We start from the raw sequence: 42,504 nt of genomic DNA, 5'->3' as shown, positions 1-42,504 counted from the left end.
GGGTCGGTGGTGCGACCTGGTTGTTCGGTGAGCCGACGAGGGGCTGGTGCGGTACCTGGCCGGCAGCGGGGAACGCAGGACCGCGCGCGGGCGGCACGGGGCCGCGCTGGGGTGGAAGCGGACCGGCGCTCGGTTGTGGCACCGGCCCCCGTGGAACCGGCTGGGGCGGGGGTCCGACGGGACGTGGCTGCCCGGGTGTGGGGCCTCCCGCGAAAGGCGGAGTGACCGAAGGCGGCGTTCCGCCGCCGTGCGCCGCTCCACCGTGTGGCGGGGGTGGTGTGCCGGTCGGGTCGCCGGACGGGTGCCACTGCCGGGGCGCGGCGGGGCCGGTCGGCGGGGGCGTGAGAGGCGCGGCGCCGAGCTGCGGGCTGGCGGTGGCCGGCGCGGTCGACGGGTCGGTCCCTGGCCGGTACGACGCGGGCCCAGGATGCGGACCCCACGGCGTGGGGCCACCGGGAAACACGCCGGGACCTGCGGGAACGCCCTGCTGGTGAGGGTGACCGCCCCAGCCAGGGTGGGGGTCGCCGGCCGTGACCGTTCCGTGGGGACCGGGGCGCTGCGGAGCCGGGCCGCTTGGCGCCTGGGTTCCGCCGCCGGGGCCGCCGTCGACCGGTGGACGTGCGCTGGGGCCGCCCGGCTGCCCCGGCGGCATCGGGTGCTGGCCGAGCGGAGCGGGGCCTCCCGAAGTCGACGGGGCCGACGGAGTCGAGTGTGGACCGTGCGAAGTGGACGGTGTTGGTCCGGTGTGGGGCGTTCCCTGTGGCGTGTGTCCGGTCGAAGAGGACGTCGCGTGTGGAGTGTGCGGTGTGGTCGGTGCGGAACCGCTGACCGCCGGTCCACTGTGGTGCGGGGTCGGGGGAGCGCCGAACGGTGGTGTGGCACCGGGAGTCGGGCCGTGGCCGCCGACCGGTCCACCGTGGAGTCCTGATGGGGCGGGTGGGCTGGGTGGTCCGGAGGGAGTCGGGCCGCCGCTGTTGAGGGGACCGCCATGCGGAGCCGGGGGAGCGGATGGGCCGGAATGAACCGGTCCGCCGGCGGAGCCGGCGAAGCCCGGTGAACCGGACGACCCGGGTGAGGCGGGACCGTGCGGAACGGTCGGAGGTGTCGCCTGTGGACCGTGCGAAGTGGACGGACCAGGCGCGTGCCCTCCGGCGTGCGGCGCGCTCGGGGACGACGGCGACGATGGGAACGACGGCGACGACGGCGACGGGCCGGCTGGTGAGGAGCCGCCCGAGGAGAAGCCGCCGGGGTGGGTGCCGCCGGTGGTGGGAGAGGGTCCGCCGGCGGGAGACGCGCCGAGCGGTGCCCCGCCGCCGTGGCCGGCGAAGGCGCCGGGTCCACCAGGGGCAAGGCCACCGGGCATCGCGCCCAGCGGAGCGCGCCCCGAGGGGCCGGCGGGCGGAGGACCGGCGGGAGCCCCGGGCGACGTGCCCGTTCCCGCTGGTGCGGGGCCTGGCGGCGTGCCACCGGAGGTGGACGGACCGGCCGGCTGGCCGGGAGCGTCGCCGGTGGACGAGGCGTGCGGAGGGGGCGAGGCCGGCGGGCCGGACGGCAGGTCAGGGGGCGCCAGCGTCGCGGCCGAGGCGACCTGCGAGGTCGCGGGCTGCTGGGGTCGCTGGGGGATCTCCTCCCTGGCGTGGCCCGACGAACCAGCCGGATCGCCGGACGAGCCGGCGAACGTCGTGAAGGAGCTGTCGGGCGGTCCTCCCCGCGTGAACCCGCCGCCGGCGTCGAACGGCGACGGCGTCGACCGCGTGCCCGTCTCGCCGGAGCGGTCGCCCGACGTGGACGGGCCCGCGCCCGTGAAGTCGGGTGAGGGCCGCGCCTTCCCGCCGAAGTCCGGGACCTCGACGGAGCCGAGGTCAGGACCGTCGCCCTCGTGCCCGCCGTGGTCCCTGGCGTCGCGGGCGCCGTGCTTCGCGCCGCCGAGCGCTCCGCCCACCGCGCCGGAGCTCATGCCCTTCAGGACGTCGTCGAGCTTGAGGCCCTCCTCGCTGGTCAGGCCGGAGACGACCGCGCTGGCCCCGCCGAGGGCGCCCTCCTCGACGGCGCCGCGCGCCGCGCCCTTGCCCATGGCCTTGGCGATGTCGCCGACCGACCGCTCCCCGGCCTCCCCGAGCGCGTGGCCCGCGCCCTTGCCGCCGGGCATCAGCCCGCCGAGCGCCCCGGAGATCGCCCCGTCCTTCACCGCGCCCCAGGTCAGCTTGCCGTCCCACTCCTTGCGGGTGCCGGCGGCGAACTGCGCTCCCTGGACAGCCCCGTCGATGGCCAGCGAGGAGCCGACCTCCATCAGCAGGCTGGGCAGGACCCTGGTCATCAGGGTCTCCAGCAGCTTGGCGACCAGTTTCTTGGCGACGCTCTCGCCCGCCCACCTCGCCAACCGCGTGAGGAGCTGACCGAAGACCTTCTGGACCACGACCCGGGTGGCGGCCTGCGCGATGGGGATGCCGGCCGTCGAGCCGCCGAACGTGGCGGCGGCGGCCGCCAGCATCGCGGCGATCTGGATCGCGAGCACGACCAGCGACAGGATGATCGTCAGCTTGGTGTACTCGATCTCCGTGGCGGTCTTGCCGCACATCTCGCCGAGCGCGGAGAGCGCCTCGTCCAGTCTCTGGAGCCCCTCGGGGCCGGCGAAGCCCTTCCAGAACTCCTCGAAGGCCTCGCCCGACTTCCCGCTGATGTGCCGGATCGCCTCGGTGGCCGCGCCGTCGGCGTCCTCGGTGACCTCGCGGACGGCCTCGGCCGCCCGCTGCCAGGCCTCGCCGAGCCGCCGCAGCGCGGTCTCGTCACCTTCCGGCCAGTCCGAGCCGACGACGATCGGTAAGAGCCACCGGACCGCCTCCGGGACCTCGATCCCCACTGCTGTCGTTCCCCCTCGTCGACGCGTGACCCGCGGTCACGCGCCCGTTCCCCCCAGCGCGCGGCTGTTGTCGGCGTCCCTGCGCTCGAAGTCGTCGACCATCTTCCCGAGGCCCTCGCCGACCTTGTGCAGGACCTCGACGATCTTGCCAAGGCCCTCGAGCTGCTTGTCCCGCAGAGGGACGTACTCCTTGGCGAACTTCTCCCCGGACTCGTCGTGCCCCCAGCACTCGCCCTCGGCGTCGAGCGCGTGCCGCAGCGCCTGGACCGCGCGTTCCATCGCGTCGCCGGCGCGGGTCATCCTGGCCGCCGCGGAGCGCACGCCCGACGGTTCGAGCCAGAGCACGCCAGGGCCGCCGTCCGATGCCTGTCCGTTGTCGCCGCGGGCGCCGCCGCACGAGGTTCCGCCGCTCATCGGGACGGTCCTCACATCGGGGTTGTGCGGACGTCCCTGGTCCCAGGTGCTCACCAGCCGGCCCTCTGCATGATGTCGCCGGGCTCGTCGTCAGGGTCGTCGTGACCGTCGTGACCTGCACGGCCGTCCGCGCGTCGCGTCGCGCTCGACGCGGACGTCGGGCCAGTCCCCGGGGTGGGTGACGCCACAGGGGGCGGCTCGACGGTGTACAGGTCACGCAGCGACGGGGCGCCGGGCACCACGTCGGGGAGGTCGAGCGCGCCCTCGGTCAGCGGGCGGAACTCCTCCTGCATGCGGAACCGCGCCTCGGTCGCCGCCTGCCGCACGACGTCGGTGATCACGCCGGCCAGCCGCCCCGGCGTCGTCCGCTCGAACGCGCGGTCGGTCAGTTCCAGTTGGGTGAGCATGCCGGTGGCGTCCACCCTGGCCGTGACCGTGCCGTCCGGCGAGGTGGCCTCGCCGGTGAGCTGGGCGACGCGCTCCCGCGCCGCCTGGATGTCCTCGGTCCGCCGACGCAGCTCCCGCAGACCGCTCTCGATCTGCTCCCGCAAGGCCGCGTTGCGTGCCTCGAGCTCGTCGTACACCGACGCCCCCCCGTATATGACGTGTCGCTGACAGAGCCGAACGCTACCAACCCGTCACGGCGCGTACCGAGGTTTCGTCACTTTCGGCCGACCGGTGCGCGGCGGCCGAGGCATGGCCCGCGCCACGCCGCCCGCCCGGGGACGGCGGGCGGACGCGCCCCTGTCCGCCGCGTATCCTGACGTGGGGCTTTGCCTCCAGGGAGCAGGCGGCGAACGGGCACCGGGCTGGGTGACCCCCGCTTTGACCGGGTGCGGACGGGGCAGGTATCTTTGCTACTCGTGCCCGACTAGCGTCGGGCCACTCCGCGTGCCTGTGAGCGGTGGTCGCCGCGCCGGGAGTGCGGAGCTCCCTCCCACTATCCATGGGGTGCTCGAGGTCCTCGCGGGCCGGAGAAGAGGGCGACACGCCCGACCTCGGGATACGGAGGGATCAAGTACACAGCTCGCTGAGCACGACACGCGAACGCTACAGAAAGACGGTCCATGCCCACGATCCAGCAGCTGGTCCGGAAGGGCCGCAAGGCGAAGGCCGCGAAGTCGAAGACCGCGGCGCTCGAGAAGAACCCGCAGCGGCGGGGTGTGTGCACGCGCGTCTACACCACCACTCCCAAGAAGCCGAACTCCGCGCTGCGCAAGGTCGCGCGTGTGCGCTTCAACAACGGCGTCGAGGTCACCGCCTACATCCCCGGTGAGGGCCACAACCTGCAGGAGCACTCGATCGTGCTCGTCCGCGGCGGCCGTGTGAAGGACCTCCCGGGTGTGCGCTACAAGATCATTCGGGGTGCGCTGGACACCCAGGGCGTGAAGAACCGCAAGCAGGCCCGCAGCCACTACGGCGCGAAGAAGGAGAAGAGCTGATGCCCCGCAAGGGTCCGGCCCCCAAGCGGCCTCTGATCGCCGACCCCGTCTACAGCTCTCCGCTGGTGACCCAGCTCATCAACAAGGTGCTGCGGGATGGCAAGCGGTCGATCGCCGAGAAGATCGTCTACGAGGCGCTCGAGGGCTGCCGCGAGAAGACCGGCACCGACCCGGTCGTCACGCTGAAGCGCGCGCTGGACAACGTCAAGCCCGCCCTGGAGGTGCGCAGCCGCCGCGTCGGTGGCGCCACCTACCAGGTGCCGGTGGAGGTCCGCCCGGCCCGCTCCACCACCCTGGCCCTCCGCTGGCTGGTCACGTTCTCGCGCCAGCGCCGGGAGAAGACCATGGTCGAGCGCCTCATGAACGAGCTGCTCGACGCGAGCAACGGCCTCGGGGCGTCGGTCAAGCGCCGCGAGGACACGCACAAGATGGCCGAGTCCAACAAGGCCTTCGCGCACTACCGCTGGTGAGTAGTGGCGGTCGCCGGCCAAGCGGGGTGACCCCTTGACCACGCCGGCTCCGCCGTTTGGACAGCGACCGCTGCAATCTCAGAACGGGGAAGACTCGTGGCACGCGACGTGCTGACTGACCTGGCCAAGGTCCGCAACATCGGGATCATGGCCCACATCGACGCGGGCAAGACCACCACGACCGAGCGGATCCTCTTCTACACGGGGGTCAACTACAAGATCGGCGAGGTGCACGACGGCGCCGCGACGATGGACTGGATGGAGGAGGAGCAGAAGCGCGGCATCACCATCACCTCCGCCGCGACCACCTGCTTCTGGGACGACCACCAGATCAACATCATCGACACGCCGGGGCACGTCGACTTCACGGTCGAGGTGGAGCGCAACCTGCGCGTGCTCGACGGCGCCGTGGCCGTGTTCGACGGCAAGGAGGGCGTCGAGCCCCAGTCCGAGACGGTCTGGCGCCAGGCGGACAAGTACGACGTGCCGCGGATCTGCTTCGTCAACAAGATGGACAAGATCGGCGCGGACTTCTACTTCACCGTCCGCACGATCGAGGAGCGGCTCAACGCCCGTCCGATCGTCATCCAGCTTCCCATCGGCGCCGAGTCGGACTTCGTCGGCGTCGTCGACCTGGTCGAGATGCGGGCGCTGACCTGGCGCGGCGAGGTGCAGAAGGGCGAGGACTACGCCGTCGAGGAGATCCCGGCGGAGCTGGCCGACAAGGCCGCCGAGTACCGGGAGAAGCTGCTCGAGGCCGTCGCCGAGACGGACGAGGCCCTGATGGAGAAGTACCTCGAGGAGGGGGACCTCTCCGTCGAGGAGATCAAGGCCGGCATCCGGAAGATCACCGTCAACAGCGAGGGCTACCCGGTCCTCTGCGGCTCGGCGTTCAAGAACAAGGGCGTCCAGCCGATGCTCGACGCGGTGATCGACTACCTGCCGACGCCGCTCGACGTGCCGGCGGTGGAGGGCACCCTCCAGGACGGCGAGACCCCGGCCTCCAGGAAGCCGTCGGTCGACGAGCCGTTCTCCGCGCTCGCGTTCAAGATCATGACCCACCCGTTCTTCGGGAAGCTGACCTACATCCGGGTCTACTCGGGCAAGGTCGCCGCGGGCACCCAGGTCATCAACGCGACCAAGGACCGCAAGGAGCGCATCGGGAAGCTCTTCCAGATGCACTCCAACAAGGAGAACCCGGTCGACGAGGCGCGCGCGGGCCACATCTACGCGTGCATCGGCCTCAAGGAGACCACCACGGGTGACACGCTGTGCGACCCGAGCGCCCCGATCGTGCTCGAGTCGATGACGTTCCCCGAGCCGGTCATCGAGGTCGCCATCGAGCCGAAGTCCAAGGCCGACCAGGAGAAGCTCTCGACCGCGATCCAGAAGCTGTCCGAGGAGGACCCGACCTTCCGGGTCAACCTGGACGAGGACACCGGTCAGACGATCATCAAGGGCATGGGCGAGCTGCACCTCGAGGTGCTCGTCAACCGGATGAAGTCGGACTTCAAGGTCGAGGCGAACGTCGGCAAGCCGCAGGTCGCCTACCGGGAGACCATCCGGCGCAAGGTCGAGAAGTTCGAGTACACGCACAAGAAGCAGACCGGTGGTTCGGGTCAGTTCGCCCGGGTCATCATCGCGCTGGAGCCGCTGGAGAAGACCGCGGACGGTGCGCTGTACGAGTTCGACAACAAGGTCACCGGTGGCCGCATCCCCCGGGAGTACATCCCGTCGGTCGACGCGGGCGCCCAGGACGCCATGCAGTACGGCGTGCTCGCCGGCTACCCGCTGGTCGGCGTGAAGGTGACCCTGCTGGACGGCGCCTACCACGAGGTCGACTCGTCCGAGATGGCCTTCAAGATCGCCGGTTCGATGGCGCTCAAGGAGGCCGCGCGCAAGGCCGACCCGGCCCTGCTGGAGCCGATGATGGCCGTCGAGGTCATCACGCCCGAGGACTACATGGGCGACGTCATCGGTGACCTGAACTCCCGCCGTGGCCAGATCCAGGCCATGGAGGAGCGCGGTGGCAACCGCGTCGTCAAGGCGCTGGTGCCGCTGTCGGAGATGTTCGGGTACGTCGGCGACCTGCGGTCGAAGACCCAGGGTCGCGCGAACTACTCGATGCAGTTCGACTCCTACGCCGAGGTTCCCGCGAACGTCGCGAAGGAGATCATCGCGAAGGCGACGGGGGAGTGACCCCCTAGCCGGAACCGCACATCCAGTGCGGGGCCCGCGGGGAGATCCTCCCCAGGGTCCGCACAACCGGCCCTGAGGCACGCCGCGCCGGATCCACGCCGGTGCGACGGGTAGCAAACACAGTCCAGGAGGACACACCAGTGGCGAAGGCGAAGTTCGAGCGGACCAAGCCGCACGTCAACATCGGCACCATCGGTCACATCGACCACGGCAAGACGACGCTGACCGCGGCCATCACCAAGGTCCTGCACGACGCGTACCCGGACCTGAACCCGTTCACGCCGTTCGAGGAGATCGACAAGGCTCCCGAGGAGCGTCAGCGCGGTATCACCATCTCCATCGCGCACGTCGAGTACCAGACCGAGAGCCGGCACTACGCGCACGTCGACTGCCCGGGTCACGCCGACTACATCAAGAACATGATCACCGGTGCGGCGCAGATGGACGGCGCCATCCTGGTGGTCGCGGCGACCGACGGCCCGATGCCGCAGACCAAGGAGCACGTGCTGCTGGCCCGCCAGGTCGGCGTGCCGTACATCGTGGTCGCGCTGAACAAGGCCGACATGGTGGACGACGAGGAGATCCTGGAGCTCGTCGAGCTCGAGGTCCGCGAGCTCCTCAACGAGTACGAGTTCCCGGGCGACGACGTCCCGGTCGTGCGCGTGTCCGCCCTGAAGGCCCTGGAGGGCGACAAGGAGTGGGGCGCCAAGCTGCTCGACCTCATGAAGGCCGTGGACGAGAACATCCCCGAGCCGCAGCGTGAGATCGACAAGCCCTTCCTGATGCCGGTCGAGGACGTGTTCACGATCACCGGTCGTGGCACCGTCGTCACCGGTCGCATCGAGCGCGGCGTGATCAACGTCAACGAGACCGTTGAGATCGTCGGCATCAAGGAGAAGAGCATGTCGACGACCGTCACCGGCGTCGAGATGTTCCGCAAGCTCCTCGACCAGGGCCAGGCCGGCGACAACGTGGGCCTGCTCCTGCGCGGCACCAAGCGCGAGGAGGTGGAGCGCGGCATGGTCGTCTGCAAGCCGGGCTCCGTCACCCCGCACACGGAGTTCGAGGCGCAGGTCTACATCCTGTCCAAGGACGAGGGTGGCCGTCACACGCCGTTCTTCAACAACTACCGTCCGCAGTTCTACTTCCGGACCACGGACGTGACCGGCGTGGTGACCCTCCCCGAGGGCACCGAGATGGTCATGCCGGGCGACAACACCAACATGTCCGTCGCCCTGATCCAGCCGATCGCGATGGAGGAGGGCCTCAAGTTCGCGATCCGCGAGGGCGGCCGCACCGTCGGCGCCGGCCGGGTCACCAAGATCATCAAGTGAGTCGCCGGGGAGGCCACCCGTTCGCGGGTGGCCTCCCCCACCCGATTTGGACTGCTACACCACGGTGTGGCATCCTGTACGGGTTGCTCGTTCGGGGCGGCCAGTCCGTGTGACCACCCATGGCGGTCCGTCGCGGATCCGGCCGCCCCGGAACGAGCCCCTCCAGTAGGGAAAACAACCGCAGCCCCTGGTCGTCGGCGGTCGGCGTCATCGACGCACCACGTCGACGTGAGCGGGGGACACCGGACCCGCCAGGGTCCATCCCACAGACGAAGTCAGTGGGACCGGTCTGTGCTCGAGGGCGCGACACGCCCGACCGCGTGGACCGGGCACCGTGACACCTGAACAGGGGCGGAGCGCGGTCTGGGACCCCTCGGGCCCACCGGTAAGGCAACCCGCACCGCAGCGGTACGAGAAGAGGAACGGCAAGCCACCATGGCGGGACAGAAGATCCGCATCCGGCTCAAGGCCTACGACCACGAGGCGATCGACGCGTCCGCGCGCAAGATCGTCGAGACCGTGACGCGCACCGGCGCTCGGGTCGTCGGGCCGGTGCCGCTGCCCACTGAGAAGAACGTCTACTGCGTCATCCGCTCGCCGCACAAGTACAAGGACTCGCGCGAGCACTTCGAGATGCGCACGCACAAGCGTCTGATCGACATCCTCGACCCCACGCCGAAGACGGTGGACGCGCTCATGCGCATCGACCTGCCGGCCAGCGTCGACGTCAACATCCAGTAAGAGCTGGACGCGAGAGCGGCGGAGTTAACAGTCCCATGTCTGACAGGCAGATCAAGGGGATCCTGGGCACCAAGCTCGGAATGACCCAGGTCTTCGACGAGAACAACCGGGTGGTCCCGGTGACCGTCGTCAAGGCGGGCCCGTGCGTGGTCACCCAGATCCGCACCCCGGAGAAGGACGGCTACTCGGCGGTCCAGCTCGCCTTCGGCGCCATCGACCCCCGCAAGGTGAACAAGCCGCGGTCGGGCCACTTCGCCAAGGCCGGCGTGACCCCGCGCCGTCACCTGGTGGAGCTGCGTACCGCCGACGCCGGTGAGTACGAGGTCGGCCAGGAGTTGACCGCTGAGGTCTTCGAGGCCGGCACCGTGGTCGACGTGACCGGCACGAGCAAGGGCAAGGGCTTCGCGGGTGTCATGAAGCGGCACGGCTTCGGCGGCCTCGGCGCCAGCCACGGCACGCAGCGCAAGCACCGTTCGCCCGGCTCGATCGGTGGCTGCGCCACCCCGGGCCGCGTGTTCAAGGGCCTGCGCATGGCGGGTCGCATGGGCCACGAGCGGGTGACCACGCAGAACCTGACCGTGCACCAGGTGGACGGCGAGTCCGGCCTGCTGCTCATCAAGGGCGCCGTGCCCGGCCCCAAGGGCGGGCTCGTGCTCGTCAAGACCGCTGCGAAGGGTGGTGCCAAGTGACCGCCACGGTTGAGGTCCGCACCCCGGACGGCAAGACCGAGGGCACCGTCGAGCTGCCCGCCGACGTCTTCGACGTCCAGGCGAACATCCCGCTGATGCACCAGGTCGTCGTGGCCCAGATGGCGGCCGCGCGGCAGGGCACGCACGACACCAAGACCCGCGGCGAGGTCTCCGGCGGCGGCAAGAAGCCGTACCGGCAGAAGGGCACCGGCCGGGCCCGTCAGGGTTCGACCCGCGCCCCGCAGTTCGCCGGCGGTGGCACCGTCCACGGCCCGACGCCGCGCGACTACACCCAGCGGACCCCGAAGAAGATGAAGGCCGCCGCCCTGCGCGGCGCCCTGTCCGACCGGGCCCGCGCCGACCGCGTGCACGTGGTCACCTCGCTGATCGAGGGCGACAAGCCGTCCACCAAGACGGCCAAGGCCGCCCTCGCCACGGTGACCGAGGCGCGGCGGGTGCTCGTGGTGCTCAGCCGCGCCGAGGAGATCGCCTGGCTGAGCCTGCGCAACGTGCCGAACGTGCACCTGATCCACCCGGACCAGCTCAACACCTACGACGTGCTGGTCAACGACGACGTGGTGTTCACCAAGGACGCGCTGAACCTGTTCCTGGCCGGTCCGGTCCGCGGCAAGACCGCGAAGGCGAGCGCGCGCTCCGGTGAGCTGGAGGAGGCGGCGAAGTGATTCCCGACCCGCGTGACATTCTCCTCGCGCCGGTGATCTCCGAGAAGTCCTACGGGCTGCTCGAGGAGAACAAGTACACCTTCCTGGTGAGCCCGGACGCCAACAAGACCGAGATCAAGATCGCGGTGGAGAAGGTCTTCGGCGTGAAGGTCGTGTCGGTGAACACGATCAACCGTCAGGGCAAGCGCAAGCGCACCCGCAACGGCTGGGGCAAGCGCAAGGACACCAAGCGCGCCATCGTGACGCTCTCCCCGGAGAGCAAGCCGATCGAGATCTTCGGCGGCCCGGCCGCGTAAGAGAACGTAGGGACTGGCACAGAGATGGGCATCCGCAAGTACAAGCCGACGACGCCTGGCCGTCGTGGCGCGAGCGTGTCCGACTTCGCCGAGATCACCCGGTCTCACCCGGAGAAGTCGCTGGTTCGCCCGATCACCAAGTCGGGTGGCCGCAACGCGCACGGCAAGATCACGACCCGCCACAGGGGCGGCGGTCACAAGCGCGCCTACCGGATCATCGACTTCCGGCGGGCGGACAAGGACGGCGTGCCGGCGAAGGTCGCGCACATCGAGTACGACCCGAACCGCACCGCGCGCATCGCGCTGCTCCACTACGCGGACGGCGAGAAGCGCTACATCATCGCCCCGAACAAGCTCCGCCAGGGCGACAAGATCGAGAACGGCCCGAAGGCCGACATCAAGCCGGGCAACAACCTGCCGCTGCGCAACATCCCGGTCGGCACGGTGGTGCACGCCATCGAGCTGCGGCCCGGCGGCGGCGCCAAGATCGCCCGGTCGGCCGGCGCGAGCGTGCAGCTCGTGGCCAAGGACGGCCCGTACGCGCAGCTCCGCATGCCCTCGGGCGAGATCCGCAACGTCGACGTGCGCTGCCGCGCCACCGTCGGCGAGGTGGGCAACTCGGAGCACGCGAACATCAACTGGGGCAAGGCCGGCCGGATGCGGTGGAAGGGCAAGCGCCCGACCGTCCGCGGTGTGGCCATGAACCCGGTGGACCACCCCCACGGTGGTGGTGAGGGCAAGACCTCGGGTGGTCGTCACCCGGTCAACCCGAACGGCAAGCCGGAGGGTCGCACCCGTCGGCGCAAGGCCAGCGACAAGCTCATCGTCCGGCGTCGTCGCACCGGTAAGAAGCGCTGAGCAGGGAGGGAGTGAAGGATGCCGCGCAGCCTGAAGAAGGGCCCCTTCGTCGACGACCACCTGCTCAAGAAGGTGGACGCGCAGAACGAGAAGGGCAGCAAGCAGGTCATCAAGACCTGGTCCCGCCGTTCCACGATCATCCCGGACATGCTGGGTCACACCATCGCGGTGCACGACGGCCGTAAGCACGTCCCGGTGTTCATCACCGAGGCCATGGTCGGGCACAAGCTGGGCGAGTTCGCCCCGACCCGGACCTTCAAGGGCCACGTCAAGGAAGACCGCAAGTCGCGCCGCCGCTGAGCGGGCTGTGACTGGAACTGACGAAGCAAGGGGTTAGCAGCGATGGGTAACACCGACGCCGGCACGGCGGAGCAGGCTCCGCGTGCCGTGGCGCGGGCCCGCTACGTCCGCATGACGCCGATGAAGGTGCGTCGGGTGGTCGAGCTGATCAGGGGCCGCAACGCCCGGGAGGCCCTGAGCGTGCTCCAGTTCGCGCCGCAGGCCGCCAGCGGTCCGGTCGCGAAGGTGCTCGCCAGCGCCATGGCCAACGCCGAGAACAACCTCGACCTGGACCCGGAGACCCTGTGGGTGTCCGCGGCGTTCGTGGACGAGGGGCCGACGCTCAAGCGCTTCCGGCCGCGCGCCCAGGGTCGCGCGTACCGGATCCGCAAGCGCACCAGCCACATCACCGTCGAGGTCGAGTCGCGCCCGAAGGCCGGCAAGGCCAACCGCGCGAAGGGGAGTGCCCGGTAGTGGGTCAGAAGATCAACCCGCACGGCTTCCGGCTGGGGATCACCACCGACTGGAAGTCGCGCTGGTACGCCGACAAGCAGTACTCGGAGTACGTGGCGGAGGACGTCAAGATCCGCCGCATGCTGTCCAAGGGCATGGAGCGCGCCGGCATCTCCAAGGTGGAGATCGAGCGCACCCGTGACCGTGTCCGCGTGGACATCCACACCGCCCGTCCGGGCATCGTGATCGGCCGCCGCGGCGCGGAGGCCGACCGCATCCGCGGCGCCCTCGAGAAGCTGACCGGCAAGCAGGTCCAGCTCAACATCCTCGAGGTCAAGAACGCCGAGGCCGACGCGCAGCTCGTGGCGCAGAGCGTCGCCGAGCAGCTCTCCAACCGCGTGTCCTTCCGGCGCGCGATGCGCAAGGCCATCCAGTCGGCCATGCGCTCGCCGCAGGTCAAGGGCATCCGGGTGCAGTGCGGCGGTCGCCTGGGCGGCGCCGAGATGTCGCGGTCGGAGTTCTACCGCGAGGGTCGGGTCCCGCTGCACACGCTGCGTGCGGACATCGACTACGGCTTCTTCGAGGCCCGCACCACCTTCGGCCGCATCGGCGTGAAGGTGTGGATCTACAAGGGCGACCTGGTCGGCGGCTACCGGTCCCGCGAGACCGCCGCCGAGTCCCGCCCGCCGCGTCGTGAGCGTGGCGAGCGCGGTGAGCGCGGTGAGCGCCGCCGCCGGTCCGGCGCCGCCGGCACCACGCCGACGAGCACCGAGGCCGGCCGCGCGGCCGAGGCCAGGGCGAGCGAGGAGGCCGCGGCGGCCGCCACCGAGGGCGCCGCGGTCGAGAAGACGGAGGGCTGAGTAGTGCTCATCCCACGGAAGGTCAAGCACCGCAAGCAGCACTCCCCGAGCCGCAAGGGCGCGGCCAAGGGCGGCACGCGGGTGTCCTTCGGCGAGTTCGGCATCCAGGCTCTGGAGCCGGCCTACGTGACCAACCGGCAGATCGAGTCGGCGCGTATCGCCATCACCCGGCACATCCGCCGTGGTGGCAAGGTCTGGATCAACATCTTCCCGGACCGCCCGCTGACCAAGAAGCCGGCCGAGACCCGGATGGGTTCCGGTAAGGGCTCCCCGGAGTACTGGGTGGCCAACGTCAAGCCCGGTCGGGTGCTCTTCGAGATGAGCTTCCCGAACGAGGCCGTGGCCCGCGAGGCGCTTCGTCGCGCGATCCACAAGCTCCCGATGAAGTGCCGCATCGTCACGCGTGAGGGTGGTGAGTTCTGATGGCAGCGGGTACCACCGCCGCTGAGCTGCGTGAGCTCACCAACGAGGAGCTCGTGCTGCGCCTGAAGGAAGCCAAGGAGGAGCTGTTCAACCTCCGCTTCCAGATGGCCACCGGGCAGCTCGACAACAACCGCCGGCTGCGGACCGTCCGGCACGACATCGCCCGCATCTACACCGTGATGCGCGAGCGTGAGCTGGGCCTGTCGCAGTCGCCCGAGGGTGAGGGCGCGGCATGAGCGAGAACAACGAGAGCAACGTGCGCAACAACCGCAAGGTCCGCGAGGGCTACGTCGTCTCCGACAAGATGGACAAGACGATCGTGGTCCTGCTCGAGGACCGCAAGAAGCACCCGCTGTACGGCAAGGTCATGCGCACCACCTCCAAGGTGAAGGCGCACGACGAGGGCAACATCGCCGGTGTCGGCGACCGTGTGCTGCTGATGGAGACCCGCCCGCTGTCGGCGACCAAGCGCTGGCGGCTCGTGGAGATCCTCGAGAAGGCCAAGTGACGACCGCGCGCGTCAGGTCGGAAATCTGGCGCGCCACCAAGGGTCAGGAGTTGACGTGATCCAGCAGGAGTCGCGACTGCGCGTCGCCGACAACACCGGTGCGAAGGAGATCCTTTGCATCCGCGTGCTCGGCGGCTCGGCGCGTCGCTACGCGGGCATCGGCGACATCATCGTCGCCACCGTCAAGGACGCCATCCCCGGCGCGGGTGTGAAGAAGGGCGACGTGGTCAAGGCCGTCGTCGTCCGCACCGCGAAGGAGAAGCGGCGTCCGGACGGCTCGTACATCCGTTTCGACGAGAACGCCGCCGTTCTGATCAAGAACGACAACGAGCCTCGGGGTACCCGCATCTTCGGTCCGGTCGGCCGTGAGCTTCGCGAGAAGAAGTTCATGAAGATCATCTCGCTCGCGCCGGAGGTGCTGTGATGAAGGTGAAGAAGGGCGACACGGTCGTCGTCATCGCCGGCAAGGACAAGGGCGCCAAGGGCAAGGTCATCCAGGCCTTCCCGCAGGAGCAGCGCGTCCTGGTCGAGGGCGTGAACCGCATCAAGAAGCACACCCGGGTCTCGCGGACCCAGCGGGGCGCCCAGTCGGGCGGCATCGTGACCCAGGAGGCCCCGATCCACGTGAGCAACGTGATGGTCGTGGACTCCGACGGCAAGCCCACCCGGGTCGGGTACCGCACGAACGACGAGGGGAAGCGCGTCCGCATTTCCCGTCGGAACGGTAAGGACATCTGAGCATGACCACGGCTGAGAAGATCGTTCCGCGGCTGAAGACCCGCTACCGCGAGGAGATCAAGCGGGCGCTCCAGGAGGAGTTCTCCTACAGCAACCCCATGCAGGTGCCGGGCATCGTGAAGGTCGTCGTGAACATGGGCGTCGGCGACGCCGCCCGCGACGGCAAGCTGATCGAGGGCGCCGTGCGCGACCTCTCCCTGATCACCGGCCAGCGGCCGGAGATCCGGCGGGCCAAGAAGTCCATCGCGCAGTTCAAGCTGCGCGAGGGCATGCCGATCGGCGCCCGCGCCACGCTGCGCGGCGACCGGATGTGGGAGTTCCTGGACCGGCTGCTGACCATCGCGCTGCCCCGTATCCGCGACTTCCGCGGCCTGTCGGGCAAGCAGTTCGACGGCAACGGCAACTACACGTTCGGCCTGAACGAGCAGTCGATGTTCCACGAGATCGACCCCGACTCGATCGACCGCCCGCGCGGCATGGACATCACCGTCGTCACCACCGCCACCACCGACGAGGAGGGCCGGGCGCTGCTGAAGCACCTGGGCTTCCCGTTCAAGGAGCAGTGACGGGCTGTGATGGTGTTCGCGGCCGTGGATCGCAACGAGGAGAACTGAGCCATGGCGAAGAAGGCGCTGATCAGCAAGGCCGCGCGTAAGCCGAAGTTCGCGGTGCGCGCCTACACCCGGTGCAACCGCTGCGGTCGTCCGCACTCGGTGTACCGCAAGTTCGGTCTGTGCCGGGTGTGCCTCCGTGAGATGGCGCACCGCGGTGAGCTGCCCGGCGTGAGCAAGTCGAGCTGGTGAACCAGCTAGGCTGAGCCCTTACGCCCTGCTCCAGACCCCCCACTTCGCCGTAGGCCCCTTGCTGAGGCAGAGGAACCGCGGCGAGAAAGGTTGATTAGGTCACCATGACGATGACCGACCCGATCGCAGACATGCTCACGCGTCTGCGGAACGCCAACTCGGCATACCACGACGAGGTCGTGATGCCGCACTCGAAGCTCAAGGCCAACATCGCCGAGATTCTCCAGCGTGAGGGCTACATCGCCGGCTTCCGCGCGGAGCAGGGCGACAAGGGCAAGAACCTGGTCATCGAGCTGAAGTACGGGCCGAACCGCGAGCGGAGCATCGCGGGCCTGCGGCGCGTGTCCAAGCCCGGCCTGCGGGTGTACGCCAAGTCGACCAACCTGCCCAAGGTGCTGGGTGGTCTCGGCGTGGCGATCATCTCCACGTCGTCCGGCCTGCTGACCGACCGGCAGGCCCAGAAGCAGGGCGTGGGCGGGGAAGTCCTCGCCTACGTCTGGTGAGGAAGGGGGTAACGGCATGTCGCGCATCGGAAAGCTGCCCGTCCCCGTCCCCGCCGGGGTTGACGTCACCATCGACGGCCAGGTCGTGACGGTGAAGGGCCCGAAGGGGACCCTGACCCACGCGGTCCCGGAGCCGATCACCGTGGAGCGCGCCGAGGACGGCGGCCTGCTGGTGAAGCGCCCGGACGACGAGCGCAAGAGCCGCTCGCTGCACGGCCTGACCAGGACCCTGGTGAACAACATGGTCGTCGGCGTGACCCAGGGCTACGAGAAGAAGCTCGAGATCGTGGGCGTCGGTTACCGCGTCCAGGCCAAGGGCTCCTCGCTGGAGTTCGCGCTGGGCTTCAGCCACCCGGTCAAGGTCGACCCGCCGCAGGGCATCACCTTCGCCGTGGAGAGCCCGACCAAGTTCTCCGTGCAGGGCATCGACAAGCAGCAGGTCGGTGAGGTCGCGGCCAACATCCGCAAGATCCGCAAGCCCGAGCCGTACAAGGGCAAGGGCGTGCGCTACGCGGGCGAGAACGTTCGCCGCAAGGTCGGGAAGACGGGTAAGTGAGCATGAGCGAGACCACTGCTACCAAGCGCCGCAGCGTCGGCAAGGGTGTCTCCCAGGCGCGTCGCGAGGCCCGGATCAAGCGGCACTTCCGCCTGCGGAAGAAGGTTGTCGGCACCGCGGAGCGTCCGCGCCTTGCGGTGTTCCGGTCCTCGCGGCACATCGTCGCCCAGTTGATCGACGACACCAAGGGCCACACGCTGGCCGCGGCCTCCAGCCTGGAGGCCGACGTCCGCGCGATCGAGGGCGACAAGAAGGCCCGCGCGGCCAAGGTCGGCGAGCTCGTGGCCGCCAGGGCCAGGAACGCCGGCATCTCGCAGGTCGTGTTCGACCGTGGCGGTTACGAGTACCACGGCCGGATCGCGGCCCTGGCGGACGCCGCTCGCGAGGCGGGGCTGGAGTTCTGACAGTGCTGATGAAGAAGATCCAGTACATCACCGGAAGGGACGCCTGATGCCTGGACGCATGCGTCGTGACGGCGGGGAGCGCGGCGAGCGCCGCGACCGCCGGGACGGTGGCCGCGGCGGGGCGGCCCAGGAGAAGACCCCGCACATCGAGCGCGTGGTGTCGATCAACCGCGTCGCCAAGGTCGTGAAGGGTGGCCGGCGGTTCAGCTTCACCGCGCTGGTCATCGTGGGCGACGGCGACGGCCTGGTCGGCGTCGGCTACGGCAAGGCCAAGGAGGTGCCGGCCGCGATCGCCAAGGGCGTGGAGGAGGCGAAGAAGAACTTCTTCCGCGTCCCCCGGATCGCGACCACCATCCCGCACCCCGTCGAGGCGCGGGACGCGGCCGGCCAGGTGCTGCTCCGTCCGGCCGCCCCGGGTACCGGTGTGATCGCCGGTGGCCCGGTGCGCGCCGTGCTGGAGTGCGCGGGCGTGAACGACGTGCTGAGCAAGTCGCTGGGCAGCGACAACGCCATCAACATCGTCCACGCCACCATCGCCGCGCTGAAGCAGCTTCAGCGGCCCGAGGAGGTGGCGGCCCGGCGCGGGCTGCCCCTGGAGGACGTCGCGCCGGCCGGCATGCTGCGGGCCCGCGCTGGGCAGGGGGCGTGACCGGCATGGCGAAGCTGAAGATCACCCAACTGCGCAGCACCATCGGCACCAAGCAGAACCAGCGGGAGTCCCTGCGCACCCTCGGCCTGCGGAAGATCCGCCAGTCCGTGGTGCGCGAGGACACCCCGCAGGTCCGCGGCCTGGTCCACACCGTCCGCCACCTGGTGGCGGTCGAGGAGGTTGCTGACTGATGACCATCAAGATCCACCACCTCCGGCCGGCCCCCGGCGCCAAGACCGCCAAGACCCGCGTGGGTCGCGGTGAGGGCTCCAAGGGCAAGACCGCCGGCCGCGGCACGAAGGGCACCAAGGCCCGGAAGAACGTGCCGGCCGCGTTCGAGGGTGGGCAGATGCCCATCCACATGCGGCTGCCGAAGCTCAAGGGCTTCAAGAACCGGTTCCGCACCGAGTACCAGGTCGTCAACGTCGGCGACATCGCCCGGCTGTTCCCGCAGGGCGGCACCGTCGGCGTGGCCGAGCTGGTCGCGGCCGGCGCGGTCCGCAAGGGCCAGTTGGTCAAGGTGCTGGGCGAGGGCGAGCTGGGCGTGAAGGTCGACGTGACCGCGCACGCCTTCTCGGGCAGCGCCCAGGAGAAGATCACGGCCGCCGGTGGCACCGCCACCAAGCTGTGACCTGATCCAGCCTTCATGAGGGGAGGGCCGGACGCGCGTCGCGTCCGGCCCTCCCCTCGTTGGTGGTCCAGCTCCCCCGTCCCGGGGAACGTCGGTGGCGCGTCCGCCGGGTTCTCCCGTGCGACATGGGGAATCCGATGGCGGGAATGCTTCGGCCGGGGCGGCGTGAGGGGCCGGGGCTGTTAGAGTCGTCAGCACGCTTCGCCCCGTAGTGGGGCGGGCGCGTCTGGCTTGCCCGCCAGGTAGTCGACAAATGCCGGCACGGAAGCCGGCCCAGCCGATCGTCGGGCCCCACGAGGTCCGTCGATGCCGAGGAGGTACCGCGTGCTCAGCGCCTTCCGCTCGGCTCTTGCGACGCCTGACCTGCGTCGCAAGATCCTGTTCACGCTGGGGATCCTGGTGCTGTTCCGGCTCGGCCAGACACTGCCCTCCCCTGGCGTGTCGTACAGGAACGTCCAGGAGTGCATCAGGCTGATCGAGGGAAGCGCCAACCAGAGCGTCTACTCGTTGATCAACCTGCTCAGCGGTGGCGCGCTGCTCCAGCTCTCGGTCTTCGCGTTGGGCATCATGCCCTACATCACCGCGAGCATCATCGTGCAGCTCCTGACGGTGGTGATCCCGCGGTTCGAGCAGCTCAAGAAGGAAGGCCAGTCCGGCCAGAACAAGCTGACGCAGTACACGCGGTACCTGACCGTCGCGCTGGCCGTGCTCCAGTCGACCGGCGTGGTGGCGCTGGCGGTCAGGGGACAGCTCCTGCGCAACTGCGACACCACGACCTACCCGATCGTCCCCGACTCCTCGGTGTTCAACCTGGTGGTCATCGTGATCACGATGACCGCGGGCACCGCGATCATCATGTGGTTCGGGGAGCTGATCACCGAGCGCGGCATCGGCAACGGCATGTCGCTGCTGATGTTCACCTCGATCGCCGCCCGGCTGGTGCCCGAGGGCGGCAACATCCTCCGCACCCAGGGCGGCCTGGTGTTCGCCGTGGTGTGCGTGTTCGGGCTGGCGATCATCACCAGCGTCATCTTCATGGAGCAGGGGCAGCGCCGGGTCCCGGTGCAGTACGCCAAGCGCATGATCGGCCGCCGGATGTACGGCGGGACCTCGACCTACCTGCCGCTCAAGGTCAACCAGTCGGGCGTCATCCCGGTCATCTTCGCGTCGTCCCTGCTCTACCTGCCGCAGCTCATCTCCCAGCTCGCCGCCTCGCCGACCGGTGAGCCGTCGACCTGGAAGCGGCTGGTCGACACCTACCTGGTGGACCAGTCGAGCTGGGTGCACATCTCGCTGTACTTCCTGCTCATCATCTTCTTCGCCTACTTCTACGTCGCGATCACGTTCAACCCGGACGAGCGCGCCGACGAGATGAAGAAGTTCGGCGGCTTCATCCCCGGCATCCGGCCGGGGCGCCCGACCTCCGAGTACCTCGGGTTCGTGCTCAACCGCCTGACGCTGCCGGGTTCGCTCTACCTGGGCATCATCGCGATCCTGCCGAACTTCTTCCTGGACATGACGGGCCAGGGGCAGAACCAGAACTTCCCGTTCGGCGGCACCGCGGTGCTGATCATGGTCGGCGTCGGCCTCGACACGGTGAAGCAGATCGAGAGCCAGCTGATGCAGCGCAATTACGAAGGGTTCCTCCGCTAGTGCGACTCGTTCTCGTCGGCCCGCCGGGCGCGGGCAAGGGCACCCAGGCCGCGGTGCTGAGCGACAAGCTCGGCATCCCGCACATCTCCACCGGGGAGCTGTTCCGCGCCCACGTGGGGCAGCAGACCCCGCTGGGCCAGGAGGCCAAGCAGTACCTCGACGCCGGTGAGCTGGTGCCGGACACGGTCACCAACGCGATGGTGCGCGAGCGCCTCGCCGAGCCGGACGCCGCGAAGGGCTTCCTGCTCGACGGCTTCCCGCGCAACACCGCGCAGGCGGAGGTGCTGTCCGGGATCCTCGCCGACGCGGGGGTGAAGCTGGACGCGGTGCTGGAGTTCGACGTCCCGGAGGACGTCGTGGTGGAGCGCCTGCTGGCCCGTGGCCGCTCGGACGACACCGAGGAGGTCATCCGGCGCCGGCAGCAGATCTACCGGTCGGAGACGGCCCCGCTGCTGAACTACTACCGCGACATCCTGATCACCATCGACGCCGTCGGCGCGGTGGGCGAGATCAGCGAGCGCGCGCTCAAGGCGCTGCGCGGCGAGTCGTGAGCCTGCTGGAGACGGTGGCTTCGGTGGTGCGACGCGGACGCGGTATCGAGATCAAGACGCCCGGTGAGCTCCAGGCGATGCGGGCGGCCGGCCTGGTCGTCGCCAGGGCGTTGGCGGCGGTGGCCGCCCACGCCCGGCCCGGGGTGAGCACGGGCGAGCTGGACGAGCTGGCCGAGCAGACCATCCGGGACGCCGGCGCGGTGCCCTCGTTCAAGGGCTACCAGGGCTTCCCGGCCTCGATCTGCGCCTCGGTGAACGAGCAGATCGTGCACGGCATCCCGACCAGGGACCTGGTGCTGGCCGAGGGCGACCTGCTGTCGGTGGACTGCGGGGCCATCCTGGAGGGCTGGCACGGGGACTCGGCGGTGACGCTGGGTGTCGGCGCGCTCGGCGAGGCGGACCGGCTGCTGTCCGAGGCGACCAGGGAGTCGATGCTGGCCGGGATCAGGGCGGCGCGTCCCGGCGGCCGGCTGACCGACATCTCGCACGCCATCGAGACCTCCGTGCGGGCCTCCCGCGCCAGGGACGGCGTGGAGTACGGCATCGTCGAGGAGTACGGCGGGCACGGGATCGGCACCAGGATGCACATGGAGCCGTTCCTGCCGAACTACGGCCGGCCCGGCAAGGGGCCGAAGCTGAAGGTCGGGATGGCCATCGCCATCGAGCCGATGCTGACCCTGGGCTCGCCGGAGACCGAGGAACTCGACGACGAGTGGACCGTGGTCACGGTCGACGGCTCGCGGGCCGCGCACTGGGAGCACAGCGTGGCCATCACCGAGGACGGTCCCTGGGTGCTCACCGCCCCGGAGAACGAGACCGTCATCTGACCGTCGCCACCTCAGCGCCCGAGTGCCCGCGCCCTCCCGGCGCGGGCACTCCGCTGTTCGGGCGGGAGGGCCGGCTGCCCGGTTCACCGTCCTGGCGGGGCGGGTGGCTGGGAAGATCAGCGGCTTGAGCGACCCGTGACACCCCGACGACATCCGCGCGTCGGACGTCGACCGGAAGCTGGTGCAGGACCGCCCGCACGCGGCGCACGCCCAGGGGCTCATCGACCTCGCGGAGTTCGACACGCGGGTGCGGACCGCCTGGGACGCGAAGACGCGTGGCGAGCTGGAGCGGGTGGTCGCGGACCTGCCGGCGCCACGACCGGCCGGTCCCTCGGCGAGCCGGGTGGCGATGACGGTGCTGACACGGATCTGGCTCTGCCTGGTGGCCTTCAGCCTGGCTCTCTGGGGCCTGCTCGTGTTGACCATGGGGTGGACCTACCCCGTGTGGGTCTGGTTCGTCGCGCCCGGCGCCGTGCTCGGCGTCCTGTGGGCGAGCGGCGTCGGTCGCGACAAGGAGCGCTGAGCCTGGAGCGCGGCAGCGGCCACGGGGGAGGCGTGGGAGCGGACGTCCGACCCTCCCGCGTGGTGTCGGCCCCGTTCCGCCGCCCGGGGAGAGCTGAGCACGCCGAAGAGGGGTGGCGCCGACCTGGGTGCCGGGGCGGCGTTCCGCTTCACGGGGAGACGCCGGGTACCCGTGGTGACGACGAGCACAGCGGAGGGTCGTCGGCCTCGCCACGGGCAACTCAGTCGAAAGGGTGATGGCGGCGGCGCGGGGTCCCGCGTTCGGGTGGGGTCGGCGCGTCCTCTTGACGCGGCGTGACGTCGGCCCCCCTGGTTTGGAGCGTTCCCCCGGGTGTGCCTACACTGGTGTGTCGGCGCGTACCTCGCGCCGGTTCCGCCGTGCGCGTGTGCAGCAGCATTTCGTGGCGATTTCGGAGCCGGGGTGGCGTGCGCCCACCGCCTGGCCGGGTCACCGAGGCCCGACCGAGCGTGACCGTACTCGCACCGTCACGAAACGCGGAGGACATGGGCAAGAAGGACGGGGCCATCGAGGTCGAGGGCCGCGTGATCGAGCCGCTCCCCAACGCGATGTTCCGCGTCGAGCTGGAGAACGGCCACAAGGTCCTGGCACACATCAGCGGCAAGATGCGGCAGCACTACATCCGCATCCTGCCGGAGGACCGGGTAGTCGTGGAGCTCTCGCCCTACGACCTGTCTCGCGGCCGCATCGTCTACCGCTACAAGTGACCTCCACGGTGCCCGGGCCTCGCGGTCCGGGCACGCGGCCGAGCAGGAGAGCACGACCGTGAAGGTCCAGCCGAGCGTCAAGAAGATCTGCGACAAGTGCAAGGTGATCCGCCGTCACGGCCGGGTCATGGTGATCTGCGAGAACCTGCGCCACAAGCAGCGTCAGGGCTGATCGCCGCCTCGCCCGTCGCAGGGCGACGACGCCACACAACGAAATCTCCCCGTGCCTACCGGACCGGTGCGGCCCGTTCCGACGGGTCGGCACGGGTCCAATCCACCCCCGGTCTCCAGGCCGGGGCCCGGGAGGCCGCCCACGCCAGCGGGCGGTCGGCGTCGGCTCCGCGGAGCCAGCCACCTCCCGGGGCGGACGGGGAGCAGACCTGGAGCCAAGAGAAGGAGAACGCGCCGTATGGCACGGCTCGCTGGCGTCGACCTCCCCCGCGAGAAGCGGATGGAGATCGCGCTGACCTACATCTACGGCATCGGCCGTACCCGCTCGAAGGAGATCCTGGCCGCCACCGGCGTCAGCCCGGACCTGCGTGCCAGGGACCTCAGCGACGAGGACGTCACCAAGCTGCGGGACTTCATCGAGAACAACTTCAAGGTCGAGGGTGACCTCCGCCGCGAGGTGGCCGCCGACATCCGCCGCAAGGTGGAGATCGGCTGCTACGAGGGCCTGCGGCACCGTCGGGGTCTGCCCGTGCGTGGTCAGCGGACCAAGACCAACGCCCGCACCCGCAAGGGCCCGAAGAAGACGGTCGCCGGCAAGAAGAAGGCCGGTAAGAAGTAAGCCCCTCGCGGCAGCTAGGAGAGCACCGAAGCAATGCCACCCAAGTCCCGCACCGGCGCCGGGGTCAAGAAGGTCCGGCGCAAGGAGAAGAAGAACGTCACCCACGGTCACGCTCACATCAAGAGCACGTTCAACAACACCATCGTGTCCATCACGGACCCGACGGGGAACGTGATCTCCTGGGCGTCCGCCGGCCACGTCGGGTTCAAGGGCTCCCGGAAGTCCACCCCGTTCGCCGCGCAGATGGCCGCCGAGAACGCCGCGCGCAAGGCCGCCGAGCACGGCATGCGCAAGGTTGACGTGTTCGTGAAGGGCCCGGGCTCCGGCCGGGAGACCGCCATCCGGTCTCTCCAGGCCGCCGGTCTCGAGGTCGGCACCATCCAGGACGTGACCCCGCAGCCGCACAACGGCTGCCGGCCGCCGAAGCGGCGCCGGGTCTGAGGCCAGGGGGAGGACTAGCTACCAATGGCTCGCTACACCGGACCCATCACCCGCAAGTCGCGTCGGCTGAAGGTCGACCTGGTCGGCGGTGACCAGGCCTTCGAGCGTCGCCCCTACCCGCCCGGCCAGCACGGCCGCGCGCGGACCAAGGAGAGCGAGTACCTGCTCCAGAAGCAGGAGAAGCAGAAGGCCCGCTTCACCTACGGCGTGCTTGAGCGCCAGTTCCGCCGGTACTACGAGGAGGCCGTGCGCCGCCCCGGCAAGACCGGTGAGAACCTGCTCCAGATCCTGGAGTCCCGGCTCGACAACGTGGTCTACCGCGCCGGCCTCGCCCGGACCCGTCGGCAGGCCCGTCAGTTGGTGTCGCACGGCCACTTCCTGGTCAACGGCCAGAAGGTGAACATCCCGAGCTTCCGGGTGTCGCAGTACGACATCATCGACGTGAAGCCGAAGTCGCTGAACACGCTGCCGTTCATCGCGGCGAAGGAGGACATGGGCAGCCGGCCGGTGCCGGCGTGGCTCCAGGTCGTCCCCTCGACGCTGCGTGTCCTGGTGCACCAGCTCCCGCTCCGCGCGCAGATCGACGTGCCGGTGCAGGAGCAGCTCATCGTCGAGCTCTACTCGAAGTGATCCAGCGCGGGGGAGGCGACCGAGGGGCGGGTTCCCCGCTCCCGGGTCGCCTTCCCCGTCGCCGGGTCCGGCGGCGACACGCCGGATGTGTCGTCCGCCTCGCCGGCACCGGCCCCGCCAGTGCGTTCGGTTCGGGCCGCCCGGCGCGCCACCCCCTGCGGCGTCATATGGCGGGCGCCGGTAGGAAAGGAAACCGACAGTGCTCATCTCCCAGCGACCCACGCTGACCGAGGAGCCGGTCAACGAGACCCGCTCCCGGTTCGTCATCGAGCCGCTCGAGCCGGGCTTCGGCTACACGCTCGGCAACTCCCTGCGGCGCACGCTGCTGTCCTCGATCCCGGGCGCGGCGGTGACCAGCATCCGCATCGACGGCGTGCTGCACGAGTTCACCACCGTGCCGGGCGTCAAGGAGGACGTCACCGACATCATCCTCAACCTCAAGGAGCTCGTGGTCAGCTCCGAGGAGGACGAGCCGGTGACCATGTACCTGCGCAAGCAGGGGCCCGGTGAGGTCACCGCGGGCGACATCGTGCCGCCGGCCGGTGTCACCGTGCACAACCCGGACCTGCACATCGCCACCCTGAACGCCAAGGGCAAGCTGGAGATCGAGCTCGTCGTCGAGCGTGGTCGCGGCTACGTCCCAGCCGTGCAGAACAAGCAGGCCGGCGCCGAGATCGGCCGGATCCCGGTGGACTCGATCTACTCGCCGGTGCTCAAGGTGACCTACAAGGTCGAGGCCACCCGTGTCGAGCAGCGGACCGACTTCGACAAGCTGATCCTCGACGTCGAGACCAAGCCGTCGATCACCCCGCGGGACGCGCTGGCCTCGGCCGGCAAGACCCTGGTCGAGCTGTTCGGCCTGGCCCGCGAGCTGAACGTCGACGCGGAGGGCATCGAGATCGGCCCGTCGCCGGCCGAGGCGGACACCATCGCCGCGTTCGCGATGCCGATCGAGGACCTCGACCTGACGGTGCGCTCCTACAACTGCCTCAAGCGGGAGGGCATCCACACCGTCGGCGAGCTGGTCTCGCGCAGCGAGGCCGACCTCCTCGACATCCGCAACTTCGGCGCGAAGTCGATCGACGAGGTCAAGATGAAGCTGGCCGGCCTCGGCCTGGCGCTCAAGGACAGCCCGCCCGGGTTCGACCCGACCGCCGCCGCCGCCGAGTACCCGAGCGAGGGTTGGGCGGTCGGCGCCGAGCACGGCAACGACGACGGCCAGGACTACGCAGAGACGGAGCAGCTCTGACGCGTTGACCGGCTCCCCGCCCCTCGGGGCGGGGAGCCGGTCGGGCGGGAGACCTCCAGGAAGCAAGAGGAGCAACCGATGCCCAAGCCCACCAAGGGCGCCCGTCTCGGCGGGTCGCCGGCCCACGAGCGGCTGCTGCTGGCCAACCTGGCCACGTCGCTGTTCGAGCACGGCCGGATCCAGACGACCGAGGCCAAGGCGAAGCGGCTCAAGCCGTTGGCGGAGCGGCTGATCACCAAGGCCAAGCGCGGCGACCTGCACAACCGCCGCGAGGTGCTGAAGGTCATCCGCAACAAGGACGTGCTGCACAAGCTGTTCGCCGAGATCGCCCCGCTCTTCGCCGAGCGGGACGGTGGCTACACCCGCATCATCAAGACGATGCCGCGCAAGGGCGACAACGCCAAGATGGCCGTCATCGAGCTGGTGCGGGAGCGGACCGTGACCGCCGAGGCCGAGAAGGCTCGCGGCACCAAGTTCGCGAAGGACGCCGAGGCCGCCGCCGAGCAGGCGCCGGCCGAGGAGAGCACGACCGCCGCCGAGGCCAAGGCCGAGGAGAGCACCGAGGCCGCCGCCGAGCAGGCCGAGAAGAAGGACGAGAAGAAGGACGAGTCCTGACCGACTCGCCCGATCTCATCGGAGCCACGCGTGGACGACCGTGAGTTCTCCCCGTCCACGGGCGGCGACCGGACGCGGGTGTCCCGCATGAGCACCGGTTCCGAGCCCGCCACCCCGACCAGGGGTGGCGGGCTCGTCCGCGGTCGGGACACGGGCGACGCCGACCCGGGGCTCGGCGACCCGGGGCTCGGCGGGCCGGCGGCGGAGGCGGAGCTGGTGGAGCGGGCGCGCCTGAGGGTGCGCCTCGACCTGGCCTACGACGGCACCGACTTCTCCGGCTGGGCCCGGCAGCCGGGGCGGCGCACCGTGCAGGGCGAGCTGGAGGCGGCGCTGTCCCGTCTGCTGCGGACGGAGGTGGCGCTGACCGTCGCCGGGCGCACGGACGCCGGCGTGCACGCCAGCGGCCAGACCGCGCACGCGGACGTGCCCGCCGGGGCCGCCGTGGACGATCTGGCGCGTCGGCTCAACCGGCTGTTGCCGGGGGACGTGCGGGTGTTCTCCGTGGTCCCGGCCCCTGAGGGGTTCGACGCCCGGTTCTCCGCGATGCGCCGGCACTACGAGTACCGCGTGTGCGACGCGCCCTGGGGCGTCGACCCGCTGTCGCGACGGCACGTGCTGGGCTGGCCGCGCCGGCTCGACGAGGTCGCGATGAACGCCGCGGCCGCGCTGATGCTCGGCGAGCACGACTTCGTGGCGTTCTGCCGACGCCGGGAGGGCGCGACCACCGTCCGCGAACTCCAGCGGTTCGAGTGGGTGCGGGACGGGGACTTCCTGACGGCGTTCGTGTCGGCCGACGCGTTCTGTCACTCGATGGTGCGCAGCCTGGTCGGCGCGTCGCTCGCGGTCGGCGAGGGGCGGCGCCCTCCGGAGTGGCCCGCCGCGTTGTTGCGCACGACCGAGCGCGCCAACGGCGTCACCGTGGCTCCGGCGCACGGGCTGACGCTCGTCGGCGTCGACTACCCGCCGGACGCCGAGCTGGCGGCGCGGGCCGAGGCCACCCGTCGGCTCCGGGTTCCCGACGCGACCCGCCGGGACCCGAGGGCCGAGGACGACACGCGGGCGTGACGCCCGGACCGGGTGTCCGGGCGTCACGTCATCGCGCCTCAGCAGGCGGGCGGACGGCGGGGGCGATCAGAGGTTGAGGCTCCAGCTATCCAGGTAACCGGTGTCCTGCGCGTAGGAGTCCTTCACCTGGAGCCTCCACGTGCCGTTCCGGTTCTCCGTCGACGCGTCCACGGTGTAGGTCTCGTTGACGTCGTCCGCCGAGTCCCACGAGTCGGACCGCTTGAGGTTCTTCACCGCGCCGCTCGGCGTCACCAGGTCGATGGTGAGGTCGCCCCGGTAGCTGTGCTTGACGTGCACCTCGACCTTGGTCGTGCTCGCGGCGCGCCCGTCGCAGCCGGTCACGGCGATCGAGCTGCTCACCGCCGCGCCGTTGTCCGGGATCTGGACGTCGGTGGCGTTGGTCTTCACGCAGGTCCCCGGGTCGGGGTTGCCGCCGCCGGCGCCGGTGAACAGCAGCTTGTTCGGGCTCCCGTTGCCCGGGTTCTGGACGACGTTGCCGGTCGCCTTGTTCACCAGCGCGTCGCGCACCTGCTGGGGGCTGGCGGACGGGTTGGCGGCCAGCACGAGCGCGGCGGCGCCGGCCACGTGCGGGGTGGCCATCGAGGTGCCGCTGATGGTGTTCGTGGCGCTGTCGCTGGTGTGCCAGGCGGAGGTGATGCCGACGCCGGGCGCGAAGATGTCGACGCAGGAGCCGATGTTGGCCCACTTCGGCTTGGTGTCGGTCTTGTCGGTCGCGCTGACCGTGATCGCCTCCTGCGTGCGCGCCGGCGAGACGGTGCACGCGTCCTGGGCGTTGCCCGCGGCGTCGCCGTTGCCGGCGGCCAGGGCGTAGGTGACGCCGGAGGAGATCGACTTGCGGACCGCGTCGTCGACGGCGCTGGAGGCGCCGCCGCCCAGGCTCATGTTCGCCACGGCCGGCTTGACGGCGTTGGCGGTGACCCAGTCGATGCCGGCGATGACGCCGGCGTAGCTGCCGGAGCCCTGGCAGTTGAGCACCCGGACCGCCCACAGCGTGACGCCCTTGGCGACGCCGTGCGCGGTGCCGCCGACGGTGCCGGCCACGTGCGTCCCGTGGCCGTTGCAGTCGGTGGCGTCGTTGTCGTTGTCGACGGTGTCCCGGCCGTGCTTCGCGCGTCCGCCCAGGTCGCTGTGGGTGGTGCGGATGCCGGTGTCGATGATGTACGCGTTGACGTTGCTGGCGTTCGTCTCGTACGAGTACCTGTTGTCCAGCGGCAGGTTGCGCTGGTCGATGCGGTCCAGGCCCCACGAGGGCGGGTTGGCCTGGTCCGTTGTCGCGCGCGCCACCTGGTCCTGTTCCACGTAGGCGACCTGGGGGTCGGCGGCGACCCGCCGGGCCTGCTGCTCGCTCATGGTGGCCGCGTACCCGTGCAACGCGGAGCGGTAGGTGTGCTTGACGGCGCCGCCGTGGCGCGCGACGAGGTTGTCGACCGTGGCCTCGACGGACTGCGCCGAGGCCTGGGTGCCACTGGTCCTGAGCACCACGATGTAGCTGTCCTTGATGGCTTCGGCGGCTCCCGCGGCGCGGATGACGCCCTCGTCGGCGCCGGCGGGTAACGATCCACCGAGTGTGACGGCGACCGCGGCAGCGGTCGCCGCGCCCAGCCCGGCGATTCTTCGGGTGGCGCGGTTCCATTCCATGGCGTTCTCCCTCAGGCAGGGTGTGCGCGTCCGGCCGGTTTGGCCGGGGCGCGGTCTGGGGAATACCTCGTCCGCGCGGACGTGCTAGCCAGCATATGGCCGTCTGACCAGGGCAAACAGTCGTTGAAAACGTTTTCTACCCGTGGTACGAAAAGAAATTGTGGTTGTGACGGAAATTAGGCTTTTCGGGCTAGCCGCCTCACCCGCGCGCAGCGGGACGAGTTGGGTGGAACGGATGGGGACCCGCCGGACGTGTCCGGAGAGCGAACAGGGCGCCACCCCGGTGGGGTGACGCCCCGTGTTCGTGACCGGCGGCGGCCGGGCTCAGTCCCCGAGCCGGACGGGGCCGAGGATCTGCTGCTCCCGGGGAGTGCTGATCAGCCGCAGCGGCTGCCACAGGTTGGTGCCCAGCGCCACGACCGCGTCGTTCTTCATCGTGACGAGCTGCTGCACGTGCTGCGGCCCCAGCCGCCAGGTGCGGGCCGCCATCTGCGCCTGCCCCATCGGCATCCGCTGGAGCAGCACCAGCTCGGCGGTGTTGGCGATCGCCATCGCGTTCGGGTGCAGGTACGGCAGCACGTACACCGTGGTCTGCCACGCCGACCGGGGCGGGAACATCTCCTGCGGCGCCGCGCCGCCGTCGTGGATCACCAGCAGCGGGCCGTCCTCGGTGGCCCTCGGCAGCTCCACCGGCACCAGCCGGCGGATCTGCACCAGCGGCACCGCCCTGCCGTCCGGCCCCTGGCCGGCGGCCCGCGCGAGCACCTGCCACGCCTGCGGCCGGCCGGTCGCCACGATCACCCACGCCCCGGTCGCCATCGCCCGCAGCGCGAGCTGCCGCGCCAGGTACAGCCCACCCACCATCACGATCCGCGTGGGCTCGGTGCGCAGGATCGACATGCTCAGCGGCTCGCCCTGCGGGGTCGCGCCGAGCATCATCCCGCCGCGGTCGCCGGACGGGCTGACCGCGTCCAGCGACTCGGGGGACACGAGGAACTCCGGCGCGACGCCGGCCCCGTTCTGGGTCTCCAACCGCGTCCGGCTCACGCGGCACCTCCCATCGGCAGCGTCGCCGAGTACCCGGCGGCCTGGAGGCCGCGCAGCGGGGTCAACGAGACGCCCACCCGCTCGCCGAGCTGCTGGAGCTGGCCGTCCGCGGCCTCCAGCTCGCTCGGCGTCCGCGCGCTCACCCTCACCAGGCCGCGCAGCCCGACCTGGCCGTCCTCCCCGCTCGGGGCCAGCGACAGGGCCACCGTCGAGGACAGCGCCCTGACCCCGGTCAGCGCGTTGAGGCTCTCCGCGGGCCGGCTGGGCCAGCCCGTGATCGCGTAGCTCGCGTGGCCGATGCCGCCGGCGGTCACGCCGGCCCACCGCTCCCGCAGCGCCACGGAGGACTTCGACCCGAGCGCGGCCGTCAGCTCGCCCGCCGAGATCCCCGCGCGCAGCAGCTCGTCGACGTCCAGGGGACGGGTGGGGATGCCGCGCGCGTTCAGGGCGCTGCGGACCCGGGACAGGGCGCCGATCAACGCGCGGTGCGCCCCGACCACGCCGCCGCCGCGCTCCCGCACGGCCGCGGGGCACCGCCGGGGGTCCAGCCGCACCGCGATCCACGTGGTGCGGCGGGCCGCCGCCGGCACCGGCCCCAGCACCTCCAGGTAGGAGGCCAGCGCCGGGGAGTTCGGCGGCAGCGCGGCGCTCCCCGGGTAGCAGTGCCAGATCACCTGGATCGCGTCCAGGACCGTGCCCCGGTCCTCCAGGCACGGGGCGAGCACGCTCAGCGGCAGGTTCGGCGCGGCGCCGACCCGCCCGACCATCGGCTGCGGGGTGTCGACCAGCAGCACCGCCGTCCAGGTGCCCTCGTGCCAGGCCAGACCGACCTGCCGGCGTTCGTGGTCGGTGCCGTGCGCGACCACGAGGTCGGGCACGGCCAGCCGGAGCACGGCGACCCTCGGGTCCTCGGGGCCGGTCACCGCCTCGTCGTCGCGGGCCTCGTCCGCGGCCGGCGCCGAGGCCGCCACCTCGGCCGGCCGCACGACCCTGGCGTGGGAGCGGAAGGTGTAGCGCAGGGTCAGCCCGACCCACTGGGTGAACCAGCGGCCGCGCCAGCGGAGGAACGCCACGACGAGGGCGATCACCAGCACGGCCACCGAGACGGGCCACAGGACGGAGTTCGCGGCGAGCAGCAGGAGCCCCAGCGCCAGACCGACCTCGATCACCACGAGGTTGACGACCGGCAACGCGCCCAGGCTCGCGCCCATCGTGCGCCGGCGGGCGCGCATCGCCGCGCGCATCGCGTTCACGGCCGCGGCCGGCCCCGGCGGGGCGGGGCGTGATGTGGTCACGGACATCCGTTCGGTCTCTCCCCCTCGCTCCCTGCGCGCCGACGGGACTGGGCGGTCGGCGCGGGCGGTGGACTCGGCGCCGCCGGCGACGGCCCCGTGATCCGGTTCCGTCGAACCGGACCCGGACGCGTACCCGTGCGGCTATCCTGCGGAACCGTATCGCGGACGGGAGAGCTGTAGGCCGAGAATGCCCTCAACACCCACGACGAAATCCCAGGTTCAGGCGTATCGTTTCGTGCTCCGCCGCATGGAGTCCGCGCTCACGCGCAAGGACGCGGTGATGCTGCACGAGCCGATGCGCACCCACCAACGAGCGCTCGCCGCGGGAGCGCTGCTCGCGGTCGTCGGCGTGCTCGGCTTCCTCATCTTCGGCGTCCTCAAGCCGAAGGGCAGCCTCCCCAAGGACGGCGGCATCGTCATCAGCAAGCAGACCGGCGCGGTGTACGTGGTCGCGGGCAATCCGCAGCAGCTCATCCCGACCCCGAACATCGCCTCCGCCAAGCTGTTGCTGATGGCGCGCGCCCAGCAGGGCGGCCAGGGTGGCCAGGGCGGGCCCGCCGGGGCCGGCCCCGGCCCCGGCGCCGCCGACCCGATCGTGGTCGACGAGAGCGCTCTCCAGAACACGCCCAAGGGTCCGCTGACCGGCATGCCCGGCGCCCCCGAGATGCTGCCGACCCACGCCGACCAGCAGGTCGTCCCGGTGTGGTCGGTCTGCGACGAGCTGCGCCCCGACCCGACCGCGCCGGAGAACAAGAAGCCGGACGTGGAGACGACGGCGCTGATCGGCGTGGAGCAGTCGATCGACGCGCTCGGCGACAACCGGGTCATCCTCGCGCGGGCCTCCAACGGCCAGCACTACCTGCTCTACACCAACAAGAAGGACCGGCGCACCGTCGTCCGCGCGCAGATCGACGTGACCAACCAGCAGGTGATGAGCGCGCTGCGGCTCACGGGCGCCGACCCGAGGCCGATCAGCACCGCCCTGCTCAACGCGATCCCCGAGGTGGGCAAGGTCGAGGCGCCGGCGATCCAGGGGCAGGGCGGGGAGCCCGCCTTCTCCATCAGGGGCGCCAAGATCGGCAACGTGGTCAGGGCCTACCGCACCGGCCAGGCCGAGGAGTACTTCGTCGTGCTCAGGGACGGCGTCCAGCAGGTGCCGCAGGCCGTGGCGGAGCTGATCCGGTACTCCGACCCGAAGACCGGCGTGGTCAAGCCGATCGACGTGCCCCCGGCCGACGTCGCCAAGACCGCGCCCGACGCGCAGAAGCTGAAGATCGACGACCTCCCGGTGGTGACGCCGGAGCACGTGCTGAAGGTCTCCGACGCCACCGTGACCTGCCTGCGGTGGAGCGGCAAGGACGGCAAGCCGGAGACCACGGTCACCGTGGGCAGGCGCGTGCCGCTGCCGGACAAGATGCGCCCGGTCAAGCTCGCGCAGTACAAGTTGGACAACCTGGAGAACATCGACCTCGCGTTCATGCCGCCCGGCAAGGGCGCGGTCGTGCGCAGCGTGAACACCCAGATGGACGTCGCGTCCGGCCCGATCTCCGTGGTGTCCGACCGGGGCGTGCGCTACGGCGTGCCGAGCGAGGAGATCGCCAAGGGGCTCGGCCTCGGCGACAGGTACGCGCCGGCGCCGCAGTCGATCCTCCAGCTCCTGCCGAACGGCCCCGCGCTGGACCCGGCCATGGCCGACCGCATCTACGACAGCCTCTCCGTCGACGCGAACGCGCCCAGGGCCGAGCCGCCGGCGGGGGAGCAGTCGGGCGGTCAGGCCGGCGGACAGCAGGGGACCGGCCAGACCGGGAAGTGAGACCACCGGGCGCGCCCGGCGTTGACCGTCCACATGCGACGGTGGAGGCGGCGGCGCCGGGCGCGCCCGGCGCGGCGGGGGCAGCGCCGCCCGGACCGGCCGAACGGGCGGGGGCGCGGCCACGGGACGAGGGGGTGAGCGTGGACGGCGTGCGGGTCGAGACCGACTGGTTGCGGGAGTACGCGAAGCGCGTGGACCAGGGCGCGCAGGCCCTGCGGCGGGCGCGTGACACCGTGGACGCGCATCCGCTGCCGCCCGAGGCCTTCGGCGAGCTGGGCCGCACCGTGCGGGTGGCCGACGCCTACGGCAGAGCAGCGGCCCTGTTGCGGCAGCAGCTCGACCGGGCGTGCGAGGTGCTCGGCGCCGCCGGCGTCGGGCTGGTGAAGGTCGCCGAGCACTACGAGGGACACGACTCGAACAGCGCCAGCACCCTCAGACGCGCCCACCGGGGCTGACGCGTCGCGGGGGCGAGCGCGAGCCGAGGGGGAGGAAGCGCACCAGTGCAGCCACGCGATCCGGCGGCCGGCATGCCGCACCAGTACGGGCGGAACCCGGTCCCGCAGGGCGCTCCGCCGCCCTCGGCCCCCCACCACGTCGCCGGCCACCGACCGGCCGAGCCACATCGGCCCTCGGCAGGGCATCCCGGTGAGGCGCCGCCCGCGCCGGGCCGTCGTTCCGATGTGGACACCCCGAGACCCGCGCCGCACCCCGCCCCCGACGCGTCGAGACCGGAGACGCACGGACCGGACGGTGCCCGGGTGGCCGACGGTCTCCTCGGGCACCTCGACTACCTCTCCCGCCTGGCCAGGGACCTCGGCGTGCCCGACCCGGTGGAGGAGTACTTCGGACGCGTCGTCGGCCGGTGGAACGACATGCGCGAGCAGGCCGAGGCGTGGCGGGCGGCCAGCCGGGTGGTCGAGCGCGTGCGGCAGGACGTGGACCGGCCGCTGGGCGCGGTGGACGCGGTCTGGGACGGGGCGGACGCCGACTCCTTCCTCGACCACATGCGCCAGGTCGTCCGCGCCGGCGCGGACCTCGGCGACGCGATGGCCGCGATGGCCGAGGCGTTGGAGGTCACCGCCGACGCGATCCACCGGCTGGTGCGGGACATGGCGGGGGTCCTCGCCGACGGCGCGGACGCGCTGTCCCAGGCGTTGACCGTCCCGCTCCACGGCGAGGTCCGCGCCCGCGCGCACCTGGACGAGATGCGCCGGCCGACCAGGGAGCTGTTCGAGGCGGTGCGGGAGGTCCTGGAGGCGTTCGTCCAGCTCTGCGACGGCATCGACGCCGGCCGTGGCTTCGCGAAGGTGGCGATGCCGCACACCTTCCCCGACCGGAACTGGACGTTCGACGTCCCGAAGCCGGCGGGACCTCCGGCGGACACACCGCCGACGCGGACACCGCGGACGCCGAACGACGCCGTTCCCGGCCACGGCGCTGTTGGAGCTGTCGCTGGCGGCGCTGTCAGCGGCGTGGGCGGCGGCGTGGTCGCCGGAGGCGGTGGCGTCGGAGGTGTTGGCGGGGGAGCCGGGACTGGCGCCCAACCCCACCAGCAGCCGCTCGGCCCTGGCTCACACGCCGCCGCGGTCGAGACGCCGAAGGAACCCCAGAGGCCCGCGTTCGCCGGTGCCCCCGGCGCGGCGGAGAGGCCGACGACGACCGGCTCGCCCATGGCCGGCGGCATGATGCCCATGGGCGGCATGATGGCCGGCGGTCAGGGACAGGGCGGCGACACCGAGCGGAGGAACGCGTCGAGGCTCACCGCCGATCCGGTGGACCTGTTCGGCGAACCCACGAAGACCGCGCCCCCGGTCATCGAGTGACCACGGGGACCGGTCGGCGAGCGCGTCGCGCCCGCTGACCCGCGAACGCGGACGGCACGGTCGCTCCAGGTGCGACCGTGCCGTCCACAGCGTCCTTCATGGACTGTCCGATGTGGAGTGTTCCCCGGCGTCCGCCCGTCAGGTCCCGGCGCGCCGCGTCTGGCGGGACCGCACCCGGCCGACGGTGTGCACGGCGAACAGGGTGATCCCGAGCAGGACGACGCCCCCGCCCGCGCCGCTGAGCGCCACGATGGTCGGCGTCCAGTCCTTCGGCGTCGCCGGCGGCATCTGCATGCGCGCCCCGGTCGCGACCGGGGCGACGACCCCCTGCTCCTCGGGCAGCACGGCCGTCACCGCGGCGACCGGGTCGACCATGCCCCAGCCGAGCTGCGGGTTCCACCCTCCCGGGCCGGCGGGGTGCTGCGCGGTCCTCTCGATCCGCTCGATCACCTTCTTCGCGGGCAGGTCGGGGAACCTGGCCCTGACCAGGGCGACGATCCCGGCCACGTAGGGCGCGGCGAAGCTGGTCCCCTGGATCGTGTCGAGCTTGCCGTTCTGCGGCAGCATGTTCGCCAGCCCCTTGCCGTTCTCGGCGGGGTCCAGCGAGGTGATCTTCGTGCCGGGCGCGGCCACGTCCACCCAGGGGCCGTTGAGCGAGAAGCTCGCCGGCGCGCCGTTCTCGTCGGTGGCGGCCACGGTGAGCACGTCGTCGTCCAGCCAGGCCGGGCTGGGCAGGGTCTCGATCTTGCCGTAGGGCTCGTTCTGCTTGCAGGACTGCCCGTCGACGTTGCCGGCGGCGACCACGACGACCGCGTTCCTCTGCACGGCGTACCGCACGGCCGCGTGCAACGGGGCGAAGTAGCTGGACGGGATCGGCGGCTGGCACGCCGACTCCGAGACGTTGATGACCTTGGCGCCGGCGTCGGCCGCCTTCCGGATCGCGTGCGCCATCGTCTCGACCGTGCCGGCGGGGCGCTGCCGGCCGCTGGAGTCCTTGCCCTGGTAGTTCGGGCTGGACTGGCGGTAGGAGATGATCGTCGCCTCCGGGGCGACCCCGGAGAACCCGACGCTGGGGTCCCGGTTGTCGGCCGCGATGATCCCGGCGACCGCGGTGCCGTGGCCGTCGCAGTCCTTGATGCCGTGCTCGCCCTCGACGACGTAGTCGCCGCCCTCCTCGACCCGGTAGCCGCCGTGGCCGTCACCCAGCCGAGGGTGGCGGTTCACCCCGGTGTCGATCACGGCGACCTTGACGCCCTCACCCTTGGTGAGCGGCCACACCTGCTCGAAGTTGAGCGCGAGCTGGCCCCACGGCTTCTGCGTGATGTTCTTCGCGGTGTCCGGCAGGGCCCGGATGCACTCGTTCTTCTTCTCGTAGGAGATCTCCGGCTTGGACGGCCCGTTGCCCGGCAACCTGCTCATGTCGGGCTCCAGCGGGGGGATCCCCTTGGGGATGTCCCCCGCCGGCGGCCGGCCCCCCTTCGGCGAGGGCTTGGCCGAGCCCGACGGCTCCTGCCCCGCGCGCGGGGTCGTGCCGTTCTGGGGCGCCGCGCCGGTGGGGGTCGGCCTTGGACCGTCCGAACCGGACGGTTGGGCCGACGCCGGCAGCACCGGACCGGCCAGGGTGATCAGGCTCGCCGCCGCGGCGGCGGCCACGAGCCTGCGGAGCGACCGAGGGCTGCGCATCGACGTTCGGACCTCAGATGTTGATGTTCAGGTGGCGGATCGTGCTGTAGAGGTCCATCACGGCCAGCGCGAGCGGCAGGACGGACGCGATCAGCACGGCCTCGGCGATGTCCGCGGTGCGGCGCAGCACCGGGGAGAACTTCTTCTCGGGGAAGACCACACCCAGCACCAGGCCGACGGCCGCGAGCAGCGTCAGCGCGCCGAACACCCACAGCAGCAGGGTGAACGGCGTGGCGGTCCACAGCCAGCCCATGAGCACGCCCGCCGCGGCCACCATGCCCGTGACCAGCAACGCCACCGCCTGGCTGCCGTTGGCGTAGGCGCGGGCCCGCATCAACATGACCGAGGACAGCGCGACCGCGAACAGCGGGCCGAACACGGTGCCGTCGGCGGAGGCCAGGATCGCCGAGATCGCCGCGACCACGCCGCAGCCGACGAGCATGCCCGTCATGTACTCGTGGGCCAGACCGGTGCGCCGCTCGATCACCGCGTACTCGGGGAAGCCGGTGTCCTCCTTGAGGTCCTCGGCGCTGCCGGGGACCTGGGGCAGCGGCAGCCGGGCCAGCCGCAGGGTCAGGCGCGGCAGCATCGACAGGCCGGCCAGCGCGACCGCGCCCGCCCCCGCCGCCACACCGGCCGCCGGCGTGTCCACCAGGGTGGCGACGGCGAACGTCAGCACACCCAGCGAACCGGCCGTCGCGGCCGCGACGAACACGGTCACCCCGGCGCCCAACACCATGATCGAGGCCGCCGCGACCACCAGCACCAGGGCGCTGCCCAGCAGCAGGTTGGCGCGGCCCAGACCGAGCACCTCGTCACCCGGCACGATGTAGAGGCCGCTCACGAACGCCAGCGGCAGGCCGCCGGCGGCCGCCACCACCACGCCGGTGGTCGGCGCCGCGTAGGCCCTGGCGATCACCGCGCCCACGACCACCGCGACCACGGCGGCCACGCCGGCGACCAGCGCCGCCGTCAACGGGTAGGTCGGGCCGGCCCGCCACGCGGCCATGGCCGCGCCGACGAGCGCGAGCCCGCCGGCGAGGTGGCCGATCCTGGCGGCGGTCTCCCTGGTCCACGGCCGGTAGCTGTCCGGGGAGGAGTCGGCGATGGCGTCGACGACGTCGTCGTACAGCGGGGGCGGCGGGTTCTCGTTGCGCTTGCGGAGCTGGAGCAGTTCGCCGTCCACGACGCCCTGCGAGGCCAGCGTGCGGCTCGGGTCCAACGGCTCCGACTCGCCGAGCTTGGCCAGGCACCAGCCGCCGTGCCGGACCCCGCCGTCCCTGGCGTTGAGCGGGCCGCCCTCGCCGCTGGCCCTGCGCGCCATGTCCAGCACCATCGGCAGCAGGTCGGCCACCGCGACGTCCGCCGGCAGGGCGACGTCGATGCGAGTGGTCGGCGCCACCACGGTCACCCGGCTGAACACCGTCGTCCCGGTCGCCACCAGCGCCCCCTCGTCCTTCTTCTTCTCGGGTCGGGCTTGTCGAGCCCGTCGCGGCGGCCGTTGTCGATCTCGCGGAAGTCGCGGAACCGGCCCTGCCCGTCGACGAGCGCCCCTAGTATGGCCGCACCGAGTGCGGCGGGACCCCGGGTTCCGGCGAAGAGGGGTGGGGAACTTCCCGCCCACCCGTCGGCGGCCTCGACGAGTGCCGCGCATTCGGCTCGTCCCTCCGCCAGCCGATCCCGACCCGAGCCGTGTGAGTCGGGGAGAAGTAAGAGGTGCCCGTCCGGTGAGCACGCTGCAGTTCAAGCGGTCGCCGCGCCTGGCCGCCCCACGTCCCCCGGGCGGCGAGGTCCACCTGGAGCCGCCGCCCGAGGTGCCCCGGGTCATCCCCGGCAACATCGTCATGAAGCTGCTGCCGGTCGTGATGGTCGTGGCGTCGCTGGGCATGATGGTCTTCATGTTCGTGGCCGGCGGCCGGAACCCGATGTCGCTGGTCTTCGGCGGCATGATGGTGATCTCGACGCTGGGCATGATGGCCGGCGGCGGCCAGGGGGCCGGCCAGAAGAAGGCCGAGATGAACGAGGACCGCAAGGACTACCTGCGGTACCTCGGCCAGATGCGGGAACGCGCCCGCGAGGCCGCGCTGGAGCAGCGGGTCGAGCGCGAGTGGTGCCACCCCGACCCGCAGGCGCTGTGGCCGCTGGTGGGTCCCGGCCAGCGCCGCATGTGGGAGCGCCGCCCCAACGACCCCGACTTCTGCCAGGTCAGGATCTGCCGGGGCGCGCAGCGCCTGTCCACCCGGCTGGTCCCGCCGCAGACCGGTCCGGTCGACGAGCTGGAGCCGATCGCGACGCTGGCGCTGCGCCGGTTCGTGCGCGCCCACTCGATCGTCCCCGACCTGCCCATCGCCATCTCGTTGCGCGGCTTCGCCGCCGTGCCGCTGTACGGCGAGAAGGAGCGCACCCGCGCGCTGGCCAGGGCGATGCTCGCCCAGCTCGCCACGTTCCACGCCCCGAGCGACCTGCTGATCGCGGTCGTGGCCGCCGGAGAGGCCCGCCGCGAGTGGGAGTGGGTCAAGTGGCTGCCGCACGCCCAGCACCCCCGGCACGTCGACGGCATCGGCCAGATGCGGCTGATGGCCGGCTCGCTGTCCGAGGTCGAGCGGATGCTGCACGAGGAGCTCGGGGAACGCAGGAACTTCTCCCGCAACGCGCAGCCGCTGACCGACCAGCCGCACATCGTGATCCTCATCGACGACGGCGAGGTCAACCGCGGCGAGTACATCGTCCAGCAGGACGGCCTCCAGGGCGTCACGCTGATCGACCTGTCCGACTCGCTGACCACCAACCTGGCGCAGAAGAAGGGTCTGCGCATCGTGCTGGACGGCGACCGGCTCGGCGCCCGCACCGGTGGTGGCATCGAGTGGTTCGGCAAGGCGGACGGGCTGAGCGCCGTCGAGGCCGAGTCCCTGGCGCGCAAGCTGTCGCCGTGGCGGGTCGCCACCGCCCAGGGCGGCGGGGCCGAGCCGGAGGACCAGCCGTTGCTGAACTCCAACGTCGGCCTGTTCGAGCTGCTCGGTCTGGGCGACCCGATGACCTTCGACCTCGCGCAGGCGTGGCGGCCCCGGCCCAACAGCGAGAAGTACAAGGTCGCCTTCGGCGTCGGCGAGCACGGCGAGCCGGTCGAGCTGGACATCAAGGAAACCGCCATGGGCGGCATGGGCCCGCACGGCCTGTGCGTCGGCGCCACCGGTTCCGGCAAGTCCGAGTTCCTCAGGACGCTGGTGCTGGCGATGATGGCCACGCACTCCTCGGCCGCGCTGAACCTGGTCCTGGTGGACTTCAAGGGTGGCGCGACGTTCCTCGGCTTCGACGACGCCCCGCACGTCTCCGCGGTCATCACCAACCTGGGCTCCGACCTGACGCTGGTCGACCGGATGCGCGACGCGCTGGCCGGCGAGATGGCCCGCCGCCAGCAGGTGCTGGCCGAGAGCGGCAAGTTCAAGAACGTCTGGGACTACGAGAAGGCCCGCGAGCGCGGCGAGGACCTGCCACCGATGCCGGCGCTGTGGATCGTCATCGACGAGTTCTCCGAGCTGCTCAGCGCCAAGCCCGACTTCATCGAGCTGTTCGTGGCCATCGGCCGGCTGGGCCGGTCGCTCCAGATCCACCTGCTGCTCGCCTCGCAGCGACTGGAGGAGGGCAAGCTGCGCGGCCTGGACACCCACCTGTCCTACCGGCTCGGCCTGAAGACGTTCAGCGCGGCGGACTCCCGGGCCGCCATCGGCATCCCGGACGCCGCCGACCTGCCGCCGATCCCCGGCTCCGGCTACCTCGTGTTCAACAACGAGAAGACCCGGTTCAAGGCGTGCTACGTCTCCGGCCCGTACCGCCCGCCGGGCATGCAGGCCGTGCAGACCGCGGCGCCGATCAGCGGCGACCGCCGGCCGAAGTTCTTCGTCCCGGACTTCATCCCGATCCCCGAGGAGCCGGAGAAGCCCAGGGAGGAGCCGAAGCCCGAGAAGAAGAAGGACGACTCGGCCGAGCCCAGCGAGCTGGAGATCTTCGTCAGGCGGACCGTCCGCCAGGGCCCGCCGGCGCGCCGGGTGTGGCTGCCCCCGCTGGAGGAGCCGCCCACGCTGGACTCGTTGCTGCCGCCGTTGGCGCCCACCGAGGACCGGGGGCTCAGCGCGGCCGGGTTCCAGCACAACGGCCGGCTGGCCGTCCCCATCGGACTGGAGGACCGGCCCTACGAGCAGAGCCAGAAGGTGCTGTGGGCCGACCTGTCCGGCGGCGCCGGCCACATGGCGGTCGTCGGCCGCCCGCAGTCGGGCAAGTCGATGCTGCTGCGGACGCTGGTCATGTCGATGGCGGTGACCCACACGCCGCAGGAGGCGCAGTTCTACTGCATCGACTTCGGTGGTGGCGCGCTGATGTCGCTCCGAGGCCTGCCGCACGTCGGCGCGGTGGGCGGCAAGCTCGACCCCGACCTGGTGCGGCGGACCGTCGCGGAGCTGAGCACGCTGATGGTCGAGCGCGAGCAGCGGTTCAGGGACCTCGGCATCGACTCGATGACCGAGTTCCGCAACCGCAAGCGGCGCGGCGAGATCAAGGACGACCCGTACGGCGACGTGTTCCTGCTGATCGACGGCTGGCTGGCCTTCAAGCAGGACTTCGAGATGCTCGAACAGCAGATCGTCAACCTGGCGAACTCGGGTCTGTCCTACGGCGTGCACGTGGTGATCACCGCCAACCGGTGGCCCGAGATCCGGCCGGCGCTCAAGGACATGCTGGGCAGCCGGTTCGAGCTGCGCATCAGCGACACCAGCGAGTCCGACGTGGACCGCAAGGTCGCGGTGAACGTGCCGGAGAACCGGCCTGGCCGTGGCCTGTCCCGCGACAAGCTGCACTTCCTGGTCGCGTTGCCCCGGGTGGACAGCGGCGAGCGGCTCAGCGCCGACATGACGCCGGAGCAGCGGTGGGAGGTCCTGGTCGACCGGGTCGGCGAGGGCATCCACGACGCGGTGCAGAAGATCAACGCGGCCTGGCGCGGCCCGAGGGCCCCGCAGGTCAGGATGCTGCCGGCGGTGCTGCCCTACGAGCAGCTCCCGACCCCGCAGCAGCAGCCGAACCCGAAGCTGGTCCCGATCGGCGTCAACGAGGACGAGCTCGCGCCCGTCTACCTCGACTTCGCCCAGGACCCGCACTTCTTCGGCTTCGCCGAGACCGAGGCCGGCAAGTCGACCCTGCTGCGGGTGGTCGCCAGGGGCATCGTCGACCGGTACACGCCGCAGGAGGCCAGGATCATCCTGGTCGACTACCGGCGCAGCATGCTCGGCTTCCTGCCGCCGGACCACGTGCTCACCTACGCGGCCTCGTCGC

At 71.2% G+C, this 42,504-nt stretch carries 49 protein-coding genes (1 of these 49 running past the window's edge); 41 read left to right on the top strand and 8 right to left on the bottom strand.

Annotation, left to right across the window (positions count from 1 at the left end):
- The 3 genes from LX15_RS19845 to LX15_RS19835 all read right to left on the bottom strand — a co-directional run.
- The coding region (locus tag LX15_RS19845) for a WXG100-like domain-containing protein (protein ID WP_443729322.1) at window positions 1–2,860 on the bottom strand (2,860 nt) is incomplete at its 3' end.
- A gap of 36 nt (window positions 2,861–2,896) precedes the next feature.
- A complete protein-coding gene (locus tag LX15_RS19840; RefSeq protein WP_253671106.1) occupies window positions 2,897–3,274 on the bottom strand; it encodes a WXG100 family type VII secretion target in 378 nt (125 codons plus the stop codon).
- 50 nt (window positions 3,275–3,324) lie between these two features.
- A complete protein-coding gene (locus LX15_RS19835) occupies window positions 3,325–3,858 on the bottom strand; it encodes a YbaB/EbfC family nucleoid-associated protein (protein WP_253671105.1) in 534 nt (177 codons plus the stop codon).
- Between the two features lie 483 nt (window positions 3,859–4,341).
- Between LX15_RS19835 and rpsL the strand changes: the two genes are divergently transcribed.
- The 37 genes from rpsL (at window position 4,342) to truA (ending at window position 27,862) form a co-directional block, all read left to right on the top strand.
- Window positions 4,342–4,716: a 30S ribosomal protein S12 gene (rpsL, locus tag LX15_RS19830; RefSeq protein ID WP_253671104.1), complete on the top strand. Its 375-nt coding sequence runs from the start codon at window positions 4,342–4,344 to the stop codon at window positions 4,714–4,716.
- Window positions 4,716–5,186 (top strand): 30S ribosomal protein S7, encoded by a 471-nt coding sequence (rpsG, locus tag LX15_RS19825; protein ID WP_253671103.1) that lies wholly within the window; start codon window positions 4,716–4,718, stop codon window positions 5,184–5,186. Before rpsL ends, rpsG begins: the two co-directional genes overlap by 1 nt.
- A gap of 96 nt (window positions 5,187–5,282) precedes the next feature.
- On the top strand, window positions 5,283–7,385 hold the full coding sequence (fusA, locus tag LX15_RS19820; RefSeq protein ID WP_253671102.1) for an elongation factor G: 2,103 nt from the start codon (window positions 5,283–5,285) through the stop codon (window positions 7,383–7,385).
- Between the two features lie 140 nt (window positions 7,386–7,525).
- Entirely contained in the window at window positions 7,526–8,719 is a 1,194-nt protein-coding gene (gene tuf, locus LX15_RS19815) for an elongation factor Tu (protein ID WP_253671101.1), read from the top strand.
- 435 nt (window positions 8,720–9,154) lie between these two features.
- Window positions 9,155–9,460 (top strand): 30S ribosomal protein S10, encoded by a 306-nt coding sequence (gene rpsJ / locus LX15_RS19810; protein ID WP_003938093.1) that lies wholly within the window; start codon window positions 9,155–9,157, stop codon window positions 9,458–9,460.
- A gap of 35 nt (window positions 9,461–9,495) precedes the next feature.
- Window positions 9,496–10,149 (top strand): 50S ribosomal protein L3, encoded by a 654-nt coding sequence (gene rplC, locus LX15_RS19805; RefSeq protein WP_253671100.1) that lies wholly within the window; start codon window positions 9,496–9,498, stop codon window positions 10,147–10,149.
- Window positions 10,146–10,832, top strand: coding sequence for a 50S ribosomal protein L4 (gene rplD, locus LX15_RS19800; RefSeq protein ID WP_253671099.1), 687 nt, complete (start codon window positions 10,146–10,148; stop codon window positions 10,830–10,832). Before rplC ends, rplD begins: the two co-directional genes overlap by 4 nt.
- Window positions 10,829–11,128 (top strand): 50S ribosomal protein L23, encoded by a 300-nt coding sequence (gene rplW, locus LX15_RS19795; RefSeq protein ID WP_253671098.1) that lies wholly within the window; start codon window positions 10,829–10,831, stop codon window positions 11,126–11,128. The genes rplD and rplW overlap by 4 nt, the downstream gene beginning before the upstream one ends.
- A 24-nt stretch (window positions 11,129–11,152) precedes the next feature.
- The gene (gene rplB, locus LX15_RS19790) at window positions 11,153–11,986 is read left to right on the top strand and encodes a 50S ribosomal protein L2 (RefSeq protein ID WP_253671097.1); all 834 of its coding nucleotides are present in this window, start codon (window positions 11,153–11,155) and stop codon (window positions 11,984–11,986) included.
- An 18-nt stretch (window positions 11,987–12,004) separates the two neighbouring features.
- Window positions 12,005–12,286, top strand: a complete 282-nt coding sequence (rpsS, locus tag LX15_RS19785) for a 30S ribosomal protein S19 (RefSeq protein WP_253671096.1) — start codon at window positions 12,005–12,007, stop codon at window positions 12,284–12,286.
- 42 nt (window positions 12,287–12,328) lie between these two features.
- Window positions 12,329–12,739, top strand: a complete 411-nt coding sequence (gene rplV, locus LX15_RS19780) for a 50S ribosomal protein L22 (protein ID WP_253671095.1) — start codon at window positions 12,329–12,331, stop codon at window positions 12,737–12,739.
- Window positions 12,739–13,578, top strand: a complete 840-nt coding sequence (rpsC, locus tag LX15_RS19775) for a 30S ribosomal protein S3 (RefSeq protein WP_253671094.1) — start codon at window positions 12,739–12,741, stop codon at window positions 13,576–13,578. Before rplV ends, rpsC begins: the two co-directional genes overlap by 1 nt.
- 3 nt (window positions 13,579–13,581) lie before the next feature.
- A complete protein-coding gene (gene rplP / locus LX15_RS19770) occupies window positions 13,582–14,001 on the top strand; it encodes a 50S ribosomal protein L16 (protein ID WP_073479334.1) in 420 nt (139 codons plus the stop codon).
- Window positions 14,001–14,237, top strand: a complete 237-nt coding sequence (gene rpmC, locus LX15_RS19765) for a 50S ribosomal protein L29 (RefSeq protein WP_073479333.1) — start codon at window positions 14,001–14,003, stop codon at window positions 14,235–14,237. Before rplP ends, rpmC begins: the two co-directional genes overlap by 1 nt.
- Entirely contained in the window at window positions 14,234–14,509 is a 276-nt protein-coding gene (rpsQ, locus tag LX15_RS19760; RefSeq protein ID WP_253671093.1) for a 30S ribosomal protein S17, read from the top strand. The genes rpmC and rpsQ overlap by 4 nt, the downstream gene beginning before the upstream one ends.
- 55 nt (window positions 14,510–14,564) lie before the next feature.
- Window positions 14,565–14,933 carry a 50S ribosomal protein L14 gene (gene rplN, locus LX15_RS19755; RefSeq protein WP_073479331.1) on the top strand — a complete coding sequence of 123 codons (369 nt, stop codon included), beginning with the start codon at window positions 14,565–14,567 and terminating at the stop codon, window positions 14,931–14,933.
- On the top strand, window positions 14,933–15,247 hold the full coding sequence (gene rplX / locus LX15_RS19750) for a 50S ribosomal protein L24 (RefSeq protein ID WP_253671092.1): 315 nt from the start codon (window positions 14,933–14,935) through the stop codon (window positions 15,245–15,247). Before rplN ends, rplX begins: the two co-directional genes overlap by 1 nt.
- 2 nt (window positions 15,248–15,249) lie before the next feature.
- A complete protein-coding gene (rplE, locus tag LX15_RS19745; RefSeq protein WP_253671091.1) occupies window positions 15,250–15,813 on the top strand; it encodes a 50S ribosomal protein L5 in 564 nt (187 codons plus the stop codon).
- Window positions 15,814–15,864: 51 nt separating this feature from the next.
- Window positions 15,865–16,050 carry a type Z 30S ribosomal protein S14 gene (locus tag LX15_RS19740; RefSeq protein WP_073479328.1) on the top strand — a complete coding sequence of 62 codons (186 nt, stop codon included), beginning with the start codon at window positions 15,865–15,867 and terminating at the stop codon, window positions 16,048–16,050.
- 104 nt (window positions 16,051–16,154) lie between these two features.
- Window positions 16,155–16,553, top strand: a complete 399-nt coding sequence (gene rpsH / locus LX15_RS19735; RefSeq protein ID WP_253671090.1) for a 30S ribosomal protein S8 — start codon at window positions 16,155–16,157, stop codon at window positions 16,551–16,553.
- A gap of 16 nt (window positions 16,554–16,569) precedes the next feature.
- Complete coding sequence (rplF, locus tag LX15_RS19730) at window positions 16,570–17,109, top strand: 50S ribosomal protein L6 (RefSeq protein ID WP_253671089.1); 540 nt, start codon at window positions 16,570–16,572, stop codon at window positions 17,107–17,109.
- 2 nt (window positions 17,110–17,111) lie between these two features.
- Window positions 17,112–17,513 (top strand): 50S ribosomal protein L18, encoded by a 402-nt coding sequence (rplR, locus tag LX15_RS19725; protein WP_253671118.1) that lies wholly within the window; start codon window positions 17,112–17,114, stop codon window positions 17,511–17,513.
- A 46-nt stretch (window positions 17,514–17,559) separates the two neighbouring features.
- On the top strand, window positions 17,560–18,162 hold the full coding sequence (gene rpsE, locus LX15_RS19720; protein ID WP_253671088.1) for a 30S ribosomal protein S5: 603 nt from the start codon (window positions 17,560–17,562) through the stop codon (window positions 18,160–18,162).
- A 5-nt stretch (window positions 18,163–18,167) separates the two neighbouring features.
- Window positions 18,168–18,353, top strand: a complete 186-nt coding sequence (rpmD, locus tag LX15_RS19715; RefSeq protein ID WP_253671087.1) for a 50S ribosomal protein L30 — start codon at window positions 18,168–18,170, stop codon at window positions 18,351–18,353.
- Window positions 18,350–18,793 carry a 50S ribosomal protein L15 gene (rplO, locus tag LX15_RS19710; protein WP_253671117.1) on the top strand — a complete coding sequence of 148 codons (444 nt, stop codon included), beginning with the start codon at window positions 18,350–18,352 and terminating at the stop codon, window positions 18,791–18,793. Before rpmD ends, rplO begins: the two co-directional genes overlap by 4 nt.
- Before the next feature lie 324 nt (window positions 18,794–19,117).
- Entirely contained in the window at window positions 19,118–20,446 is a 1,329-nt protein-coding gene (secY, locus tag LX15_RS19705) for a preprotein translocase subunit SecY (protein ID WP_253671116.1), read from the top strand.
- The gene (locus LX15_RS19700; protein ID WP_253671086.1) at window positions 20,446–20,997 is read left to right on the top strand and encodes an adenylate kinase; all 552 of its coding nucleotides are present in this window, start codon (window positions 20,446–20,448) and stop codon (window positions 20,995–20,997) included. Before secY ends, LX15_RS19700 begins: the two co-directional genes overlap by 1 nt.
- A 5-nt stretch (window positions 20,998–21,002) precedes the next feature.
- Window positions 21,003–21,824 (top strand): type I methionyl aminopeptidase, encoded by an 822-nt coding sequence (map, locus tag LX15_RS19695; RefSeq protein WP_301304913.1) that lies wholly within the window; start codon window positions 21,003–21,005, stop codon window positions 21,822–21,824.
- A gap of 151 nt (window positions 21,825–21,975) precedes the next feature.
- Complete coding sequence (locus LX15_RS19690; RefSeq protein WP_308213491.1) at window positions 21,976–22,347, top strand: DUF1707 SHOCT-like domain-containing protein; 372 nt, start codon at window positions 21,976–21,978, stop codon at window positions 22,345–22,347.
- A 503-nt stretch (window positions 22,348–22,850) separates the two neighbouring features.
- On the top strand, window positions 22,851–23,072 hold the full coding sequence (gene infA, locus LX15_RS19685; RefSeq protein ID WP_009948665.1) for a translation initiation factor IF-1: 222 nt from the start codon (window positions 22,851–22,853) through the stop codon (window positions 23,070–23,072).
- Window positions 23,073–23,130: 58 nt separating this feature from the next.
- The gene (rpmJ, locus tag LX15_RS19680; protein WP_010148647.1) at window positions 23,131–23,244 is read left to right on the top strand and encodes a 50S ribosomal protein L36; all 114 of its coding nucleotides are present in this window, start codon (window positions 23,131–23,133) and stop codon (window positions 23,242–23,244) included.
- A 237-nt stretch (window positions 23,245–23,481) separates the two neighbouring features.
- Window positions 23,482–23,862 carry a 30S ribosomal protein S13 gene (rpsM, locus tag LX15_RS19675; RefSeq protein ID WP_253671084.1) on the top strand — a complete coding sequence of 127 codons (381 nt, stop codon included), beginning with the start codon at window positions 23,482–23,484 and terminating at the stop codon, window positions 23,860–23,862.
- A gap of 33 nt (window positions 23,863–23,895) precedes the next feature.
- Entirely contained in the window at window positions 23,896–24,303 is a 408-nt protein-coding gene (gene rpsK / locus LX15_RS19670; protein WP_073479315.1) for a 30S ribosomal protein S11, read from the top strand.
- Between the two features lie 24 nt (window positions 24,304–24,327).
- The gene (gene rpsD, locus LX15_RS19665) at window positions 24,328–24,933 is read left to right on the top strand and encodes a 30S ribosomal protein S4 (RefSeq protein WP_253671083.1); all 606 of its coding nucleotides are present in this window, start codon (window positions 24,328–24,330) and stop codon (window positions 24,931–24,933) included.
- A gap of 199 nt (window positions 24,934–25,132) precedes the next feature.
- On the top strand, window positions 25,133–26,182 hold the full coding sequence (locus LX15_RS19660) for a DNA-directed RNA polymerase subunit alpha (RefSeq protein ID WP_073479313.1): 1,050 nt from the start codon (window positions 25,133–25,135) through the stop codon (window positions 26,180–26,182).
- 78 nt (window positions 26,183–26,260) lie between these two features.
- Complete coding sequence (gene rplQ / locus LX15_RS19655) at window positions 26,261–26,797, top strand: 50S ribosomal protein L17 (protein WP_253671082.1); 537 nt, start codon at window positions 26,261–26,263, stop codon at window positions 26,795–26,797.
- A gap of 78 nt (window positions 26,798–26,875) precedes the next feature.
- A complete protein-coding gene (gene truA / locus LX15_RS19650; RefSeq protein ID WP_253671114.1) occupies window positions 26,876–27,862 on the top strand; it encodes a tRNA pseudouridine(38-40) synthase TruA in 987 nt (328 codons plus the stop codon).
- A 66-nt stretch (window positions 27,863–27,928) separates the two neighbouring features.
- Here the strand turns inward: truA and LX15_RS19645 are convergent, their stop codons facing one another.
- The 3 genes from LX15_RS19645 to eccE all read right to left on the bottom strand — a co-directional run bounded on the left by LX15_RS19645 (window position 27,929) and on the right by eccE (window position 31,812).
- Window positions 27,929–29,521, bottom strand: a complete 1,593-nt coding sequence (locus tag LX15_RS19645) for a S8 family peptidase (protein ID WP_253671081.1) — start codon at window positions 29,519–29,521, stop codon at window positions 27,929–27,931.
- Between the two features lie 324 nt (window positions 29,522–29,845).
- Window positions 29,846–30,568 (bottom strand): hypothetical protein, encoded by a 723-nt coding sequence (locus LX15_RS19640; RefSeq protein ID WP_253671080.1) that lies wholly within the window; start codon window positions 30,566–30,568, stop codon window positions 29,846–29,848.
- Complete coding sequence (eccE, locus tag LX15_RS19635) at window positions 30,565–31,812, bottom strand: type VII secretion protein EccE (RefSeq protein WP_253671113.1); 1,248 nt, start codon at window positions 31,810–31,812, stop codon at window positions 30,565–30,567. The genes LX15_RS19640 and eccE overlap by 4 nt, the downstream gene beginning before the upstream one ends.
- A gap of 238 nt (window positions 31,813–32,050) precedes the next feature.
- On the opposite strand from eccE, the gene eccB reads away from it, so the two are divergent.
- The 3 genes from eccB (at window position 32,051) to LX15_RS19620 (ending at window position 35,499) form a co-directional block, all read left to right on the top strand.
- The gene (eccB, locus tag LX15_RS19630; RefSeq protein ID WP_301304893.1) at window positions 32,051–33,676 is read left to right on the top strand and encodes a type VII secretion protein EccB; all 1,626 of its coding nucleotides are present in this window, start codon (window positions 32,051–32,053) and stop codon (window positions 33,674–33,676) included.
- Between the two features lie 134 nt (window positions 33,677–33,810).
- A complete protein-coding gene (locus tag LX15_RS19625) occupies window positions 33,811–34,131 on the top strand; it encodes a DUF2563 family protein (protein ID WP_253671078.1) in 321 nt (106 codons plus the stop codon).
- 303 nt (window positions 34,132–34,434) lie between these two features.
- Entirely contained in the window at window positions 34,435–35,499 is a 1,065-nt protein-coding gene (locus LX15_RS19620) for a WXG100 family type VII secretion target (protein WP_253671077.1), read from the top strand.
- 138 nt (window positions 35,500–35,637) lie between these two features.
- Here the strand turns inward: LX15_RS19620 and mycP are convergent, their stop codons facing one another.
- Both mycP and eccD read right to left on the bottom strand, forming a co-directional pair.
- Window positions 35,638–37,182: a type VII secretion-associated serine protease mycosin gene (mycP, locus tag LX15_RS19615; protein WP_253671076.1), complete on the bottom strand. Its 1,545-nt coding sequence runs from the start codon at window positions 37,180–37,182 to the stop codon at window positions 35,638–35,640.
- 13 nt (window positions 37,183–37,195) lie between these two features.
- Window positions 37,196–38,623, bottom strand: a complete 1,428-nt coding sequence (gene eccD, locus LX15_RS19610; RefSeq protein WP_253671075.1) for a type VII secretion integral membrane protein EccD — start codon at window positions 38,621–38,623, stop codon at window positions 37,196–37,198.
- 286 nt (window positions 38,624–38,909) lie between these two features.
- Here eccD and eccCa point away from each other — a divergent pair, with 286 nt between their 5' ends.
- A protein-coding gene (gene eccCa, locus LX15_RS19605; RefSeq protein ID WP_253671074.1) for a type VII secretion protein EccCa crosses the window boundary here: on the top strand, window positions 38,910–42,504 show its 5' portion. The gene runs 452 nt beyond the window's last position; the window shows 3,595 of its 4,047 coding nt (coding positions 1–3,595); its start codon is at window positions 38,910–38,912; its stop codon lies off the right edge, out of view.

The organism is Streptoalloteichus tenebrarius (genome assembly GCF_024171885.1).
GTDB lineage: Bacteria > Actinomycetota > Actinomycetes > Mycobacteriales > Pseudonocardiaceae > Streptoalloteichus > Streptoalloteichus tenebrarius.
The sequence above is the reverse complement of the archived record's forward strand: the minus strand, read 5'-3'. Positions and strand labels throughout refer to the sequence as shown.

Coding starts and splice junctions, on each gene's coding strand:
- rplR (WP_253671118.1), top strand. CDS start 17,112: ATGAGCGAGACCACTGCTACCAAGCGCCGCAGCGTCGGCAAGGGTGTC.
- eccE (WP_253671113.1), bottom strand. CDS start 31,812: ATGCGCGCGGCGATGCGCGCCCGCCGGCGCACGATGGGCGCGAGCCTG.
- LX15_RS19740 (WP_073479328.1), top strand. CDS start 15,865: ATGGCGAAGAAGGCGCTGATCAGCAAGGCCGCGCGTAAGCCGAAGTTC.
- LX15_RS19645 (WP_253671081.1), bottom strand. CDS start 29,521: ATGGAATGGAACCGCGCCACCCGAAGAATCGCCGGGCTGGGCGCGGCG.
- LX15_RS19840 (WP_253671106.1), bottom strand. CDS start 3,274: ATGAGCGGCGGAACCTCGTGCGGCGGCGCCCGCGGCGACAACGGACAG.
- rpmC (WP_073479333.1), top strand. CDS start 14,001: ATGGCAGCGGGTACCACCGCCGCTGAGCTGCGTGAGCTCACCAACGAG.
- rplQ (WP_253671082.1), top strand. CDS start 26,261: ATGCCCAAGCCCACCAAGGGCGCCCGTCTCGGCGGGTCGCCGGCCCAC.
- rpsQ (WP_253671093.1), top strand. CDS start 14,234: ATGAGCGAGAACAACGAGAGCAACGTGCGCAACAACCGCAAGGTCCGC.
- rplV (WP_253671095.1), top strand. CDS start 12,329: ATGGGTAACACCGACGCCGGCACGGCGGAGCAGGCTCCGCGTGCCGTG.
- mycP (WP_253671076.1), bottom strand. CDS start 37,182: ATGCGCAGCCCTCGGTCGCTCCGCAGGCTCGTGGCCGCCGCCGCGGCG.
- rplC (WP_253671100.1), top strand. CDS start 9,496: ATGTCTGACAGGCAGATCAAGGGGATCCTGGGCACCAAGCTCGGAATG.
- rpsM (WP_253671084.1), top strand. CDS start 23,482: ATGGCACGGCTCGCTGGCGTCGACCTCCCCCGCGAGAAGCGGATGGAG.
- rpsD (WP_253671083.1), top strand. CDS start 24,328: ATGGCTCGCTACACCGGACCCATCACCCGCAAGTCGCGTCGGCTGAAG.
- rplE (WP_253671091.1), top strand. CDS start 15,250: ATGACCACGGCTGAGAAGATCGTTCCGCGGCTGAAGACCCGCTACCGC.
- rplB (WP_253671097.1), top strand. CDS start 11,153: ATGGGCATCCGCAAGTACAAGCCGACGACGCCTGGCCGTCGTGGCGCG.
- rplX (WP_253671092.1), top strand. CDS start 14,933: ATGAAGGTGAAGAAGGGCGACACGGTCGTCGTCATCGCCGGCAAGGAC.
- rpsL (WP_253671104.1), top strand. CDS start 4,342: ATGCCCACGATCCAGCAGCTGGTCCGGAAGGGCCGCAAGGCGAAGGCC.
- rpmD (WP_253671087.1), top strand. CDS start 18,168: ATGGCGAAGCTGAAGATCACCCAACTGCGCAGCACCATCGGCACCAAG.
- eccB (WP_301304893.1), top strand. CDS start 32,051: ATGCCCTCAACACCCACGACGAAATCCCAGGTTCAGGCGTATCGTTTC.
- infA (WP_009948665.1), top strand. CDS start 22,851: ATGGGCAAGAAGGACGGGGCCATCGAGGTCGAGGGCCGCGTGATCGAG.
- rpsG (WP_253671103.1), top strand. CDS start 4,716: ATGCCCCGCAAGGGTCCGGCCCCCAAGCGGCCTCTGATCGCCGACCCC.
- rpsS (WP_253671096.1), top strand. CDS start 12,005: ATGCCGCGCAGCCTGAAGAAGGGCCCCTTCGTCGACGACCACCTGCTC.
- rpsH (WP_253671090.1), top strand. CDS start 16,155: ATGACGATGACCGACCCGATCGCAGACATGCTCACGCGTCTGCGGAAC.
- rpsK (WP_073479315.1), top strand. CDS start 23,896: ATGCCACCCAAGTCCCGCACCGGCGCCGGGGTCAAGAAGGTCCGGCGC.
- rpsJ (WP_003938093.1), top strand. CDS start 9,155: ATGGCGGGACAGAAGATCCGCATCCGGCTCAAGGCCTACGACCACGAG.
- rpsE (WP_253671088.1), top strand. CDS start 17,560: ATGCCTGGACGCATGCGTCGTGACGGCGGGGAGCGCGGCGAGCGCCGC.
- rplF (WP_253671089.1), top strand. CDS start 16,570: ATGTCGCGCATCGGAAAGCTGCCCGTCCCCGTCCCCGCCGGGGTTGAC.